General features: G+C 66.2%; 53 protein-coding genes, 1 tRNA gene and 2 pseudogenes (1 of these 56 running past the window's edge). 29 read left to right on the top strand and 27 right to left on the bottom strand.

What is annotated here, in order from left to right; translation table 11 throughout:
* Positions 1-65: 65 nt before the first annotated feature.
* Positions 66-896: a formate/nitrite transporter family protein gene (locus ABIC16_RS03715; RefSeq protein ID WP_354290077.1), complete on the bottom strand. Its 831-nt coding sequence runs from the start codon at positions 894-896 to the stop codon at positions 66-68.
* An 83-nt stretch (positions 897-979) separates the two neighbouring features.
* Here ABIC16_RS03715 and trmB point away from each other — a divergent pair, with 83 nt between their 5' ends.
* On the top strand, positions 980-1,660 hold the full coding sequence (trmB, locus tag ABIC16_RS03710; protein ID WP_277970674.1) for a tRNA (guanine(46)-N(7))-methyltransferase TrmB: 681 nt from the start codon (positions 980-982) through the stop codon (positions 1,658-1,660).
* Between the two features lie 9 nt (positions 1,661-1,669).
* Here the strand turns inward: trmB and ABIC16_RS03705 are convergent, their stop codons facing one another.
* Positions 1,670-1,942, bottom strand: coding sequence for a UvrB/UvrC motif-containing protein (locus ABIC16_RS03705; RefSeq protein WP_354290076.1), 273 nt, complete (start codon positions 1,940-1,942; stop codon positions 1,670-1,672).
* 110 nt (positions 1,943-2,052) lie between these two features.
* On the opposite strand from ABIC16_RS03705, the gene ABIC16_RS03700 reads away from it, so the two are divergent.
* Entirely contained in the window at positions 2,053-2,505 is a 453-nt protein-coding gene (locus tag ABIC16_RS03700; protein WP_277970676.1) for a DUF2721 domain-containing protein, read from the top strand.
* A 10-nt stretch (positions 2,506-2,515) separates the two neighbouring features.
* Here ABIC16_RS03700 and ABIC16_RS03695 read toward each other — a convergent pair whose 3' ends face one another.
* A complete protein-coding gene (locus ABIC16_RS03695; protein WP_354290075.1) occupies positions 2,516-4,093 on the bottom strand; it encodes an amidase in 1,578 nt (525 codons plus the stop codon).
* A gap of 469 nt (positions 4,094-4,562) precedes the next feature.
* A complete protein-coding gene (locus tag ABIC16_RS03690; protein WP_354290074.1) occupies positions 4,563-5,114 on the bottom strand; it encodes a hypothetical protein in 552 nt (183 codons plus the stop codon).
* Between the two features lie 143 nt (positions 5,115-5,257).
* Between ABIC16_RS03690 and ABIC16_RS03685 the strand changes: the two genes are divergently transcribed.
* A complete protein-coding gene (locus tag ABIC16_RS03685) occupies positions 5,258-5,626 on the top strand; it encodes a PRC-barrel domain-containing protein (protein WP_277970679.1) in 369 nt (122 codons plus the stop codon).
* 226 nt (positions 5,627-5,852) lie between these two features.
* On the opposite strand, the gene ABIC16_RS03680 is transcribed toward ABIC16_RS03685, so the two are convergent.
* Complete coding sequence (locus ABIC16_RS03680; RefSeq protein WP_354290073.1) at positions 5,853-6,107, bottom strand: type II toxin-antitoxin system HicA family toxin; 255 nt, start codon at positions 6,105-6,107, stop codon at positions 5,853-5,855.
* Positions 6,108-6,185: 78 nt separating this feature from the next.
* Positions 6,186-8,393: an excinuclease ABC subunit UvrB gene (gene uvrB / locus ABIC16_RS03675; RefSeq protein WP_354292254.1), complete on the bottom strand. Its 2,208-nt coding sequence runs from the start codon at positions 8,391-8,393 to the stop codon at positions 6,186-6,188.
* 82 nt (positions 8,394-8,475) lie between these two features.
* Here uvrB and ABIC16_RS03670 point away from each other — a divergent pair, with 82 nt between their 5' ends.
* A complete protein-coding gene (locus ABIC16_RS03670; protein ID WP_354290072.1) occupies positions 8,476-9,015 on the top strand; it encodes a DUF3617 domain-containing protein in 540 nt (179 codons plus the stop codon).
* Positions 9,016-9,069: 54 nt separating this feature from the next.
* On the opposite strand, the gene ABIC16_RS03665 is transcribed toward ABIC16_RS03670, so the two are convergent.
* The 3 genes from ABIC16_RS03665 to panC form a co-directional block, all read right to left on the bottom strand.
* A complete protein-coding gene (locus ABIC16_RS03665; protein ID WP_502958280.1) occupies positions 9,070-10,239 on the bottom strand; it encodes an MBL fold metallo-hydrolase in 1,170 nt (389 codons plus the stop codon).
* Between the two features lie 190 nt (positions 10,240-10,429).
* Positions 10,430-10,726 (bottom strand): hypothetical protein, encoded by a 297-nt coding sequence (locus ABIC16_RS03660; RefSeq protein WP_354290071.1) that lies wholly within the window; start codon positions 10,724-10,726, stop codon positions 10,430-10,432.
* Between the two features lie 103 nt (positions 10,727-10,829).
* Complete coding sequence (gene panC / locus ABIC16_RS03655) at positions 10,830-11,675, bottom strand: pantoate--beta-alanine ligase (RefSeq protein ID WP_354290070.1); 846 nt, start codon at positions 11,673-11,675, stop codon at positions 10,830-10,832.
* 80 nt (positions 11,676-11,755) lie between these two features.
* Here panC and ABIC16_RS03650 point away from each other — a divergent pair, with 80 nt between their 5' ends.
* The 9 genes and pseudogenes from ABIC16_RS03650 (at position 11,756) to ABIC16_RS03610 (ending at position 20,209) form a co-directional block, all read left to right on the top strand.
* Positions 11,756-12,550 carry a division plane positioning ATPase MipZ gene (locus ABIC16_RS03650; RefSeq protein WP_354290069.1) on the top strand — a complete coding sequence of 265 codons (795 nt, stop codon included), beginning with the start codon at positions 11,756-11,758 and terminating at the stop codon, positions 12,548-12,550.
* On the top strand, positions 12,550-12,807 hold the full coding sequence (locus tag ABIC16_RS03645) for a J domain-containing protein (protein ID WP_277970687.1): 258 nt from the start codon (positions 12,550-12,552) through the stop codon (positions 12,805-12,807). Before ABIC16_RS03650 ends, ABIC16_RS03645 begins: the two co-directional genes overlap by 1 nt.
* Before the next feature lie 61 nt (positions 12,808-12,868).
* A pseudogene (pgmG, locus tag ABIC16_RS03640) lies at positions 12,869-14,252 on the top strand (phosphoglucomutase/phosphomannomutase PgmG).
* Between the two features lie 83 nt (positions 14,253-14,335).
* On the top strand, positions 14,336-15,100 hold the full coding sequence (locus tag ABIC16_RS03635; RefSeq protein ID WP_277970689.1) for a 3'-5' exonuclease: 765 nt from the start codon (positions 14,336-14,338) through the stop codon (positions 15,098-15,100).
* A gap of 73 nt (positions 15,101-15,173) precedes the next feature.
* Positions 15,174-16,694: a sensor histidine kinase gene (locus ABIC16_RS03630; protein ID WP_354290068.1), complete on the top strand. Its 1,521-nt coding sequence runs from the start codon at positions 15,174-15,176 to the stop codon at positions 16,692-16,694.
* A gap of 1 nt (position 16,695) precedes the next feature.
* Entirely contained in the window at positions 16,696-17,145 is a 450-nt protein-coding gene (locus tag ABIC16_RS03625) for a response regulator (protein WP_277970691.1), read from the top strand.
* Positions 17,142-18,200 (top strand): sensor histidine kinase, encoded by a 1,059-nt coding sequence (locus ABIC16_RS03620; RefSeq protein ID WP_354290067.1) that lies wholly within the window; start codon positions 17,142-17,144, stop codon positions 18,198-18,200. Before ABIC16_RS03625 ends, ABIC16_RS03620 begins: the two co-directional genes overlap by 4 nt.
* A 114-nt stretch (positions 18,201-18,314) precedes the next feature.
* On the top strand, positions 18,315-18,614 hold the full coding sequence (locus ABIC16_RS03615) for a hypothetical protein (protein WP_354290066.1): 300 nt from the start codon (positions 18,315-18,317) through the stop codon (positions 18,612-18,614).
* The gene (locus tag ABIC16_RS03610) at positions 18,611-20,209 is read left to right on the top strand and encodes a methyl-accepting chemotaxis protein (protein WP_354290065.1); all 1,599 of its coding nucleotides are present in this window, start codon (positions 18,611-18,613) and stop codon (positions 20,207-20,209) included. Before ABIC16_RS03615 ends, ABIC16_RS03610 begins: the two co-directional genes overlap by 4 nt.
* Before the next feature lie 33 nt (positions 20,210-20,242).
* Here the strand turns inward: ABIC16_RS03610 and ABIC16_RS03605 are convergent, their stop codons facing one another.
* Complete coding sequence (locus ABIC16_RS03605) at positions 20,243-21,028, bottom strand: class I SAM-dependent methyltransferase (RefSeq protein WP_502958279.1); 786 nt, start codon at positions 21,026-21,028, stop codon at positions 20,243-20,245.
* A 184-nt stretch (positions 21,029-21,212) separates the two neighbouring features.
* Between ABIC16_RS03605 and ABIC16_RS03600 the strand changes: the two genes are divergently transcribed.
* The 3 genes from ABIC16_RS03600 to ABIC16_RS03590 all read left to right on the top strand — a co-directional run bounded on the left by ABIC16_RS03600 (position 21,213) and on the right by ABIC16_RS03590 (position 23,462).
* Positions 21,213-22,169 (top strand): DUF808 domain-containing protein, encoded by a 957-nt coding sequence (locus ABIC16_RS03600; protein ID WP_354290063.1) that lies wholly within the window; start codon positions 21,213-21,215, stop codon positions 22,167-22,169.
* Positions 22,170-22,287: 118 nt separating this feature from the next.
* On the top strand, positions 22,288-22,770 hold the full coding sequence (locus ABIC16_RS03595; protein ID WP_354290062.1) for a c-type cytochrome: 483 nt from the start codon (positions 22,288-22,290) through the stop codon (positions 22,768-22,770).
* Between the two features lie 5 nt (positions 22,771-22,775).
* Positions 22,776-23,462, top strand: coding sequence for a cytochrome b/b6 domain-containing protein (locus tag ABIC16_RS03590; RefSeq protein WP_354290061.1), 687 nt, complete (start codon positions 22,776-22,778; stop codon positions 23,460-23,462).
* An 11-nt stretch (positions 23,463-23,473) separates the two neighbouring features.
* Here ABIC16_RS03590 and ABIC16_RS03585 read toward each other — a convergent pair whose 3' ends face one another.
* The gene (locus tag ABIC16_RS03585) at positions 23,474-25,273 is read right to left on the bottom strand and encodes an ABC-F family ATP-binding cassette domain-containing protein (protein ID WP_277970699.1); all 1,800 of its coding nucleotides are present in this window, start codon (positions 25,271-25,273) and stop codon (positions 23,474-23,476) included.
* Between the two features lie 157 nt (positions 25,274-25,430).
* Between ABIC16_RS03585 and ABIC16_RS03580 the strand changes: the two genes are divergently transcribed.
* From ABIC16_RS03580 to ABIC16_RS03570, 3 genes are read left to right on the top strand one after another with little or no spacing between them, the layout of a single operon-like run.
* Positions 25,431-25,739 (top strand): hypothetical protein, encoded by a 309-nt coding sequence (locus tag ABIC16_RS03580; RefSeq protein ID WP_277970700.1) that lies wholly within the window; start codon positions 25,431-25,433, stop codon positions 25,737-25,739.
* A gap of 31 nt (positions 25,740-25,770) precedes the next feature.
* Positions 25,771-26,436: a response regulator transcription factor gene (locus tag ABIC16_RS03575; RefSeq protein ID WP_010162021.1), complete on the top strand. Its 666-nt coding sequence runs from the start codon at positions 25,771-25,773 to the stop codon at positions 26,434-26,436.
* Between the two features lie 20 nt (positions 26,437-26,456).
* Complete coding sequence (locus ABIC16_RS03570; RefSeq protein ID WP_277970701.1) at positions 26,457-27,878, top strand: sensor histidine kinase; 1,422 nt, start codon at positions 26,457-26,459, stop codon at positions 27,876-27,878.
* Between the two features lie 135 nt (positions 27,879-28,013).
* Here the strand turns inward: ABIC16_RS03570 and ABIC16_RS03565 are convergent, their stop codons facing one another.
* From ABIC16_RS03565 to ABIC16_RS03555, 3 genes are all read right to left on the bottom strand, one after another.
* The gene (locus ABIC16_RS03565; RefSeq protein ID WP_354290060.1) at positions 28,014-28,625 is read right to left on the bottom strand and encodes a PEPxxWA-CTERM sorting domain-containing protein; all 612 of its coding nucleotides are present in this window, start codon (positions 28,623-28,625) and stop codon (positions 28,014-28,016) included.
* Between the two features lie 349 nt (positions 28,626-28,974).
* Complete coding sequence (locus ABIC16_RS03560) at positions 28,975-29,973, bottom strand: LLM class flavin-dependent oxidoreductase (protein WP_354290059.1); 999 nt, start codon at positions 29,971-29,973, stop codon at positions 28,975-28,977.
* Between the two features lie 23 nt (positions 29,974-29,996).
* A complete protein-coding gene (locus ABIC16_RS03555) occupies positions 29,997-32,375 on the bottom strand; it encodes a S8 family peptidase (RefSeq protein WP_354290058.1) in 2,379 nt (792 codons plus the stop codon).
* Positions 32,376-32,496: 121 nt separating this feature from the next.
* On the opposite strand from ABIC16_RS03555, the gene ABIC16_RS03550 reads away from it, so the two are divergent.
* The 3 genes from ABIC16_RS03550 (at position 32,497) to glpX (ending at position 35,143) form a co-directional block, all read left to right on the top strand.
* Complete coding sequence (locus ABIC16_RS03550) at positions 32,497-33,165, top strand: pyrimidine 5'-nucleotidase (RefSeq protein WP_354290057.1); 669 nt, start codon at positions 32,497-32,499, stop codon at positions 33,163-33,165.
* Positions 33,162-33,986, top strand: a complete 825-nt coding sequence (dapD, locus tag ABIC16_RS03545; protein WP_354290056.1) for a 2,3,4,5-tetrahydropyridine-2,6-dicarboxylate N-succinyltransferase — start codon at positions 33,162-33,164, stop codon at positions 33,984-33,986. The genes ABIC16_RS03550 and dapD overlap by 4 nt, the downstream gene beginning before the upstream one ends.
* Positions 33,987-34,171: 185 nt before the next feature.
* Positions 34,172-35,143 carry a class II fructose-bisphosphatase gene (gene glpX, locus ABIC16_RS03540; RefSeq protein WP_277970707.1) on the top strand — a complete coding sequence of 324 codons (972 nt, stop codon included), beginning with the start codon at positions 34,172-34,174 and terminating at the stop codon, positions 35,141-35,143.
* Between the two features lie 124 nt (positions 35,144-35,267).
* Here the strand turns inward: glpX and ABIC16_RS03535 are convergent, their stop codons facing one another.
* The 7 genes and pseudogenes from ABIC16_RS03535 to gluQRS all read right to left on the bottom strand — a co-directional run bounded on the left by ABIC16_RS03535 (position 35,268) and on the right by gluQRS (position 41,009).
* Positions 35,268-36,137: a 3-hydroxyacyl-CoA dehydrogenase NAD-binding domain-containing protein gene (locus ABIC16_RS03535; protein ID WP_354290055.1), complete on the bottom strand. Its 870-nt coding sequence runs from the start codon at positions 36,135-36,137 to the stop codon at positions 35,268-35,270.
* A 37-nt stretch (positions 36,138-36,174) separates the two neighbouring features.
* Positions 36,175-36,942 (bottom strand): class I SAM-dependent methyltransferase, encoded by a 768-nt coding sequence (locus ABIC16_RS03530; RefSeq protein ID WP_354290054.1) that lies wholly within the window; start codon positions 36,940-36,942, stop codon positions 36,175-36,177.
* Positions 36,939-37,917 (bottom strand): annotated as a pseudogene (gene egtD, locus ABIC16_RS03525) (L-histidine N(alpha)-methyltransferase). The gene ABIC16_RS03530 and the pseudogene egtD overlap by 4 nt, the downstream one beginning before the upstream one ends.
* Positions 37,917-39,176, bottom strand: coding sequence for an ergothioneine biosynthesis protein EgtB (gene egtB, locus ABIC16_RS03520; RefSeq protein ID WP_354290053.1), 1,260 nt, complete (start codon positions 39,174-39,176; stop codon positions 37,917-37,919). Before egtB ends, egtD begins: the two are co-directional and overlap by 1 nt.
* A gap of 68 nt (positions 39,177-39,244) precedes the next feature.
* Positions 39,245-39,829, bottom strand: coding sequence for a cob(I)yrinic acid a,c-diamide adenosyltransferase (locus ABIC16_RS03515; RefSeq protein ID WP_354290052.1), 585 nt, complete (start codon positions 39,827-39,829; stop codon positions 39,245-39,247).
* 49 nt (positions 39,830-39,878) lie between these two features.
* Complete coding sequence (locus ABIC16_RS03510; RefSeq protein ID WP_277971249.1) at positions 39,879-40,121, bottom strand: twin transmembrane helix small protein; 243 nt, start codon at positions 40,119-40,121, stop codon at positions 39,879-39,881.
* Positions 40,122-40,130: 9 nt separating this feature from the next.
* Positions 40,131-41,009 carry a tRNA glutamyl-Q(34) synthetase GluQRS gene (gluQRS, locus tag ABIC16_RS03505; RefSeq protein ID WP_354290051.1) on the bottom strand — a complete coding sequence of 293 codons (879 nt, stop codon included), beginning with the start codon at positions 41,007-41,009 and terminating at the stop codon, positions 40,131-40,133.
* Between the two features lie 186 nt (positions 41,010-41,195).
* Here gluQRS and ABIC16_RS03500 point away from each other — a divergent pair, with 186 nt between their 5' ends.
* From ABIC16_RS03500 to ppc, 3 genes are read left to right on the top strand one after another with little or no spacing between them, the layout of a single operon-like run.
* A complete protein-coding gene (locus tag ABIC16_RS03500; protein ID WP_277971251.1) occupies positions 41,196-41,762 on the top strand; it encodes an HNH endonuclease in 567 nt (188 codons plus the stop codon).
* Positions 41,763-41,803: 41 nt separating this feature from the next.
* A complete protein-coding gene (locus ABIC16_RS03495; protein WP_354290050.1) occupies positions 41,804-42,223 on the top strand; it encodes an EF-hand domain-containing protein in 420 nt (139 codons plus the stop codon).
* A gap of 38 nt (positions 42,224-42,261) precedes the next feature.
* Complete coding sequence (gene ppc / locus ABIC16_RS03490) at positions 42,262-44,949, top strand: phosphoenolpyruvate carboxylase (protein WP_354290049.1); 2,688 nt, start codon at positions 42,262-42,264, stop codon at positions 44,947-44,949.
* A gap of 164 nt (positions 44,950-45,113) precedes the next feature.
* Here ppc and ABIC16_RS03485 read toward each other — a convergent pair whose 3' ends face one another.
* The 5 genes from ABIC16_RS03485 to ABIC16_RS03465 are packed head-to-tail and all read right to left on the bottom strand — an operon-like array spanning position 45,114 to position 50,785.
* Entirely contained in the window at positions 45,114-45,734 is a 621-nt protein-coding gene (locus ABIC16_RS03485) for a YbhB/YbcL family Raf kinase inhibitor-like protein (protein ID WP_277971254.1), read from the bottom strand.
* 60 nt (positions 45,735-45,794) lie between these two features.
* Entirely contained in the window at positions 45,795-46,190 is a 396-nt protein-coding gene (locus tag ABIC16_RS03480) for an acyl-CoA thioesterase (protein ID WP_354290048.1), read from the bottom strand.
* Positions 46,187-46,762, bottom strand: a complete 576-nt coding sequence (locus ABIC16_RS03475; protein WP_354290047.1) for a DedA family protein — start codon at positions 46,760-46,762, stop codon at positions 46,187-46,189. The genes ABIC16_RS03480 and ABIC16_RS03475 overlap by 4 nt, the downstream gene beginning before the upstream one ends.
* A 60-nt stretch (positions 46,763-46,822) precedes the next feature.
* The gene (locus ABIC16_RS03470; protein WP_354290046.1) at positions 46,823-48,895 is read right to left on the bottom strand and encodes a S9 family peptidase; all 2,073 of its coding nucleotides are present in this window, start codon (positions 48,893-48,895) and stop codon (positions 46,823-46,825) included.
* A 57-nt stretch (positions 48,896-48,952) separates the two neighbouring features.
* Complete coding sequence (locus ABIC16_RS03465; RefSeq protein ID WP_354290045.1) at positions 48,953-50,785, bottom strand: methyl-accepting chemotaxis protein; 1,833 nt, start codon at positions 50,783-50,785, stop codon at positions 48,953-48,955.
* Between the two features lie 175 nt (positions 50,786-50,960).
* On the opposite strand from ABIC16_RS03465, the gene ABIC16_RS03460 reads away from it, so the two are divergent.
* Complete coding sequence (locus ABIC16_RS03460) at positions 50,961-52,754, top strand: aminopeptidase P family protein (protein WP_354290044.1); 1,794 nt, start codon at positions 50,961-50,963, stop codon at positions 52,752-52,754.
* Here ABIC16_RS03460 and ABIC16_RS03455 read toward each other — a convergent pair.
* Positions 52,744-52,881: a hypothetical protein gene (locus ABIC16_RS03455; protein WP_354290043.1), complete on the bottom strand. Its 138-nt coding sequence runs from the start codon at positions 52,879-52,881 to the stop codon at positions 52,744-52,746. The genes ABIC16_RS03460 and ABIC16_RS03455 overlap by 11 nt on opposite strands.
* A 68-nt stretch (positions 52,882-52,949) precedes the next feature.
* On the opposite strand from ABIC16_RS03455, the gene ABIC16_RS03450 reads away from it, so the two are divergent.
* From ABIC16_RS03450 to ABIC16_RS03440, 3 genes are all read left to right on the top strand, one after another.
* Positions 52,950-53,024: transfer RNA gene (locus ABIC16_RS03450), tRNA-Thr, on the top strand.
* 144 nt (positions 53,025-53,168) lie between these two features.
* Positions 53,169-53,903, top strand: a complete 735-nt coding sequence (locus ABIC16_RS03445) for a glycosyltransferase family 25 protein (RefSeq protein ID WP_354290042.1) — start codon at positions 53,169-53,171, stop codon at positions 53,901-53,903.
* Positions 53,904-54,110: 207 nt separating this feature from the next.
* On the top strand, positions 54,111-55,778 hold the 5' portion of the coding sequence (locus tag ABIC16_RS03440; protein WP_354290041.1) for an FdhF/YdeP family oxidoreductase. It continues 711 nt past the right edge of the window; 1,668 of the gene's 2,379 nt are visible here — the first part of the coding sequence; its start codon is at positions 54,111-54,113; the stop codon falls past the right edge of the window.

The following is a 55,778-nucleotide window of genomic DNA, read 5'->3' as shown; positions in this document are numbered from 1 at the left end:
TCCACATCTCCGAAACTTAATCGCCGAACGGCCGAACTGCGCGAATCGGTCCCTCTCCGCCGCGATCAATCGTCCGTCACCTGCGCATGCGCCAGCACAGCGAACAAGCCCGCCCCGCCGAGCAGGTTCCCCATTACCGCGGGCACCAGGAAACTCACCACGCCGCCGATCCCGATCTTGCCCGTCCATAGCAGCAGGAACGCTTCGCTCGACCCGACGACCGAATGGCTGAACCCGCCGATCGCGACGACATAGACGATCCCGAAAATGACCAGCAACGCGTGTTCGCGCGCATTGGGGAGCGCCCAGGCGACGATCGCGATCAGGAACCCGGCGGGCACCGCGTTGAAGAAGGTCTCCATCGCGCCATGCTCGGTGATTTTCATCGACACCTCGACCATCCCGGCGTCGAGCGACGAATCCCCCAGCGCCATCCCCGCGAACGCCGCCGTCGCGATTGCCGTCCCGACGCAATTCGCGCCGAGCACCACCGCCCACAACCGCAACGTCCGCCGCAGCGCGTCCCACGACGGCGATGTCACCAGCGGGAGCATCGCGGTCACCGTGCTTTCGGTGAACAACTGCATCCGGCCCAGGATCACCATCACGAACCCGATCGGATAACCAAGCGCGATGATCAGCGCGCGCGACTCGCCGGTCGGGACATGCGCGGCGATCGCGCCCTCCGCGACGAGCGACGCGGTCACCGCCAGTCCCCCCGCGAGCCCCGACCAGAACAGCGCCGAAACCGGTCGCTCCAGTTCCTCCGCGCCCGACTCGCGGACGGCGCGGTGGAGCTCCTGCGCGTTGGCGGCCTTGATCGAGTCGACGTCCCCGCCGCTCTCCGCATCGGCCGGACGTTCGCTCGAGTATTCGTTCGCGCGGTGCTCCGCCATCGCCGTCATCCCTTCGTTGTCAGGGTGCAACGACCGCGGCGGCCCTTTGCTCCGGCGGCAAGCCGCGCTACACGCGCGCCCCTATGACCGATCCGATGACGACACGCCGCCTGTACGGCCGGCGGCAGGGCCACAAATTGCGGCTGGGCCAGGCCGATCTCGTGGAAACCCTGCTCCCGCAAGTCAGCGTGCCCGAAGACGGGCCGCTCGACGCGCTGCGGCTGTTCGGCGACGATCGCCCGATCGAAGTCGAAATCGGGTTCGGCGCGGGGGAGCATCTCGCCGGTCAGGCGGGTATGCGGCCGGATACCGGCTTCATCGGGTGCGAACCGTTCCTCAACGGCGTGGTCGGCGCGCTGACGCACATCCGCGAGGACGGCCTCGACAATGTGCGCGTGCACATGGGCGACGCGCTCGACGTGGTGGAGCGGCTGCCGGACGCATCGCTGTCGCGCGTGTACCTCCTGCACCCCGATCCGTGGCGCAAGGCGCGCCACGCCAAGCGGCGGATGGTCAACCATGGCCCGCTCGACCTGATCGCGGCGAAACTGAAGCCCGGCTGCGAATTTCGGCTCGGCACCGACGACCCGACCTATTGTCGTTGGGCGATGATGGTGCTGGGGCAACGCCGTGATTTCGTGTGGACCGCCGCCGGCCCGGCCGACTTCCTCACCCGCCCGGACGACTGGCCCGAGACGCGCTACGAACGCAAGGCCCGCCGCCAGGGCCGTGAAGTCTGGTACTTCCGCTACCTGCGCGTCTGACCCGCACAACTACCGCTTGCGCGACCGACCGCGCGTCATCGGATCCGGCTTGACCGGTGGCGTCCAGCCCGCGGGGGGCGTCATGCGCTGCTGGCTCGACCCGAGCCCCATCGCGCCGGGGCGTTGCCGCACCAGGCCCACGGTGTCGGCCGCGGCGGCATCCTGCGTATCGGCACCCCCGCGGAGCAAGCTGATCCGGTCGCGCAGCCGCCGGGCTTCCTCAAAATCAAGCGCCGCCGCAGCGGCTTCCATCTCGGCTTGCAGACGTTCGAGTTCGGTCATTGGGTATCAACGCGGCACCGGCGCGTCCGCTCCCTGCGCTGGGCGGCGGAACGAAACGGCGGCAGGAGAACGGGTTGCGTCCGCGCGCCGCATTGCGCACAACAGGAGCAATGAACCCTTACCCCGCCGTTACGACGATCGCCCAGACGATCCAGCTATCGCTGTCGCCCGTGTTCATGCTGGCGGGAATTGGCGCGTTGCTCAACGTGCTGGCGGGGCGGCTGTCGCGCGTGGTGGATCGCGCGCGTGCGCTCGAGGCGTTGCATCCCGCGTCGCAGGGACCCGAGCATGACCGCCACGTCTGGGAATTGCGGCTGCTCGACCGACGCATGATCGTCATCAACGCCTCGCTGGTGCTCGCAGTGTCGAGCGCGGTGATGACCTGCCTGGTCGTCGCGCTGCTGTTCGTCGCGGAACTGGTTAAGCTCCATATCGGCACGGTCGTCGCGCTGTCGTTCATCCTCGCGATGGGCCTGCTGATCGCATCGCTCGCCTCCTTCCTGATCGAGGTGCGCATGTCGTTGACCGCGATTCACATTCGCCCGGAATTGCTGCAGGATTGACGCCCGCCCCTCAGCGCGCGCCGGCCAACCCCGGACCGGCGTCGTTGGTCGCGGCATAGCTCGGCACGACCCGCGCCTTTGCCGCCTGTTCGAACACATAGCCGGCGTCGAGCACGGTCTGGTCGCCCCACCGCGTCGCGATGAACGACAGGCCGACCGGAACGCCGCGCACCAGCCCCATCGGCACGGTCAGATGCGGATACCCCGAGATCGCTGGCAATTCGCTCGCGCTCGGCCCGTTGAACGTGTCGCCATACACCGTGTCGGACAGCCACGGCATCCCGTAGGTCGGCGCGACGATCACCGTCGCCTGCGCCTTTGCCAGCAGCGCGTCGATCCCCTCGGCTCCCGCCAGCCGAAGCGACTTCGCCCGCGCACCGAGATATTCCGGATCGGTGAGCCCGCGCGTCTGCGCAGCGGCAACGAACGTCTCCTGCGCGAAGAACGGCATTTCGCTGGCGGCGTTTGCTTGGTTGAACGCGATCACCTGATCGAGCGACCGCGTCTTCACCGCCTTGGGCGTGGTGGAAAGATACGCGTCGAGATCCGCCTTCAGCTCGGTCTGCAGGACGAGCAGTTCGGCCTCGCCAATGCCCTCGAGCTTGGGCGCCTCGACATCGACCAGCACCGCGCCCTGCGCCTTCAACACGGCAAGCGATGCGTCATACCGCGCCTTCAGGCTGTCAAGCATCTCCGGATGGAGCACCGCGATGCGCACGCCGGACAGCGACGCAGTGGCAAGCGGTGCCGCGAAGTCGTGCATGTGCGTCCGCGCGTCCCGTGTCGCGGGGTCGGCCGGATCGACCCCGACCATCGCGTTGAACAGCAAGGCGGCATCGCGGACGCTCCGCGCCATCGGCCCCGGCGTGTCCTGGCTGTGGCTGATCGGCACGACGTGCGTCCGGCTGACCATGCCGAGCGTCGGCTTCAGACCGACGAGCCCGTTCATCGATGACGGGCAGACGACCGATCCGTCGGTTTCGGTCCCGATCGCGACCGCCGCGAAGCTTGCCGCCACCGCCGCGCCCGATCCGCTCGACGACCCGCACGACGTCCGGTCGAGCGCATAGGGGTTGCGCACCAGCCCGCCGACCGCGCTCCACCCGCTGATCGAATGCGTCGAGCGGATATTGGCCCATTCGCTGAGGTTGGTCTTGCCGAGGATCACTGCGCCCTGCTTGCGCAACAGCGCGACCACCGGGGCATCGCGCCGAGTGACGTTGTCCCTGAGCGCGAGACTCCCCGCAGTCGTCGCGAGCGGGTCGCTGGTCTCGATATTGTCCTTGATCAGCACGGGAATTCCGTCGAGCGGGCCAAGCGGCTTGCCCGCCGTACGCCGCGCGTCGCTCGCCCGCGCCTGTGCCATCGCATCAGGATTGGTCGCGATCACTGCGCGCAGCGTCGGCCCGGTGCGATCCATCGCTGCGATCCGCGCAAGATACGCCTGGGCGATCGCGACGCTGCTGGTACCCTGCGCCATTGCCGCACGCAGCGCGTCGATCGACTGCTCCTCGACCCGTGGGATACCCTGTGCAACCGCAGCACCGGGAAGCATCAACAAGGCCGCACAGGCAGCACGGATCATCATCGCTCAGTCTCCCCCCGGTCGGTCCCTCACCGCCGATCATGCGATGATCGCATGGGGAGGACAAGCGTTCCCAAAGCCTTGCCGTACAAATGAAAAGAGGCTGCCGGGGGTCTTCACGACACCCCGGCAACCTCCTGACATGGTCAGCGGCCGGAAGCTCCAGCTTGGGAGACCATGCGAACCGCTAGTGCCTCGATACGGGTACGGCGTTGAATGAGGGAGTATACCCTCCGCCAGCCGATCGAACGGGTTTCCCCGAAGGCCTAGCGGTGCGTCTCCCTAACGAACTGAACCGACCCCATTGCTGAACCATGAGACATCGGATCACCTCCTTTCGCCAGTTGAAACGGCGTGACCTGCGCTGGTCACGAGCCCTGTTTGAATCAGATATTCTTGCGAAACAAGTCTTGTAATGTTCGCCGGATTGTCCGATTCTCATCGGCCTGCGCAGCGCCATCCAACGCCGCTATCAGCGCCGGCAATCCTCGGTCACGCGCGCGATTTCGGCCCAGGCCGGGACCACCAAAGTTGCCGCGCCCCCCTGTTCCACGATGAACCGACCGCGACTGAACACCATCGCGTCGAGCAACGGGTCACGCGCGGCGAGCCGCGTCGCGACATAGGCGGGGGCCCCTGCGGGACCGGGGCTGGTCGGCTGGACCGGAAGGCTCCGCACCACCGTCGAGGTCCGGACCGTCAGCGGGGTCCGCGCGATCCCTTGGCGCGACAGGTACAGCATCGCGCTGGCGTTGTCGCAGCGCAGCGTCAGCAGCGCGTTGCTGCCCCGCGCGCCGAACAAAGCGGTCGAGCCGCCCTGATCCTGCCGATATGTCCAATCCCCGACGGTGACCGGCCAGTCCCGCCAGTCGTTGCTGCGCGGCGGAACGGGGCGCGGCACCACGGCCGGGCGAGCAACCGGCGGTGCAGGTGCTCGCGCCGGAGCGACGGGCTTTTCCACGCACGCCGCGAGCACGGTCCCCATCAGAACGGTCATCGCAAACAAGGGGATAGTGGTACGCATCCGGGGTCTATGGGCGAACCTGCCCGCCTGCTCAACCGCAGCGCCCACGCCGCCGCGCGTTTTTCCCACCGATCCAGCCCTAAACCGCGCGGAACCGAGAGCCCCCTGTCGCCGTTACGCACGCGAACTGAAGGAATGTATCCATGTCACAAACCGAACCCACCCAGCTGTTGCTCCAGTCCAACAAGAGCGACGCGATGCAGGTCCGAAGCCGCGACGGCGACAAGATCGGCTCGGTCCTCACGCTGATGGTCAACAAGCGCACTGGCCAGACGATCTATGCGGTGCTGACGATCGGTGGGTTCCTCGGCATGGGCAAGGCCTATTACCCGCTCCCCTTCTCGCTGCTTCAGTTCGATCCGGTCAACGACACCTACATCGTCACGATCGACCGCCGCGTGCTGGAAGGTGGCCCAAGCTGGGCGAGCAACGCACCGACGTTCGACCAGGCGTACGCCGATCGCGTGTCGAAATACTACGATGTCGCGAGCGAGGACCTGTCGGTCGACTAACTCTAAAGTTAAGCGGCCAGGCTTGTGTGACGGTATTGCGGTTCAGGGATCGCAATCCCGCACTCTCGCGCGGTCTCTAACCAACCTTCCATGGCGATTTGAAGCTCCCCGAGCGCCTCTTCCGGCGTATCGCCGTGGGCCGAGCAGCTTCGAAGATCCGGCACGTTCGCGATCCAGCACGAGTCGGGCTCATACCAAAACAGGTCGATATGGTATCGCGGTGCCATCATTCGTCCAATGTAAGATCGTACTCGATACACATAGCGACAAATTGCTCGATTTGATAGGTCTTGGCGTCCTTGCCGCGGGGCTGGATGGTCAAGACGTGAGGAACTTTAGGATGCGCGTACTGGCGATGGCTCCCTGTCGTTCGCCTGACCGAAAAGCCGAACGCAGCCAATAGTCGCTCAAAATCGCGGAATGGAATAGCCGATCTCGGGTTGGCTAATATCCAAGAGTAAAGTTTGGCGGTGCGGGTCATCGGCACGATCTCGCAGTTTCGGGCATAGTCCGGAATCTACCACGCCAGCCCGACACCGTTCAATTTTGCATTCCCCAATTACCGCGCCCGCCGAGAACTCCCCGCCATCCCAGCGCGCATCTTCTGGCTCTTCCCATACCGTGTCTTGCGCGTGCCCGGCTTGCCCTCGTTCGAGCGTCCCATGATCGGCAACTTCTGCTGTTCGACCGGAAGCCCCAGCTCTTCCTGCTCCAGCTGCCGGATCTCGTCGCGCAGTCGCCCGGCGGTCTCGAACTCGAGGTCCGCCGCCGCCGCGCGCATCTTCTTCTCGAGATCCTCGATATACGCGCGCAGATTGTGGCCGACCATGTGCGGCCGGTCCTCGTCGATCTCGACCGTGACCTGATCGCGGCTCGACACGTCCTGGATGATGTCGCCGATGTTGCGCTTGATCGTCGTCGGCGTGATGCCGTGTTCTTCGTTATACGCGCGCTGCTTTTCACGACGGCGCTCGGTCTCGTTCATCGCGCGCTCCATCGAGCCCGTGATGCGATCGGCATAGAGGATCACGCGTCCGTCGACGTTGCGCGCCGCGCGGCCGATCGTCTGGATCAGCGAGGTCTCCGAGCGCAGGAAGCCTTCCTTGTCCGCGTCGAGGATCGCGACCAGCCCGCACTCGGGGATATCGAGCCCCTCGCGCAACAGGTTGATCCCGATCAGCACGTCGTACACGCCGAGCCGCAAGTCGCGGATCAGCTCGATACGCTCCAGCGTCTCGACGTCGCTGTGCATGTAGCGGACGCGCAAGCCCGCCTCGTGCATGAACTCGGTCAGATCCTCCGCCATCCGCTTGGTCAGCGTCGTCACCAGCGTGCGATAGCCGAGCTCGGCGGTCTTGCGCGCTTCGACGATCAGGTCCTGCACCTGTTCCTCGACCGGCTTGATCTCGATGGGGGGATCGATCAGCCCGGTCGGGCGAATGACCTGCTCGGCGAACACGCCGCCGGTCTGCTCCATTTCCCATGCACCCGGCGTCGCCGAGACATAGGTCGTCTGCGGGCGCATCGCCTCCCATTCGTTGAAGCGCAAAGGCCGATTGTCGATCGCCGAGGGCAAGCGGAAGCCATATTCGGCAAGCGTCAGCTTGCGGCGGTGATCGCCGCGCGACATGCCGTTGATCTGGCCGATCGTCTGGTGGCTCTCGTCGACGAACAGCAATGAATTCTCGGGCAAATATTCGAACAGCGTGGGCGGCGGCTCGCCCGGCATGCGGCCCGTGAGGAAGCGCGAGTAATTCTCGATCCCCGCGCAAGACCCGGTCGCTGCAATCATCTCAAGATCGAAATTGGTGCGCTGCTCCAGCCGCTGCGCCTCGAGCAACTTGCCCTCGGGCACCAGCTCCTTGAGCCGCTCCTGCAGCTCGAACTTGATCGCTTCCATCGCCTGCTTGAGCGTCGGCCCCGGCGTCACATAATGCGAATTGGCGTAGATCCGGATGGTGCCAAGGCTCGCGATCTTCTTTCCGGTCAGCGGATCGAACTCGACGATATCCTCGATCTCGTCGCCGAAGAACGACACGCGCCACGCGGTGTCGTCATAATGCGACGGGAAGATCTCAAGCGCATCGCCGCGCACGCGGAAATTGCCGCGCTGGAACGCCGCGTCGTTGCGCTTGTACTGGAGCGCCACCAGCTTGCGGACGATCTCGCGCTGGTCGACGGTCTGGCCCTTCTTGAGGTCGAAGATCATCGCCGAATAGGTCTCGACCGACCCGATGCCGTACAGGCACGACACCGACGCCACGATGATCACGTCGTCGCGTTCGAGCAGCGAGCGGGTCGCGGCGTGACGCATCCGGTCGATCGCCTCGTTGGTCGAGCTTTCCTTTTCGATGTACGTGTCCGACCGCGCGACATAGGCCTCGGGCTGGTAATAATCGTAGTAACTAACGAAGTATTCCACCGCATTTTCGGGGAAAAACGACTTCATTTCGCCGTAAAGCTGCGCTGCGAGGATCTTATTCGGCGCCAAAATGAGGGCAGGACGCTGCACTGCCTCGATCACTTTCGCCATGGTGAAGGTCTTGCCCGAGCCGGTCACGCCGAGCAGCACCTGGTCCCGCTCGCCCGCCTCGGTCTGGGCGACAAGTTCAGCGATTGCAGTCGGTTGGTCGCCCGCCGCGGTATAATCCGAGACGAGCTTGAACCTTTTGCCCCCTTCCGCCTTCGGCGGACGCGCCGGACGGTGGGGGACGAAGCTGACCCCGGTTTCGGGTTCATCGAGCGTGGTGCGAATCTGGATTGCCATCACGCAGCAATATGGGAAGGGATGCGGCCACAGACAATCGCGCGCGTCATTCGCCCGGCGTGCGTCGCCCGGGGGAAAGATCATGCGCCTTTATCGTATCGCTACAGCAGCTTGCGCGTTGCCGATCCTCGCGGTCGCGGCCTGTTCTCCCGAACCGGTGATCAAGCGCGAGCCCGGCAGCTGGACGCAGAAGGTCCAGATCCTGCGGCTCGAAGGCAAGGGCGCGACTCCGCAGGTCAAGGCGCAGATGCAGGCGATGTTCGATTCGATGGCGGGGATCGCGATGTGCCTGACCCCCGAGGCCGCCGCGAAGGAGAATCTGGCGCAGACGATGGAGCAAGTCGGCACGCGCGGAAAGAACTGTAAAATCGGCAAGAATGACGAGACCGGCGCGTCGATCGGTCTCAGCGCGGTCTGCCCGCAGGATGGCGGGGGCACGGTCAAGCTGACCGTCACCGGCACCAACGCGACCGGCGATCGCGACCTGACGATGAAGTCGGAAGGCTTTGACGCAAAGGGCGCGGCCGAAGGCGTCATGGAAATGCGCGTCCATTCGACCCGGAGCGGCCCGTGCAAGCCCGGGGACGTAACCCCGCCACCGACGCCCGCCGTGAAAAGCTGAGTTTAGGAAGCACCATCGACACGGTGAGATCCGTCTAGCCCGCAAAACAAAGCGTTACGGCAACGCCCGTGCCGCCGCGGGCAGGCGCCCGACGATCTCGATCCGGTCGATCGGCGCCGGACGGTCCCGCGCCACATAGCGTGAAATGACGCTCGGCTGACCGAGCGCAACCGTGCCGAACCCCTGCAACCCCGCGGCCCGCGTGACCGCAGCCAGCAAACGCGGCGGTGTGTCATACGCTTCCGCGGACAGATGGAAGGTCCCCCAATGGATACCGATCCCCGTCGACGCCCCCAGCCGGCGGTAGACTTCGGCGGCATCGATCGGGCCGATATGGCTTCCCGACACCATTTGCCCGGGCGCGAAGCGGAACGCGCCGATCGGAATCAGCGCCAGCCTGACCGGACCATAGCTCGCCGCGGCATCGGCCCAGGTCAGGTCCCCCGGCCCCGTATCCCCCGCAAAGAAGACGTTGCCGCCCGGCAGCCGAACGACGAAGCTCGACCATAACGCACGGTTACGGTCGGTCATCCAGCGGCTACCCCAATGATGGTTGCGCGTGACGATCACCTCGACATTCGGCTTTACGGCGATCCGCCCGCCCCAATCGAGCGCGTGGGCGGGGACCCCGGCTTGTCCAATCACGCTGTCATTGCCGAGACTTGTCACGACCAGCGGGTGGTCGCGTTTCCACAGGCGTCGCAGCGTCGCCAGATCGAGATGATCATAATGATCGTGGCTGATGAGAACGACGTCGATCTTGGGCAGCCGGTCGAACGCGATCCCCGTTTCGGCGACGCGGGCGGGACCGATCCCCAGCGGCCCGGCGGTCTTGCTCCACACCGGATCGGTCAGGATATTGAGACCCTGCGTCTGTACCAGCACGGTCGCATGCCCGACCCAGGTCGCCACCATGCGCTGTCCGGCGACGCGATCTGGCGGGGCAATCGGGCGGATCGCGACGTGTTCGGGCCAGCGCGGGCGTCCCTCGCTGCGCAGGAGGTATCGCACCAGGAAGTTGGCCTTAGTGGCGCCGGGCGGCGCCACGTCATCCTGCTCGCCATCGGGATTGAAGAAGCGTTGCCCGTCGAAATGTCCGCTCACCGCGCCGTTGTAGTAACGCGCATCGAGAAAGCGCGGGACGAGCGTGATCACCAGACAAAGGACGATCGTCGCCCAGAGCAGCACCTTGCCGACCAATGTCGCGATACTTCGGACGCTCAACGGCCTGACTTTCTCTGCGAACCCGCCATGGGGCGTTACGGCATCTTCGGAGTGCCTGCACCCATAAGGGCGCAGCTGGATCCGTTGCTGCTATCGTAAGGCCCAACTCCCGCCACGGCGGGTCGATCCCCGCTGTAGGACAGTCGCTACGCAAAGAGGGGGATATGCCACCGCCCGTCCGGCGAAACCGTCAGGCCGCGCGGCGTTGCGTCGCGTGCAGCCAAGCGCGCGCCGAGGCCTGCGCGGCGGCGATTTCGCGCGCGGTCATGTCCTCGGCGATTTCGCTACGGCTTGCCATGCCGGCTTCGCTCCCGGCAACCGCCGCGAGGTTGAACCATTTGTGCGCCTCGATCAGGTCGACCGCGACGCCCGCCCCGCCGCTCGAAAAGACCATACCCAGTTCGTAACAAGCATCAGCATCCCCCCCGGCAGCTTCTGCCATGCGGCTTGCGATGAGGTAGTTCGCGTTCTTCAGGCTGGTGCCCATGTCGATCCGTCCCGATTAACCAATTTCTGTTGCCGACAGTGCGTCGGATGCAGTCAAATAAAGGTTAACGGCTACATGGAACTTTGGTCGTACGACCAATGGCTTACGCTATCGCCGGAACATCCAGATTGTCGATCAGACGCGTTCCCCCGAGCCGCGCTGCCGCCAGCAGTCGCCGCGGGCGGAAGACGGGCGCATCGCTCGCCAGCGTTTCGGCATCGACCAGTTCGACATAGTCGACCGCAAATCCCGCGCCAGTCAGCGAATCTCGTGCTGCCGCCAAGACATCGGCGGGGGAGTCACCCCGCAGGATCGCGCGCGCCGCATCGCCCAGCGCGCGTGGCAGGGCCACCGCCGCCGCACGTTGTCCGTCATCGAGATAGACGTTGCGCGACGATAGCGCGAGGCCATCATCATCGCGCTGGGTCGGTACGCCTTCGATCTCGATTCCGAAATCGAGGTCGGACACCATCCGGCGAATCACCGCAAGTTGCTGGAAATCCTTTTCGCCGAACAACGCGATATCCGGGCGAACCTGGTTGAACAGCTTCGCGACCACCGTTGCGACTCCATCGAAATGGCCAGGCCGCGCTGCGCCGTCGAGCCCCTCGCTGACGCCCGAGACCGAGATGTTCGTCGCGAAGCCGGTCGGATACATGTCTTCCACCGGGGGGAGCCACAGGATGTCGCATCCCGCCTCGGTCAGCATCCGCGCGTCCGCCGCCTCGCGGCGCGGGTAGCGCGCGAGGTCCTCGTTGGGGCCGAATTGCTTGGGATTGACGAAGATCGACGCGACGACCTTGCGCCCCTGCCGCCGTGCGGTCTCGATCAACGCAATATGACCGCGATGCAGCGCGCCCATCGTCGGGACCAGCGCGATATCCGACCCGCCACTGCGGAAATCGGCGATCGCGGCGCGAAGCGCGCTTAGTGTACGGATGGTTTGCACGCGGGTTGGGCCTTCGGTAAGGACGGAACGGCCTTCTATGGGGGCGGGCCCGACCGAACAAGACGTAGGATACCATCCCGTTGGCAAGTGCTGCGCGAAAACCACACATAATCGTTTTCGCCAACGAGAAGGGCGGCACCGGGAAATCGACGACGGCCGTGCACGTCGCGATCGCGCTGGCGGCGCGCGGGGCCAAGGTTTCGGCGTTCGACCTCGATCATCGCCAGCGCACGATGGGGCGATATTTCGACAATCGCGCAGCAACCGTCCAACGCACCGGACGTCCGCTCCCGATCCCGCGCCATGCCACGCATGACGGCGAAACGGACGCACGGTTCGAGGAGCTTTTCGAGGATCTTGCGCACGATACCGATTTCCTCGTGATCGATACGCCGGGTCGCGACGATCGCTTCGGGCGACTGTCGGCGGCCCGCGCGGACACGCTGGTCACGCCGATGAACGACAGTTTCGTCGATTTCGACCTGATCGGTCAGGTCCACCCAGAGACGTACAAAGTCACGCGCCCAAGCTTCTACGCCGAAATGATCTGGGACGCGCGCAAGGCGCGCGCCAAGGCGGACGGGTCGACGATCGACTGGGTCGTGCTGCGCAACCGTGTCCAGCATATCGAAGCCCGCAACATGCGCCGCGTGTCCGAAGCGCTCGATCAGCTTGCCAAACGCGTCGGGTTTCGCATCGTCCCTGGGTTGGGCGAGCGCGTGATCTATCGCGAACTGTTCCCCGCCGGGCTGACGATGCTCGACGCGGGCGAATTCGGTGCGATGGGGCTGGCGCATGTCGCCGCACGCCAGGAACTGCGCGAAATGATGGGCGCGCTCGCCCTGCCCGAGGCGGTTCTGCCGCAAGTCGCCTGATGACCAAGGTCCTGCTCCTGGTCGCGCTGTTGGTGGGTGCCTGGCTGCTGCTGCGGCCAAAGCCCAAGCCGCAACGCATCCAGCGCCCCGAGGAGAGCGAAGCGCGCGCGGTGCTGGGTGTTGGCCCGCGGGCAAATGCAGACGATATTCGCGCCGCGCATCGCCGGCTCGTCTCCGCGCTGCACCCCGATAAGGGGGGATCCGCCGAACTCACCCGCCGTATCAATGCGGCACGCGACGTACTGCTCAAACCATAGTCTTTGAACTTTCACACGTCTGGTCGATTGGGCCAGAGCAAGATTCCCCAGGAGGACCAACATGACTCATCGTTTCGACCCGACTTCGCTTCGCGAATACGACATTCGCGGGATCGTCGGCAAAACCCTCGGCACCGCCGATGCGGACGCGATCGGCCGCGGTTTCGGCACGCGCGTGCGTCGGGCGGGCGGCACCCGTGTCGCGGTCGGCTATGACGGTCGCCTGTCGTCGCCCGAGCTCGAAGCCGCGCTCATCGGTGGCCTCACGGCGGTCGGCGTGGACGTCGTGCGGATCGGCATGGGCCCGACGCCGATGCTGTATTACGCCGAAGCCACGCTAGAAGTGGATGGCGGCATCGAGATAACCGGCAGCCATAATCCCTCCGACTACAACGGCTTCAAGATGGTGTTGCAGCACAAGCCGTTCTTTGGCGCGGACATTCAGGACCTTGGCCGCATGGCGGCGGAGGGCGATTGGGAGACTGGCGAGGGCACGGTCTCGACCGCCGACATCGAGGACGACTATGTCGGTCGTCTGGTCGCGGGTTTCGCGGGCGGCACCTACAAGATCGGCTGGGACGCGGGCAACGGCGTGTCGGGCCCGATCATCGAGAAGCTCGTCAAGTTCCTCCCGGGTGAGCATCATCTGCTGTTCACCGATGTCGACGGCAATTTTCCCAATCATCATCCCGATCCTACCGATGAAGCCAATCTGGTCGACCTCAAGCGCCTCGTCGCGGAGAAGAACCTCGATTTCGGACTGGCCTTCGATGGTGACGGCGACCGGATCGGCGCGATCGACGGCGAGGGCCGCGTGATCTGGGGCGATCAGATTCTCTCCATTCTGGCCGAACCCGTCCTCAAGGAGCTTCCGGGGCGCGACGATCATCGCAGACGTCAAGGCGTCGCAGATGCTCTATGACCGCGTCGAGGAACTCGGTGGCAAGCCGCTGATGTGGAAGACCGGGCACAGCCTGATCAAGATGAAGATGAAGGAAACCGACAGCCCGCTCGCCGGCGAGATGAGCGGTCACATCTTCTTCGCGCATGAATATTACGGGTTCGACGACGCGCATTACGCCGCAGTTCGCTTTATTCGTGCAGCGCACATGATCGGCAAGTCGGTGACGGAACTGCGCGGCAACATGCCCGCTTTGGTCAACACCCCCGAGATGCGTTTCCAGGTCGACGAGAGCCGCAAGTTCGCAGTCGTCGAGGAAGTGCTCGCCCGGCTCGAGGCCGATGGCGCGCAGGTCGATCGCACCGACGGCGCGCGCGTCAACACGCCCGACGGCTGGTGGCTGCTTCGCGCTTCGAACACCCAGGACGTGCTCGTCGCGCGCGCCGAGGCGAAGGACCAGGCCGCACTCGACCGCCTGCTCGGAATGATCGACGATCAGCTCGCCAAGAGCGGGCTGGAGCGTGGCCCGCAGGCCGCGCACTAAGCGTTGGACCGTCACCCCGGGCTCGTCCCGGGGTGACGGATACGCCTCTCGCAATCCTCGGCCAAACACGCCACTTAAGCGCAATGCCTCCCCCCGCCCCCCAGATCATCCGCGTCATTGACCTCGAGACCACCGGCGAGGGCCCGCCGATCCACGGCGTGTGCGAAATCGGCTGGCAGGACGTCGCGCTCCAGAAGGACGGCCGCTGGGAGATCGAAGGCGAAGGCGGTGCACGCCTCGTGAATCCTGGTCGTCCGATCCCGCCGCTGACTCAGGCGATCCACCACATCCTCGACGAACAGGTTGCCGACGCGCCGTTCTGGCACGACGTGGCGCGCGGGGTGCTCGATCCCTATCCGCGCCGGATCGCGCTCGCTGCGCATCGCGCGGATTACGAACAGAAATTCTGCACTGCACCGCTGACCCGCGGCGCGCCGTGGATCTGCACATGGAAGTGTGCGCTGCGGCTGTGGCCGGACACGCCGAGCTTTTCCAACCAGATGCTCCGCTACTGGCGCAAACCCGAGGGAATGATCCACGAACGCGGGCTTCCCGCACATCGCGCCTTCCCCGACGCCTATGTCACCGCCTTCCACTTGCGCGACATGTTGAACGAAGTCGGCCCCGAGCAACTGCTCGCCTGGTCGGCGGTCCCCGGCCTGTTGCCGCGCGTGATCCGCCCCGGACCGGATCGCGGCAAGAGCTGGCAGGAGATCAGCGACGATTCCCTCGCGATCATGCTTGGCGACCGCGACATGGACGTTCGCTTCACCGCCGAGACCGAACTTGCCCGCCGACGCGGCGGGGGCGCCGTGGGCCGACCGTCGCCTCAGGGAAAGTTGCTGTAAAGTAACGACAGATTGATAGGCATCTATCAAGTGTCACTGGTCTTTGTCGTTGCTGCTGCGTAAGGACGCGCTCATGTATACGCGTCTGGTTCCGAGTTTTGGCGTGAGCGAGGGGCGCATGGGCCGCTTTCTCGTGACGTGCATGGCCATCGGCTTCTTCGCCCTGATCGCCGCTGGCGTCGCCGCAGCCTGGTCGACCGCACAGAACGAGCATCACACCCGCGAAGTCAACCACACCTACGAGGTGGAATTGGCGATCGATCGCGCCCGGATCGCGATCGAGCAAAGTGAAACCGCGCGGCGTGGGTATCTGTTGACGAGCGAACCGGTCTATCTCGCAACCTATCGTACCGCCATGGCGGCGGTCCCGAAGGCCGTCGGGACGGTTGCGACGCTGACAGAGGACAATCCGCGCCAGCAAGGCAATATCACGACGATGCGGCGTTTGGTCGGCGACCTCTCCGCGCAGCGCGAGCGCACCATTGCGGCGGCAGAGGCGGGGGATCGGGCCGGCGCACTGACCCAGTTTGAGCAGGAGACGAGCATCCGCCGCATGCGTGCGGTGCGTTCGCTGGCCGACACGATGGTCCGCGAAGAGCGGCGTCTGCTCGCCGTCCGCGACGCCGCGCAACAGGCAAGCGTGCAGGTCTTCTACGTCACACTGGCGGTGGCGGGGCTTCTGCTGGTCCTCGTCGCGTTCATCACGCTGGTTACAGTGCTGCGCTACACCCGCGAACTGGCGACCTCGCGCGACGCGCTCCGCGATTTCGCGGACACGCTCGAGGATCTGGTCGACGAGCGCACTGCCGACCTGAGCCGCGCGAACGAGGAAATCCAGCGCTTCGCCTACATCGTCAGCCACGACCTGCGCAGCCCGCTGGTCAACGTCATGGGGTTCACCGCCGAACTCGAGGCAGCGACCGGCGCGATCACCGAATTGATCGACCGAGCCGAGGAAAAGGCGCCCGAGATCGTCAGCGAGGATGCGCGGCTTGCGGCGCGCGAGGACTTGCCCGAGGCAATCCGCTTCATCCGCACTTCGACGCAGAAGATGGATCGGCTGATCAACGCGATCCTCAAGCTGTCGCGCCAGGGTCGCCGGGTGATCTTGGCCGAGCCGCTCGACATTGCGGTCCTGATCGACGGGATCGGTGCCAGCCTGACCCAGCAGATCGAGCATCGTGGCGCCACGCTGACCGTGGAGCAGCCCTTGCCGAACCTCTTCAGCGATCGTGTCGCCGTCGAGCAGATCTTCTCCAACCTGATCGAAAACGCCGTCAAATATCTCGACCCGGCACGCCCCGGACGGATCGTCGTCCGCGGCAAGCGCGAGGGCAAGCGGATCCATTACGAGATCGAGGACAATGGCCGCGGCATCGCCCCATCCGACCATGCGCGCGTGTTCGACCTGTTCCGCCGCTCGGGTACGCAGGACCAGCCGGGCGAAGGGATCGGACTCGCACATGTCCGCGCCTTGGCGTATCGGCTGGGTGGCGTGATCGATGTCTCGTCCGAACTTGGGCGCGGCGCGACGTTCCGCCTGACCCTTCCGGCGACCTACACGGAAGCCAAGACCGACACCCGAGGACGCTGAGATGACCGACCACCAGACCGTCAGCATCATCATGATCGAGGATGACGAGGGCCACGCCCGCCTGATCGAGAAGAATATTCGTCGCGCCGGAATTCTCAATGAAATCCAGCATTTCACCGACGGGACGAGCGCACTCGAATATCTCTTCAACGCCGACAAGGGCCCCGCGCAAGGCGGCCCCGCACTCGTCCTGCTCGATCTCAACCTCCCCGACATGGGCGGCACCGACATTCTCGCGAAGATCAAGGGGTCGGACGGTCCCCTCAAGCGGACGCCGGTCGTCGTCCTGACCACCACCGACGACAAGGTCGAGATCCAGCGCTGCTATGACCTCGGCTGCAACGTCTACATCACCAAGCCAGTCAATTACGAGAGCTTCGCGCAGGCGATCCGCCAGCTCGGATTGTTCCTATCGGTGATCCAGGTTCCCGATTCCGAAGGTCACGGGTGATCACAGCGGCCGATCCTGGCACCGGGCCGGCGGTCCTCTATATCGATGACGACGCGGGCCTCCGCAGGCTCGCGGCGCGCGCTTTGTCGCGGCATGGATTCGTCGTGACGGTTGCCGAGGGGGGCGCGGAAGGGCTCGCGCTGGCGCAGCGGCATGTGTTCGATCTCATCGCGGTCGATCATTACATGCCCGGCATGGACGGCATCGAGACGCTGGAAGCAATCCGCCGGCTCCCAGCCCCGCCCCCGGTCGTTTACGTCACTGGGTCCGAGGAAGGCCGCATCGCGGTCGCAGCGCTCAAGGCGGGTGCATCCGATTATGTCGTCAAGACGGTCGGCAGCGACTTCTTCGACTTGTTGACGAGCGCGTTCGAACAGGTGCTGGAGCGCGCCGCGCTCGAACGCGGCAAGGCGGTGGCCGAGGATCAGTTGCGCGCCAGCAACGCCCGGCTCGAGGCCTTGCTGCGTGAGGTCAATCACCGCGTCGCCAACAGCCTGCAGATCGTGTCCGCGATGGTTCGGATGCAGTCCGCCGCGTTGCAGGACGATGGCGCACGCCTTGCGCTCGAGGATACGCAGCGCCGGATCGCCGCGATCGCGCAGGTCCACCGCCGCCTCTACACCAGCAACGACGTAGAGCAGGTCGACATGCGCGAATATCTCAAGGCGCTGGTCGACGAACTTGGCGAAACCTGGTCGACGCCGACCGCACCGCGCGTGCTGTCGCTTTTCGCGGAACCGATCCGGCTCGCGACCGATCGCGCGGTCTCGCTTGGCGTGATCGTCACCGAACTCGTCAGCAATGCCTGCAAATACGCCTACCCGATTGGCGGCGGCGAAGTCCGTGTCTCGTTCCGCGGCGATGGCGAGACACATTTCTGGCTTGCGGTGGAGGACGACGGGGTCGGAATGGGCCCGGACGCCACGCCGCAAGGGACAGGCGTCGGGACCAAGTTGATCCGGGCCATGGCACAGAGCCTCCAGACGATCGTCGAATATGACAGCATTGGCATCGGTAACGGCGTCCGCGCGACGCTGCGCGCGACCCGCGACTAACGACCGAACGACGGCAGCCTATGCGTATGATGTTTCAGCAAAATCGGCTGTAGACTTACCCGGCGTTAACCGACGGTCCCGTACGTCGGGACGATGCGATACCCCCCGATCGGAATGGCCCTCCCCTGTCAGCTTGCAGCGATCGTCGCATCGCTGATCGGAATGGCGCTTTGGCCGCCGCAGTCCGGCGCTTTGCTGCTCGTACCATTGCTGCATCAGGACGGTAGCTCGGTTGCGGTTCTCGCACGGGCTGGCGGGGCGATGCTGCTCGGCAATGGCCCGGTGCCCAACTCGCTCGTGGTGGTTGGCGATCGCACCCGGATCGCGCGGCGGATACCGGCGGGCGACGTGCTGATCCTGGCCGCGCCAGCGGCGGGGTGCGGTACTATCAAAGTCTTGGGGTCGCTGACGTGACGGCGCGTTTGAGATCATTCTCCTCGCTCCGGATCTTCGCGCCGGACGCGATGCCGAGCAACGCGCTGGATCGGATGCGGCTTCGCGGAGTCCGGATCTGGGGCGTGATCGGTTGGGCGGCGCTTGCGCTGCTGCTCGTCGGGAATGCCGTACTGGACGCGGGCGTCGGCATGCCGCTGCTCGTGATCGGCGTCGCCGTCAACATCGCGCCGACGTTGGTTGCGCTGCGCGGGCGGTACGATGCGCCGGCACGCACGCTGATGGGCTCGACTGCGGCGATACTGCCCGCGATGCTGGTCTTCCTGCTGAAGGGCCATGCGTGGCAGATGGACGCGCACATGTATTTCTTCGTCGGAATGGCCGGGCTCGTCATTCTGGCGGACTGGCGTCCGATCATGGTCGCCACGGTGCTGACGGCGCTGCACCATGTGTCGCTCGAATGGCTTGCGCCGCAATATGTGTTTTCCGGAACAGGGAATATCGGGCGAATTCTGTTCCACGTCGTTGCGGTCGGACTGCAATTCGGCGTGTTGACGGTGCTGACGATCCAGCTCGAGCGGTTGATCCTGGGGCAGCAAGCGGCGCTCCAGCGCGCGGAGGAGCTGGCGAGAACCGCCGAGGACGGGCGGCGCCAGACCGAACATGCGATGCAGCAGGCGCGATTCGCCGCCGCTGATGCCGCGCGTGAGCGTCAGCAGCGCGAGGAGCAGGCCCGCCGTACCGCCAACGAACGCCGCGCCGAGCTCGTCACCATCGCGAACGAGTTCGAACGATCGGTCACGTCGGTGATCAAGATGATCGGAGATTCGACACAGCGGCTCGAACAAGCCGCGGTCCAGTTGGAAAGCATTACCGACAGCACGAAGCACGACGCGGATGAAGCTGCAGCCGGCGCCGGGCACGCGGCTTCGGACATCACGCAGGTTGCCGCGACGATCCGGACACTGTCGCAATCGGTACAGACGATCGCCATCGCCGCGGATCGTCAGTCGGTTTTGACCGATACGGCGCGTTCCGAAGCGAAACGGAGCGTCGAGACGGTCGGGATGCTGGAGGAACACGCCGTCCAGATCGAAGGGTTTCTCGACGACATCCGCAAGATCGCGGCGAAGACCAACCTGCTCGCGCTCAACGCCACGATCGAGGCGGCACGGGCGGGCGACGCAGGACGTGGCTTTGCCGTTGTCGCAGGAGAAGTGAAGGGATTGTCGGCCGAGACGACTCGCGCCAGCGACCGCATCGGAAATCTCATCTCAGGGATCCGTGCTGGCGTGGCCGCTACGGGCACGAAGCTGAACAGCGTCAGCGATGCCATCCAGCAGGTGTCGCTTGCGGCGTCCGGTATCGCGACCGCGGCTGCCGAGCAGCGCACGACCGCAGAGGACGTCGATGCCGGAGCCGACCGCGCCGCAGCGACCGCGGACGAAGTGGAACGGCGGATCACCGATGTTGCGCGAGCCGGGGGCAGCGCTTCATCCCTGTCCGCCGACGTCAGCCGGAGCGCGGGCGAACTCGCGGTCAGTGCGCGCGATCTGCTCCGCTCGACCGATCGTTTCGTTTCATTCCTGCAGGACGACCACGCGGCCGCCGCCTGATCGCAATCCAGGATTGCGGGCAGGCGGTCCGGGTCAGCGCGGCTTGCGGAACCGAAAGACGAACTGGTCGGTCTTCCCTTTGATCGTTGGGTCGAACACCCCGGCGCTATGATCGTCGGCGGGATTGCGCAGAACGTCGCTCTCGCCGTCGAACACGAAGCCCGCCTTGACGACTTCCGCCTTGACCGCGGCAGGATCGATCCGGTGCTTGGTCGATGTTCCCGCAAGACCGCTACCAGGCGCGTCCGCATGGTCGATCACGACATAGGTCCCGCCGGGCTTGAGCGCGGCGTACACCTGCCGGTTGAACGCGTCGAGTGTCGCTTCGCCGGCCGGTGTGTTCGCGACGTCGTGATAATTCTGGACCGTCCAGACCAGATCGACCGGCTCCGAAGCGCGCATTTCCGGCCCCGACATGACCATCAGCGACGTGTTCGACAGATGCCGTGCCTCCAACGCAGGGATCGTCTTCTCGGCGTATTTCGCGCCTTCAGCGGGCCAGATTGCGTAGACGTGTCCGGCCTTGCCGACGATGCCTGACAGGATCCGTGTCCAATATCCGCCGCCCGGCAGGAAATCGACCACTTCATCGCCTGGCCCGACACCCGCGAACGCCAAAACCTCGGCGGTCTTGCGGCGGGCGTCGTCGCCGCGTGCGTCGGCGCGCGCGGGATCGGCCAGCGCCTTGGCGATTGCGCGCTGCGTCTCCTTTGCGGAATGCACAGAGGCCACCGCCCGCGGTGCCGCTGGGGCTTCCGCTGCCAACACCGTCCCCGCGACCAGCGCGGTCGCAACCAGACTCGTCCACATCGTCCGCATCGATTTCTCCCCCCTAAGGACCCTCGCGGCCCGCGCGTCCCATAGCGCACTTTGTCCACGCCCGCATCGGCCAACGTACGCGCGACACTGTTGCGCGGGGCGCACGGATCGATAAGCACCGAACGGGGTTCCCCCATAACCGGGCGTCATCCCGTCTGCGTTGGTTCCATCGGAAAGCTTACACATGCCCTCAGGTCTGGTCGCGCTGCTCGACGACGTTGCCGCGATTGCGCGGCTTGCCGCCGCCTCGGTCGACGACGTCGCGGCGGCCTCGTTGAAGGCGTCTTCCAAGGCGGTGGGCGTGGTGGTGGACGACGCGGCGGTCACGCCGAAATACGTTTCCGGGCTTACCCCGGCGCGCGAATTGCCGATCATCTGGCGGATCGCAAAGGGATCGCTGCGCAACAAGCTGTTGTTCCTGCTGCCCGCTGCGCTGTTGTTCAGCGCGTTCCTGCCGTGGATCATCACGCCGATCCTGATGCTCGGCGGGCTGTATCTTGCCTTCGAAGGCGCGGAGAAGATCCTCGGCGTCCTCCTGGGGCATGACGCGCATGCCGAAGAGGCTGCCGTGGAAGGGCAGACCGCCGAGATGGTGGAGAATACGAAGGTCGCGGGCGCGGTGCGCACCGATCTGATCCTGTCCGCCGAGATCATGGCGATCGCCTTGTCCGAAGTGTCGGACCAGCCGATCCTCACGCAGGCCGCGGCACTGGTGGCGGTCTCCCTCCTGATCACGGCGGGTGTCTACGGCATCGTCGGGCTGATCGTGAAGATGGACGACATCGGGCTTCACCTGGCGCAGCGACCCGGCGCCACGCCCCGCGCCGTCGGACGCGGGTTGGTCGCCGCGATGCCGGTGGTACTCGGCGCGCTTGCGAAAATTGGCACGGTGGCGATGCTGTGGGTCGGTGGCGGCATTCTGGTACATGGGCTGGAGGAATTCCATCTCACCGCGATCCCGCACGCGGCCGAGGCACTTGCTGCGGTGTTCGCCCGGTTGGTCTCGTTTGCGCCAGGTGTGGGCCACTGGTTCGGTTTTGCGTTTGCCTCCGCATTGGTCGGACTGGTCGCAGGAGGGATCCTCGCGCTGATCGTCCCTCGGCTCCTCGCGCTATTCGGTCGGAAGCCCGTCGCGCACTAGCGGATCAAGGCCGGGCTTCCGGCCAACCGCGCACCAGGAACCGGACGGCAATTCTCACTGGCGCATTGCACGCAGATGCGAGACAAGTGTGGCAGCGCTGCCATCGGAGGAATGAGGGATGTCTCGTCTGGTTACCTTCAAAACGGGATCGCTCGTCGCGATCGCCATCTCGGCCACCATGTTCACCAGCACGCTTGCGGCGAGTGCGGCACCATCGGCGAGTGCCGTCGTGGCGACCCGCCAGGCCGGCTTCAAGAAACTGGGCGGCGCGATGAAGGCGCTCGGCGCGCAACTCAAGAGCGGCGCGCCCGCCAAGGCCAAGATGGTCGCGGCGGCGCAAACGATCGCAACGACCGCGCGCGGACAAGGCAAGCTGTTCCCCGCAGGCAGCGGTCCCGCACCCGGCCTCAAGACCGAAGCCCTGCGCAATATCTGGACCGACCGCGCTACCTTCGATGCGCAGATGGCCAAGCTCGTGACCGAAGCCGACAAGCTCGTCGCGGTCAGCAACACCGGGAACGCGGCGGCGATCGGCGCGCAGATGAAGGCGACCGGCGCGGTCTGCGGCGGATGCCATCGCAAGTTCCGCAAGGAAACCTGACCGACATGGCGTCCCCCCGCCCCTCACCCGGCACGACCCGCGGTGCGCGCGTGTGGGACGTGCCGATCCGCTTGTTCCACTGGCTACTCGTCGCCCTGCTCGGCTTTTCGTGGTGGAGCGGCGAGCAGCACCTGATGGACTGGCATCGCCTGTCGGGCCTGACGATCCTCGCCCTGCTGCTGTTTCGCCTGTACTGGGGTCTGGTCGGCAGCCCGACGGCGCGCTTCGCCCGGTTCGTGCGCGGTCCGCACGCGGTCCTGGCGTATGTGCGCGGACAGGACGCCACGCCCGCGCCGGGGCATAACCCGCTTGGCGGATGGAGCGTCGTCGCGATGCTCGTCACGCTATGCGCAATGGTTGGCGCCGGCCTGTTCGCGGTCGATGTCGACGGACTCGAATCCGGGCCGCTCGCTGATTACGTCAGCTTCGACCAGGGACGGCTCGCCGCGGAGATCCACGGCTGGGTCTTCAACGCCCTGCTCGCACTGGTCGCGGTGCACGTGGTGGCGATCGTCTTTTACCTGGTGCGCGGCAAGAACCTGACCGCGCAGATGATCACTGGCCGCAGCCAGCTACCAGACCCTCGACCGGGCGCCACCGACGACCATCATGCGTGGTTGTGGAAGGCCGTTCTCGGTGCGGCCGGTGCGGCGGCGATCGCAATCGCCGTCGCCCGCGGGTTCCGCTTCTAGGCCGCTGCCGCTTACCCCTGCCCCTCGACCATTTCCGCGAGTTCCAGCCAGCGCAATTCCGCCGCGTCCTTGTCCGCCTGCGCCTGGCCGATCGCCGCCATCAACCGCTCGAACAGGTCGGGATCGCGCGTGTAGAGTTCCGGGTCGGACAGCAATTCCTGATCGCGCATGATCGCCGCGTCGAGCGTCTCGATCCGCTTGGGCAGCAACTCGTAATCGCGCTGGTCCTTGTAGGTCAGCTTGACCTTGCCCGGCGCCGCGCCGCCCGCGACGGGTGCCGGCGCGGACGTCGCATTCTTGGCGATCGCGCCCCGCTTGGTCGGCGCAGCAGCCTTGCGGCGGCGCTCCCAATCCTCATAGCCGCCCGCGACGACGTCGACCGTGCCAGACCCGTCGAGCCCGAGCGTGATCGTCACGGTGCGGTCGAGAAAGTCACGGTCGTGGCTGACGATCAGCACGGTCCCGTCATAGTCGCCGATCACGTCCTGCAGCAGGTCGAGCGTCTCGAGATCGAGATCGTTGGTCGGCTCGTCCAGCACCAGCAGGTTGGACGGCTTGGCGAATTCGCGCGCCAGCAACAGCCGCGAGCGTTCGCCACCCGACAGCGTGCCGATCTTGGCGTCGAGCACGCCGGGCTCGAACAGGAATTCCTTCAAATAGCCGACGACATGCTTGCGGATTCCCTGCACCTCGATCCAGTCGCCGCCGTCCGCGAGCACGTCGCGGATCGTCTTGTCGGGCTCCATCTTGCTGCGCTGCTGGTCGATCACGATCCGCTCGATCGTCTTGGCGAAGCGGATGGTGCCCGTGTCGGGCTCCAATTCGCCGGTCAACAGCTTGAGCAGCGTCGACTTGCCCGCGCCGTTCGCGCCGACGATGCCGATCCGGTCCTTGCGCGTCACCCGCAGCGACAGGTCGCCAATGATCGTGCGGTCGCCGAACGCCTTGGAAATGTGCTTCGCGTCGATCACCACCTTCGAGCGTGCGTCGTCGGTGCCGATCGTCAGGTTGGCGGAGCCCTGCGGCCCGACCATCGACGCACGTTCGGCACGCATCTCGACCAGCTTGGTCAGACGGCCCTGGTTGCGCTTGCGCCGCCCGGTGACGCCGCGCAGCAGCCAATGCTCCTCCAGCTTCAATTTCGCGTCGAGCTTCTCGGCATTGCGCTGCTCGTCGGCATAGACCTGCTCGGTCCACGCATCGAACCCACCGAAACCGATCTCGGCACGCCGCAAATTTCCGCGATCCATCCAAAGCGTCTGTTTGGTCAGCTTGGTCAAAAAGGTGCGGTCATGGCTGATCACGACGAACGCACCGCGGAACCGCTGGAGCCATTCCTCGATCCATTCGATCGCGCCGATGTCGAGATGGTTGGTCGGTTCGTCGAGCAGCAATACGTCGGGGTTCTGCGCGAACGCCCGCACGATCGCAGCACGGCGGCGCTCGCCACCCGAGGCCTTGGCGGCTTCTCGCGTGAGGTCGATCCCGAGCTTGTCGGCGATCGCCTCGGCTTCATATTGCTGCGGCGCATCGTCGCCGCCAAGGACATAGTCCGCGAGCGTATGGCAGCCGGTCATCGCGGGTTCCTGCTCGAGCTGGATCACGCGCGTGCCGGGGACGATCGTACGACGCCCCTCGTCCGAATCGATTTTGCCGCCAAGCAATTTCAACAGCGTGGTCTTGCCAGCACCATTGCGCCCGATCAGCGCGAGCCGGTCACGCGGACCGACGTGGATGTCGAGCCCGCGAAAGAGCCAGCCCGAGCCCTGAATGATGCCGAGATTTTCGTATGCGAGAATAGGTGCAGCCATGACGGGCGCGTTAGGCTGCGGGGGCGTTGCAAGCAAGCGGTGTGGCGGATGCGACGGCATGAGCGGGTCCGGCATGGCCATAGGAAGCGCCCTTCATTTCATCCTGGAAGTTGCACCATTCACAGGCTGTTCAACGCGCGGTAGCTATGCCAAGCCAATGACGATGCTAGCCGCCATTCTCGTGGGACTTGCCGTAACCCCTGCGCCCGCGCTGCGGCCAGTTGCGGCGTTGATGCAGCATAGCGACCAGCGCGAAGCGCTGCGGGGCCGGCGCGAAGGACGATGGCTTCCGTCCAAGGATATCGAGGCGCGGGTCGTGCCGACAATGCCCGGCGCGCTGTATCTTGGGTTCGACTTCGATCCGGAGGGTGGGATTTACACACTGAAATTCCTGCGCAATGGATCGGTCATCTGGGTCGAGGTCGATGGTCGCTCTGGCCAGATCCTCGGCCGCACCGGCAATTGAGCGCCATCGGCGCCGTCCAAGGGGATACTGCATGCGCGTTCTGATCGTCGAGGACGAACCCAATCTCGGCCAGCAGCTCAAGAGCACGCTGGAAGGGGCCGGCTATGCGATCGACCTCGCGACCGATGGCGAGGAAGGCCACTTCCTCGGCTCGACCGAGAATTACGACGCGATCATTCTCGATCTCGGCCTGCCGGAGATCGACGGGCTGACGGTGCTCGATCGCTGGCGCAAGGAAGGCCGCACCGCGCCGGTGCTGGTGCTGACCGCGCGCGACAGCTGGTCGGACAAGGTCGCCGGGCTCGATGCGGGTGCGGACGATTATGTCGCCAAGCCGTTCCAGTCCGAAGAGCTGATCGCCCGCCTGCGCGCGCTGATCCGCCGCGCTTCGGGCAACGCCTCGTCCGAACTGACCGCGGGCGGTGTCCGTCTCGATACGCGGAGCGGCAAGGTCACGCTCAACGGCGAATCGGTCAAGATGACCGCGCAGGAATACAAGCTGCTCAGCTACCTGCTCCATCACAAGGGCAAGGTGGTCAGCCGCACCGAGTTGATCGAACATATCTACGACCAGGATTTCGATCGCGATTCGAACACGATCGAAGTGTTCGTCACGCGCATCCGCAAGAAGCTCGGGCAGGATGTCATCACCACGATCCGCGGGCTCGGCTATAGCCTCGAGGATCCCGATGCCTGATCCGGATCGGGTATTCATCTATGGCTGAGGCGGACTCGCCCGTATCGCTCCCGCCGATCGAGGCGGAGCCGCGGGGCCTGCCGCGCGTCAAGACGACGGGATCGCTCAGCCGCCGGATGATCCTGATCGCGGCCGGGTGGATCCTGCTGTTGTTGACCGGCGGCGGCTATGCGCTCGACAGCATCCTCGTCACCGCGGTCACGCGCAATTTTGACGATCAGCTGGAATATGTGCTGACCGCCCTGATCGTCTCGGCCGAAATCGGCCCCGAGGGCGAAGTGCTGAACACGCGCGAACCCGCCGACCAGCGGTTCCTCGAACCCAATTCGGGGCTCTATTATCAGGTCAGCGCGCCGGGGCAGGAAAGCTATGCTTCGCGCTCGTTGTGGGATCGCAAGCTAGCGTACGGCGCACATCATACCGATCTTGCCGTCCACGCCTATGACAGCAACCAGTTCGTCGATCCCAAGGCGGACCCGCCCGAGAAGCTGCGGATCGTCGAGCGCGACGTGACGCTCCCCGGATCGAAGGTGCGGTGGCGGTTTCAGGTCGCGCAGGTCCGCGACGGGCTCGACGCGCAGATCCGCGTGTTGCGCAAGACGCTGCTGCGCAGCTTCCTGCTGCTCGCGTTCGGGCTGATCGTGATGGCGGCGCTCCAGACCTTTTACGGGCTGTGGCCGCTCCGGCGAGTCCGCGACGAAATCGCGCGGATGCGCGCGGGCAAGGCGCGGCAGGTCGAGCGCCCGATGCCGAACGAAGTCGCGCCGCTGGTCGAGGAACTCAACGCGTTGATCGAGCATAACGAACGCCAGGCGGAGGAAGCGCGGCGCCATGCCGGCAACCTTGCGCATGCGCTCAAGACCCCGCTGACCGTCATCATGAACGCCGCCACCGCCAAGGCCGACGATCTCGGCGAGACGGTCGTGCGCGAGGCGCGAACGATGCGGCGGCAAGTCGATCATCATCTTGCCCGCGCGCGCGCGGTCGGGCGGCGGGGGTCCGCGCACAGTCGCGCCGACGTATGGCCGAGCCTGGAATCGGTCGAGCGCGCGGTCGGGGTGCTGTATCGCCACGTCCGCATCGATACGTCGGGCCCACGCGATCTTCAGGTCCATGTCGAACGGCAGGACCTCGACGAGATGCTGGGCAATCTGATCGAGAATGCCGCGAAGTATGGCGGAGGCAGCGTGTTCGTCACGGTCGCCAAGCACTCGGGCTTCGTCGAATTCCTGATCGAGGACGATGGCGTCGGCATTCCCGAGGAGGAGCGGATCCGCATCTTCGATCGTGGCGTGCGGCTTGATTCTGGCAAGCCCGGGACCGGACTCGGCATGGCGATCGTCCGCGACGTCGCGGAGATCTACGAGGGAACCGTCTCGCTCGAGGAGAGCGAGGACCTTGGCGGATTGCTCGTCCGGCTGCGACTACCCGCCGCCAACTGACCGGATGCGGCAGTACGCGAGGGGCCAGCGTTCAAACGAAACTGCGCCCACCGCCCCACGATCCGCTCAAACAGAAAAAACCGCCGGCCCGGGTGGACCGACGGCTTTTCCCGTCAACGGTGAACGCGGATGCGTTCAGGCGTAAGTAACGCTCGTGCGGACCTTGCCGCGCGAACGGAGGCCAGCGCCGACCATGCCGAAGCCGGCCAGCATCATGAGCCAAGTGGTGGGCTCGGGAACTGCGCTCTCGACCACGTCGAACTGCGCGAGACCCGCGAAATCGGTAACGCCGCTCTTGCCGATCGTGTTGGCGCCAACGAGGTCGCCACCGCCACGGTTCCAGGCGAAATCGGTCACGGTGTAGGTGGTGTTGCCAACGGTTGCGCTCGAGCCCGCCGAGAAGCCGAACAGCGTGTTGTACGCGCCCGAGATCGTCGCGCCGTCACCGAAGGTGAAGACGATTGCGTAGGCGTTGAACCCGGGGTTTACCGTGGTGCCTTCACCCGTCAGCAGGAAGTCGTTGGTGCCGTTCAGCGTCGCGAAATTGATGCTGCCGTCCGCGGCGTTCAGACCGGTGAGGTAGGGGTGCTGCATGAACAACGTGAACGTGTCGTTCGAAGTCGCCCAGTTTCCCTGCGAGCCGACGCCGGTGATTGCGACGCTGGTCAGGTTGGCGGCCGCATAGGCGTTCGTCGAAACCATGGCGATCGCGGTTGCAGCTGCTGCAACGAGAAACTTGGTACGCATTCCATACTCCTAAACACTACTCCGCCACGAGGTAGCAATTCTCGTGCCAAATGCGCTGCGGAGGGCGGTCGGGGGTATTGGACGGAGATGTGTAAGCTTGAGCGACAGTTGTGGTAAATCAGCATCTTATCAGAGATGCCTCATGCCCCTCCAGGGGCTCCATACGTCCTGCCGGGGCTAAGGCGCGACCGACCGTTTGGCACATTATCCCCGGGATCGGCAGTATTCATCATCGATTCACAAAAATCACGAGTGTAAGATCTAGCGACACCCTACCGGTCCACGCCGTCCGGCGCCGCTAAACCTTGCGAAAAGGAAGCCGTTTACCCACCGAGGCGGAACGTTCGGTTCAGGCCGCCATCGCGTGGTTGCGCAGGACGTCGGCAGTGATCGAAAGGCTGCGCTTGCGCGCCGCATAATCGTAGATCGAACTGGCGATCATCAGTTCGTCCACGCCCGTCCGTGCTACGAACGCCGCGATTTCGCGTGCCACCTTCGCCGGGCCGCCGACTGCCGAACACGACAGCACGTGATCGAGGATCGCGCCGCCCTGTGGCCCAAGGCTCTCGCGATACCCCTCCACCGGCGGCGGCAACTGGCGCGGATTGCCGGTGCGCAAGGCGACGAACGCCTGCTCCTGCGAACTTGCGATCAGCGCGCCTTCCGCGTCGGTATCCGCCGCAAACACGTTGAAGCCCGCCATCACGTGCGGCTTCGCCAGCACCGCCGAGGGGCGGAACGTGCGGCGATAAATGTCGATCGCGGACATCAGCGCATCCGGCGCGAAATGCGACGCGAATGCGTACGGCAGCCCGAGCATCGCCGCCAGTTGCGCGCCGTACGTGCTCGACCCGAGGATCCACAGCGACACGTCGGCCCCCGCCCCCGGGGTCGCGCGGACACCCGTCTGGCCGTCACCGGCGAAATAACTCTGCAACTCGACCACATCGTTGGGAAAGGCGTTGGGATCGGTGTTGAGGCTGCGCCGCATCGCGCGCGCAACGATCTGGTCCGACCCCGGCGCACGCCCAAGTCCGAGATCGATCCGCCCCGGGAACAGCGCGTCGAGCGTGCCGAACTGTTCGGCGATCGCCAGCGGGGCATGGTTGGGCAGCATGATCCCACCCGCGCCGATCCGGATCGTCGACGTCGCCTGCCCGATATGCGCAAGCACGACCGAGGTCGCGGCGCTCGCGATCCCGGTCATGCCGTGATGTTCGGCGGTCCAGTAGCGCGAGAAGCCGAGGCTTTCGGCGTGCGCGGCAAGGTCGCCGGCGTTGCGGAGCGCCTGGGCGACGCTACCGCCTTCGACGACGGGGACGAGATCGAGCAGGGAATAAGCAGTCATGGACCCGATATGGGAAGCCCGTTTCAGAATGCTACCGACCACCGCGCCGCTGCGCCGACATCTTCTCCCAGCGCGACGAAATTGCCGGGCTGGCGCCGCAGGAACAGGTTGGTCTGGAGCATCCCCGTCCACAGCGGCAGCGCATAGCGCGCCTCCAGGTCGATCTCGCGCCCGGTCGGGGCGAGGTTCATCCGCTGCGTGGTCCACGTCGTGACCGCGAGCGTGTCGTAATCATAGGCGGTCGGCAGCGTCAGATCGATCCCGCCGCGCGCGACGCGCAACGGTTGCGCGATGCGCAACCCGAAACTGTCGCGCATCCCAAACAGTCGCGCCTTGCCGACGTCGGCGGCGAACGCATTGGTGCGGAGCATTCCCCGTCCCTGCAAGCCACCGCGCACGTCCGCCATCGTCCAGCCCTGCCGAACCGATCCGCCGATCGTCCAGCCCGCGCCCGCATCGAACCGCGCCGAACCATCGAGAAACCAGCTCGTCGCACGCGTCCCGCCCAGCGCGTCGCCGAAGCGCGCGCCCAGCACCGTCGCCTGCTCGGCCAGCCGCGTACCGGTCAGCGCCAGTGCGAGATTCCCCACCGTACGATCCAGCGTGATCGCGCTGCGATCATATCCGTAGCGGCGATAGCGGTTGCGGATCGCGGCAAGCGCATCGGGATCGCGTGACAGCGCATCGCCGCTTTCAACCGCGGCGGTCAGGCCGAACGCGCCGATCTGGCGGCGGACCGCGCTCGACCCGCGGGCACGGCTGTCGAAACCCGCGCCCTGCACTGGATCCCGCGCGACGAGGAACGCCGGGTCGCCGCGCCCGACGAGGCGGGCGGTCAACAGCGCGCCGCCCTCCGCGAACCCGACCGCGAAACTGGCCTTCGAGCCAAGCCGGCTCGTCACCGTTCCCGCGATCGTGCGGGCCTGATCGGCATTGGCGCGCGACAGCATCAGGCGCGACACGCTCGCGCCGCCGCTCGTGACGGGGGCGACCGTCAACGCGACGCTCATTCCGCTCCCCACGTCGGTCGTTATCGTGCGCGTCGTCGCCTGCAACTGGGCGAGCAGCGTCGGCGCGGGTCCATCGCGGTGGATCGTCCGCGCGAGATCGATCGCGAAAGCACGGCTGAACCCGTCGAGGACGACCGCACCCAGCGCGCCTTGCGCCGCATCCCCCATCGGCGCGGACAGGACCGCGTTCGACCCAAGCGACGCCGCCGACTGCGTGCCCGCCACCGAGGTGCCACCAAGTGGCTGAAACGCGCGCGTCAGGTCGAGCACGCCTTTGCCGTACACCGCATCCTCGCCCGCCGTCCCCGCATCGCGCGCGGAGGCGTAGAGGATCTGGACGATCTGCGCCCCGGTCAGATTGGGGAAGGCCTGTGCGAGCAACGCCGCCGCGCCTGCGATCTGCGGAGCTGCAAAGGACGTGCCCGACCACAGGAACGGCGCACCGGTCTGGTCGGGCGCGCGAACTCCCTCCCCGACCGCCGCGAGATAATGCGCAGACGAATTGCCGGCGCGGTTGCTGAAGCTGGAGATGGCGTCGCCCCCCGGGGTGCGGGTTGTGTTCGCGCCGACCGAGCCCGCGATGATGACGAGCCCGCGTGCGGCCGCGGTGTTGGCGACCTGCGCGAACCCGTCGGGATTGACCGCGGTGGTCGGGTCGGTCGCGAAATCGTTCCCCGCAGCGATCACGATGACGATCCCGGCGGCGGTCGCGCGGTTGACCGCGTTGACCACCGAACTCCCCACCCCGCTCCCGCCAAGCGAGATGTTGATGACGCGCGCACCGTTGTTCACTGCAAGGTCGATCCCGCGCGCGATCGCGGTGTCCGCGAAGGTGCATTTGTCGGTCCCGGCGCCGCCGGTGCCGCACGATCCCGGCGCATCCGCCCGCGCCGCGAGGATCGTCGCGTCGAACGCCATCCCGTGCGTCCCCGAATCGTTGCGCCGCCCCGCGAGCGTGAAGGCGACCGCGGTGCCATGCCCGTCCTCGTCTCCCGCGCTCGTCCCGCCCGCGACATTGGCGGACGCCGCGGAAATGCGACCGGTGAATTCCTCGCTCGTAAGGTTCACGCCGCTATCGACGATCCCGACGGTGATGTTCCGCCCCGTCGCCCCCGCCTGATACAATGCCAACGCGTTTGCCGACACCGCGCCGACGGTCGCGCGATATTCGGCCGTGTCGTAATTGGTCGGCGCAGGCGTCGGTGTGGGTGTGGGCGTGGGCGCGGGAGTAGGTGTCGGCGCCGGGGTCGGGGTCGGCGCAGGGGCAGACGGCGGGGTAGGCAAGGTACCGACGCCGCCCCCACCACCGCCACTGCACGCCCCCAAGGCACCCAGAATCCCCAAGGCCGTGGTCCGCGCGAGCCGCATGCTCAACCGTCGTTGCAGTGTCATTCCGATTCGCCCCTGGTCCCGGCCCTTGCCCGGCGATCCGCGCATCGTGTCGCGCGCGGTCTCCCGGTCATGCCATCGCTACCTTGCCCACCGCGCGACCTGCGCGTAGGACCCGCACGCAATGCTCGCGCGCCTCGCCCTTATCCGCAATTGGGTTTTCGATTTGGATAACACGCTGTATCCGGCGTCGGCGCGGCTGTTCGACCAGATGGACGTCAAGATGACCGCCTATGTCGCGCGGGCGCTGGGCGTTGACCTGGTCGAGGCGCGCCGGATCCAGAAGGCGTATTTCTTCGATCACGGCACGACGCTCGCCGGGCTGATGGCGGAGCACGGCGTCGATCCGCATCACTTCCTCGATGATGTCCACGATATCGAGATGGACGTGCTCGAGCATAACGCCCCGCTCGCCGCCGCGATCGCGCGCCTGCCTGGGCGCAAGATCGTCTTCACCAACGCCGATACTCCATATGCAGGCCGCGTGCTCGACCGGCTCGGGCTCGGCGAGAGCTTCGAGGCGATCCACGACATCCACGCGATGGACCTCAAACCCAAGCCCAACGCCTCGGCCTATGCCGGGCTGTGCGCGGCGTTCGACATCGATCCGACCGAGTCGCTGTTCGTCGAGGACATGGCGCGCAACCTTGCGCCCGCCAAGGCGATCGGCATGACGACGGTGTGGATCGACAATGGCTCCGAACAGGCCGCCGCCGAGCAGGACCGCAGCTTTATCGACTTCACCACGCCCGATCTGACGGCGTGGCTTCACGCAATTATGGAGGACGCATGAGCGACTTGCAGACGACGATCGACGCGGCATGGGATGCGCGCGACACGGTAAGCTTTGAGACCAAGGGTGAGGTCCGCGACGCCGTCGAAACCGCGCTCAACCAGCTCGATTCGGGCGCGGTGCGCGTTGCCGAGCCCGATGGCGACGGTGGCTGGCGCGTCAACCAGTGGCTCAAGAAGGCCGTTCTGCTGTCGTTCCGGCTAAACGACATGGCCGAGATCGCCGGCGGTCCCGATGGTGCCAACTGGTGGGACAAGGTGCCTTCCAAGTTCCACGGCTGGGGTTCGGCTGAATTCCGCCAGGCGGGCTTCCGCAGCGTTCCCGGCGCGATCGTCCGGCGTGGCGCATTCATCGGCAAGGGCGCTGTCCTGATGCCGAGCTTCGTCAACCTCGGTGCCTATGTCGGCGAGAATTCGATGGTCGACACCTGGGCGACGGTCGGCAGCTGCGCGCAGATCGGCAAGGGCGTGCATATCTCGGGCGGTGCCGGGATCGGCGGCGTACTCGAGCCGCTCCAGGCGGATCCGGTCATCATCGGTGACGGCGCCTTCATCGGCGCGCGCAGCGAAGTCGCCGAGGGCGTTCGCGTCGGCGAAGGCGCGGTGCTCTCGATGGGCGTATACCTCGGCGCCTCGACCAAGATCGTCGACCGTGCGACCGGCGAAGTGTTCCGCGGCGAAGTCCCGCCCTATGCAGTTGTCGTCCCCGGCAGCATGGGCGGCGGCGACGGCAAGCCCTCGCTGTATTGCGCGGTGATCGTGAAACGCGTGGATGCACAGACACGTTCGAAGACCAGCATCAACGAATTGCTGCGAGACTAATCTCATAGCCCCTCCCCCTCGGGGGAGGGGTTGGGGTGGGGCAGTCCAGCAGAGCGCGCGCTCTGCGAGACACAGCCCCACCCCCAACCCCTCCCCTGAAGGGGAGGGGCTTAAGAAATGCCCCAACCTCGACATCCTTTGCCTCCCCGCTTAGTCCACTCGACAAACGACAAAGAGGATACCCGATGACCGCAGCTACCCGCTCCAAGACGCTCGACCGCGTGCTCGTGCTCGAAATGGTCCGCGTGACCGAGGCGGCGGCGGTTGCCGCATCCACCCTCACCGGTCGCGGTGACGAGAAAGCGGCCGATGCCGCCGCGGTCGAAGCAATGCGCGCCGCGCTCAACGAGCTGTACATGGATGGCACCGTCGTCATCGGCGAAGGCGAGCGCGACGAAGCGCCGATGCTGTTCATCGGCGAAAAGGTCGGTTCGGCGATCGGCAAGGGTCCGAAGATCGACATCGCGCTCGATCCATTGGAAGGCACGACGATCTGCGCGACCGCCGGCCCCAACAGCCTCGCGGTCCTCGCGATCGCAGAAGAAGGCGGGCTGCTCAATGCGCCCGACGTCTATATGGACAAGATCGCGTGCGGCCCTGGCTATCCCGAGGGGATCATCGACCTCGACAAGTCGCCGACCGAGAACGTCCGCGCGCTCGCGGCGGCGAAGGGTGTCGAGCCCAAGGACATCATCGCCTGCGTGCTGGATCGCCCACGCCACCAGAAGCTGATCGCCGAGCTGCGGGCGCTCGGTTGCGGGATCATGCTGATCGGCGACGGCGACGTCGCGGGTGTGATCGCGACGACCAACCCCGACACGACGATCGACATCTACATGGGTGCCGGTGGTGCTCCGGAAGGCGTGCTCGCCGCGGCGGCGCTGCGCTGCGTCGGCGGGCAGTTCAAGGGGCGGCTGCTGTTCCGCAACGACGACGAGCGCGCGCGGGCGGCCAAGTGGGGCGTGACCGATCTCGACAAGCAATATGACCTGACCGAACTCGCGCGCGGCGACTGCATCTTCGCGGCGACGGGCGTGACGGACGGCTCGCTGCTCGCGGGGGTGAAGCGCAAGGGCAAGATCATGACGACCGAGAGCGTCGTGATGCGCGCGAGCTCGGGCACGGTGCGCTGGGTCAAGGGCGAACACCGGATTTGAGGCGGCCCTAAAGCCCCTCCCCCTCGGGGGAGGGGTTGGGGTGGGGCAGTCCAGCAGAACCAACGCCGGTAATCTGTACAGCCCCACCCCCAGCCCCTCCCCTGAAGGGGAGGGGAGCCTTGGATCACCGCGTCGGCACAGGCTCCGCGCCCGAATAATCATAGAACCCGCGCTTGGTCTTGCGCCCGAACCACCCCGCCTCGACGTACTTCACCAAGAGCGGCGCAGGTCGGAACTTCGGATCCCCCGTCCCCTCGAACAACACGCGGGTAATCTCCAGACACGTATCGAGCCCGATGAAATCGGCGAGCGTCAGCGGCCCCATCGGATGGTTGAGCCCGAGCTGGCACGCGACGTCGATATCGCGCACCGTCGCGACGCCCTCGCCCAACGCGAAACACGCTTCGTTGAGCATCGGCATCAACACGCGGTTGACGATGAACCCCGGCGCATCGTTAGCGTGGACGATCTCCTTGCCCAGCTTGCGCCCGAACGCCTCGACCGCGGCGACCGTCGCGTCCGACGTCGCCAGCCCGCGGATCAGTTCGATCAGCCCCATCACGGGCACCGGATTGAAGAAATGCACCCCCATGAACCGCGCCGCATCGGGCGAGGCCTGCGCCAACCGCGTGATCGGGATCGACGAGGTGTTCGACGCCAGGATCGCGTCCGCCGCGAGCACCTTACCGACCTCGGCGAAGATCGCGCGCTTGATCTCCTCGCGCTCGGTCGCCGCCTCGATCACGAGGAACGCCGGCGCCATCGCAGACAGCCCCTCAACCGGCTCGATCAGCGCGAGCGCCGCATCACGAGCTTCGGCGGTGATCTTCTCCTTGGTAACGAGCCGGTCGAGCGCCTTGGCAATCCCCGCCTTGCCTGCGTCCGCACGGTCCTTCGACACGTCGCTGAGCAGCACGTGAAACCCCGCCTGCGCCGCAACCTGCGCGATCCCCGCCCCCATCTGGCCCGCGCCGATGACACCTACCGTCTGCATATCCTGTCCTTTGCTGCGTTTGACGCCGCTTTAGGGATCAGGCGATGCGGCGGCAATCATAGCCCTTGGTGAGATAGGGGAAAGCGACCGGGTCGTGCTGCAGCTCTGGCGTCGCGGCAATCAAGTCGCGGACTTGCGCGACGACGTCTCCGCGCGCCGCCGGGGACAAGGTGGCGATGAAACTGGTCGACAGCGTGCGCCCGACCACGACGTCCTCCACCGGCCCCTGATGCGCGTACGGCCATTCGCTTTCCTCAAGTGGCGAAAATCCCTCGGCAGGAAAGACGTCCCGCCACGCATCGGCCCGTTCGCGCAGCGCGGCACCCTGATGCGCGTTGGTCAGCACCGACAGCCGCTCGACCCAGCCAACCGATTCATCGCGCAGGTTCCACACCAGCCCGAGCGTCCCGCCGATCTTCAGCACGCGCCGGATCTCCGCCATCACCGCGGGAGTCGCGAACCAGTGGAAAGCGGTCGCGCAGACCACCGCATCGACGCTCGCGTCGGGGAGCGGGATTGCCTCCGCTTGCCCGACCAGCGGCCGCACCTCAGGAAAGTCGGCAAGGAGATGATCGAGCATCGCCGCGATCGGTTCGAGCGCGCGGATATCTGCCCCGGTCCTGACCAGCGACGCTGTAAACTTCCCCGTCCCTGCGCCGATCTCGAGCACCGTTCGACCCGGAACAATCCCCAGCCGGTCCCGCATCCAGTCCACGATCGCATCGGGATAACCCGGGCGGCTCGTTGCATAGACGTCCGCCGCCCGGTCGAACCCGGTTCCCGCGACCGGATGTAGCGGTGTCACGGCGCGAGGCGGGCGGGCTGTGCCTCGGCAAGGATCACCGCGAACCGGCCGTCAGGATCGGTCCATTCGCCAACCGGTGTCCACCCGCCCGCGCGGAGCAGGATCCGCGCATCGCGCGCGCCAAACTTGTGGCTGTTCTCGGTGTGGATCGTCTCGCCCGCCGCCATGTCGAACGGACGCCCCTCGATCGTGAAGGTCACGTCGCGCGTCGCCTCGAGATGCATCTCGATCCGCGCGCGATCGTCGTTCCATATCGCGCGATGACGGAAGGCATCGACCGGGATCGTCGCGCCGAGTTCGCGATTGATCCGCTCGAACAGATTGAGGTTGAACGCCGCCGTCACCCCCTGCGCATCGTCATAGGCGGCTTCGAGCGTCGTCTGATCCTTGATCCGGTCCATCCCGATCAACAGCATCGCGCCTTCGCCAAGCGACATCTTCATTGCACGGAGCAGATCGACGCTGGCGTGCGGGATCATGTTGCCGATCGTCGATCCGGGGAAGAACCCGAGCTTGGGCGTGTCGACCACTTGCCCGGGCAGATCGATCGGCTTGAGGAAGTCGGCCTCGACCGGCAGCACCGGCAGTCCGGGAAACGCGGCGGAGAGATCCGCCGAGGATTCGCGCAGGAAATCGCCCGAGATGTCGATCGGTACATACGCCGCGGGATTGACCGCGTGGAGCAGGATCGGCGTCTTGGTCGACGATCCCGAACCGAACTCGACCACCGCGCGTCCGGTTCCCCGCGATTCGCGCAACGTCTGCGCAGCACTCGCGCAGGATCGCGGTCTCGGTACGGGTCGGGTAATATTCGGGCAGGTCGGTGATCGCCTCGAACAATTCCGACCCACGGCGGTCGTAGAACCACCGGGCCGGAATCGCGCGCGGACGCAGGGCAAAGCCCTGCAACACGTCATGGCGGAACGCCGGATCGGCGAGGCTCGCCTGACCGTCCTCGATTTCTGGCTTAAGCATCAAACATCCTTGGCGAGCCGCACGCCGGTAAACTGCCAGCGCTGGTGCGGATAAAAGAAATTGCGGTAGGACGCGCGCGCATGGCCGCGCGGGGTCGCGCAAGATCCGCCGCGCAAGACGCACTGCCCGCTCATGAACTTGCCGTTATACTCGCCGACCGCACCCTCGACCGCGCGGAACCCCGGGTAGGGGCGATACGCGCTCCCGGTCCATTCCCAGACGTCGCCGAAGAAAGCCGGACCGCCCGTCGACGGGCGCGGTTCGACCGGGCCGGCAGCGTCGAGAAAATTGCCCTCTCGCGCATCATACGCCGCGGCCGCGGCTTCCCACTCCGCCTCGGTCGGCAAACGCGCGCCGGCCCAGCTGGCATATGCGTCCGCTTCGTAGAAACTGACATGCGTCACCGGCGCCGCCGGATCGATCGCGCGACGCCCATCGAGGCCGAACCGAGTCCATTGGCCATCGCGCTGTTCCCAATACAGCGGTGCCGTGATTCCTTCGCGCTGCACCCAGGCCCAACCGTCGGAAAGCCAGTGCCGGGGTTCCGTATAACCGCCGTCCGCGATGAACGCCGCCCACTCGCCGTTGGCGACGGTCCGATCTGCGATCGCGTGCGCGCTGAGCAACGCTGGATGCCGCGGCCCCTCGCAGTCGAACGCAAAGTCATCACCGTCATGACCGATATCGACGATCCCGGCGGTCCGTTCGATCCACCCGATTCGCCCGGGCATTTCCACCGGCACCTTGCGCGCTGCGGGCCAGATCGCGGGCTCGACCGGGTTCTGCGCCATCAGATGGAGAATGTCGGTCAGGAGCAATTCCTGATGCTGCTCCTCATGGTGACAACCGAGCGCGATCAGTTCGTGCGCCGCTGCGGGCAAGTCGGGCAGTGCCGCAAGCACCTGCGCATCGACATGCGCGCGATACGCCAGCACTTCGTCGAGCGCCGGACGCGTGATCATCCCGCGCCGATTGCGCGCATGCCGCTGCCCCTCGGCTTCGTAATAGCTGTTGAACAGGAACGGGAAGCGCTCGTCGTACAACCGGTATCCAGAGACGAAATCGCGCAGGATGAAGGTTTCGAGAAACCAGCTGGTATGCGCCAGATGCCATTTGGCGGGCGAAGCATCGTCCATCGATTGTGCGGTCGCGTCGGCATCCGACAACCGCGACACCAGCGCGACACTCAAGTCGCGGACCGCACCGAACCGCTCGGCCAGCGGCGCAGCGTCAATCCTTGGGGCAGTCCGTATCGCCATCGCCTCGTCCGTTCCGGAAATCCTGGCCCGTCAGGCCGATCAGCGAGGCAAACTCCCGCCGACGTCGATCAGCGTGTTGCACCCGGTCGCCACAAAACGTCCCCACCCGCGTTTTGGTTCACGACGCGGGTGGCTACGAACAGATAATCCGACAAACGGTTGAGATAAGCGAGCGCCAGCGGGTTGAGCGCGACCACGCGAGCTGCGCCGACGGCGGTCCGCTCCGCGCGCCGCACGGTAGCGCGCGCGACGTGGAGCGCCGCCGCCCCGCGCGTGCCGCCGGGCAGGATGAAGCTGGTGAGCGACGCAAGCTCGCTGTTCATCCGGTCGATTTCGGTCTCGAGCCGTTCCACCTGCGCGGCGACGATCCGCAGCACCATCTCCGACGGCGCGAAATCCTCGCCCGGGGTCGCGAGATCCGCCCCCAGATCGAACAGGTCGTTCTGCACCCGCTCCAGCAGCGCAACCAGCCAGATGTTTTCAATGCCGGTTTCACGCAGCGCGACCGCGGCGACGCCAATCAGGCTGTTGGCTTCGTCGACATCGCCGATCGCGGCCATCCGCGCATCGTCCTTGGCGACGCGTGACCCGTCGACGAGCCCGGTCGAGCCGTCATCCCCGGTGCGCGTGTAAATGCGATTGAGCTTTACCAAAACCTGTCCCCTGATCCGGTCCCGCCGCGGACCGGCGCCTGTCGTCGGCTCAGCTTTTGCCGGCGAGCCACATCAGCAGCACGACCAGGAAGATCGCCACCGCCTGAAACATGATGCGATATTGCATCATCTTGTTCGACTTGATCGCCGAAGGGCTGATCCCGTCCGCACTTCCCGTCCCGTCGCGCGCCTGCTGGCTTGCACCGAGCAGGAAGACCATCAGGCCTCGGACCAGAACGACGACCGTGGCGATCATCGCCGCAATCAGCAGGATTGTCAGGAAAGTGCTCATGCCATCAACTTAGGCGTTCGGCGCGAGAAAGCCAGTGGTCACAAAGCCCGAGGGTACCTGCCCTGCCCGCAGGCTCTGCGCGAGAGCGACGCCGTCCTCCCCCGCTAGCCGCAACCGCTCCAGCGTGGGCGCATGGGTGCGCTTCGCCAGCCGCACGCCGTCCGCATCGTTGAGCAGCGCATGGTGGCGATAGACCGGCGTCGGCAGGCCAAGCAGCGCCTGAAGCAGCCGATGGACGTCGGTCGCGCCAAACAGATCGAGCCCCCGTACGATATGCGTGACGCCCTGCGCGGCATCGTCGACCGTCACCGCGAGGTGATAGCTCGCGGGCGCATCCTTGCGCGCAAGGACCACGTCGCCGTGCGTTTCCGGCCGGGCGACGACGGGTCCGGCGCGCTCGTCATTCCAGGCGAGCGGTCCGGTCCGCGCGACCGCATCCGCCATGTTGATCCGCCACGCATGCTGCGCGCCCGCTGCGATCCGCGCCGCGCGTGCCGCCTCGTCCAGATGGCGACACGTGCCGGGATAGACCGCGCCCGGCCCATGCGGCGCGGACAGGCTCGCGGCGATTTCGGCGCGCGTGCAGAAACAGGGGTAGAGCAGTCCTTCGCCCCGCAACCGATCGAGCGCGACAGCATAAGCGGCGAGCCGGGTCGACTGGAACAGCACCGCGCCATCGCACGTCAGCCCGAGCCAGCGCAAATCCGCTTCAATCGTCGCGACATGTTCGGGCCGGCTGCGCGTCCCGTCGATATCCTCGATCCGCAGCAGGAACCGCCCCCCCTCCGACCGGGCACGATCATGCGCCTGGATCGCCGAAAAAGCGTGGCCGAGGTGGAGCTTCCCGGTCGGGCTGGGCGCGAACCGGCTGACGATCTGCGCGGTCATCGCGCCGTCGCGATCCGGGCGCGATCCGCCGATCCGGGCGCGTACCCTCCGATCGTTCCCCTTGACCCTGAGTCGCGCCCTGTGCTGTGTTCGTTTAAGATTGGCGTCGCTGTCATGACAGCGTCATCCTAACCGGCAAGAAGCCGCGCAGGAAGCGTCACGCGACCGAGGAACAGGGGGGCTTGAATGTACCATCCCGATCTCATCCGCCACCCCGATGGCTGTCCTGCGCTTGTGCTCAACGCAGACTACACCCCGCTGAGCTATTATCCGCTGTCAGTCTGGCCATGGCAGACGGCGATCAAGGCCGTGTTCCTCGACCGGGTCGACATCGTCGCGGAATATGAGCGCGAGGTCCGCAGCCCGACCCAGCGGATCAAATTGCCGTCGGTGATCGCGCTCAAGCAATATGTCCGGCCAAGCGCCTTTCCGGCGTTCACCCGGTTCAACCTGTTCCTGCGTGACAAGTTCACCTGCCAATATTGCGGGTCCGGAAACGACCTGACGTTCGACCACATCGTCCCGCGCGCGCAGGGTGGGCGGACGACATGGGAAAACGTCGCCACCGCCTGTTCGCCGTGCAACCTCAAGAAGGGCGGGCGGACGCCGAAACAGGCGGGAATGCCGCTCCATATCGACGCGATCCGCCCAACGAGCTGGCACCTTCAGGAGCACGGGCGACGCTATCCGCCGAATTTCCTGCACGATACGTGGCACGACTGGCTGTATTGGGACGTTGAGCTCGAAGCTTGACGCCAATACACGTGCGCGTCGGCGTTTCGGTTCGGGAGACAATGATGCAGCGTATGGGGATGATCGGGCTTGCGGCCCTGGTATTGGTAACGTCGGGCTGCGGCCAGTCCGCACCGAGCGACGACGCGCTTGCCGATTTCGTACCACCGACGCTCGCCAAGCGCGATGAGGTCCGCCAGCTGCTCGAAAAGCGCTTCGACGAACGCGATGCGGATGGCGACGGGCGGTTGAGCAAGCTCGAACTCGGCAACACCCGCGCGGACCGGATCGCGCGTGCCGACACCGATCAGGACGGCGCGATCAGCCGGACCGAATTCGTCGCGCGCGGGCTCGAACGGTTCGACGAAGCCGATGCCAACAAGGACGGCATGGTGACCAACAAGGAACAAGCCGCAGCCCGCGCGGCACGGGGGGCAAAGGCAACGCCCGCGACCGCCCCCGCCACGCCCGCCGCACAGTGACAGTTGACCCGGCGGGTGTTGCAATGCAGCATCCGCACATGGCTGACCTCCCCTCGATCACGAACAACCCCGACATCCGTTTTCTGGGCAAATTGCTTGGCGACGTGATCCGCGCCTATGGCGGCGACGCCCTGTACGAACGCACCGAGTCGATCCGCGCCGCCTCAGTCGAGCGGCATCGCGGGGCGGCAGGCGACGAAAGCGTCGATCTCGGGCTCGACCGGATGGATCTCGACGAAACGCTCGATTTCGTCCGCGGATTCATGCTGTTCTCGATGCTCGCCAATCTGGCGGAGGATCGGCAAGGCGTCGCTGCCGAACAGGGCGCGGATCTCGCCTCGGCGCTCGATCGTCTCGCGCGCGAAGGGATCGACAAGCCCAAGGCGATCGCGCTGCTCCAGCACTCGCTGCTGGCCCCCGTGCTGACCGCGCACCCGACCGAGGTGCGGCGCAAATCGATGATCGATCACCGCAACCGCATCGCCGCGCTGATGCTGCTGCGCGATGGCGGCGCGACGGACACGCCCGAAGGCGACGATATCGAGCAGGCGATCCTCCGGCAGATCGCGTTGCTATGGCAGACCCGCGTGCTCCGGCGCGAACGCCTGTACGTCACCGACGAGGTCGAGACCGCGCTCAGCTATCTGCGCGACGTGTTCCTGCCCGCGCTTCCGGCGCTGTACCAGCGCTGGGATCGTGCGCTGGGCGAACGCACGCCGGGGTTTCTCAAACCCGGGAGCTGGATCGGCGGAGACCGCGACGGCAACCCGTTCGTCACCGCGGACAGCCTGCGCGCCGCGCTGGCCAAGGCGAGCGAGGCGGTGCTCGTCCATTATCTCGATGCAGTTCATGCGCTCGGCGCCGAACTGTCGATCTCGACCGATCTCGCCCCCGCCGACGCCGCGGTCACCGCGCTCGCGGACGCCAGCGGCGACAATGCCGAGAGCCGCAGCGACGAACCCTACCGCCGTGCATTGTCGGGCATTTACGCACGGCTCGCCGCGACGCATCTCGCGCTGACCGGCAAGGCGGCACCGCGCCCGGGGCCGCTCAAGGGCGAACGCTATGCCGACCCGCAGGCGTTCCGCGCCGATCTCGTCGTCATCGCGCGCACGCTCGCGGCGGGCGGCGGGGGGACCTTGTCGTCGGGCGGTGCGCTCGGACGGCTGATCCGCGCGGTCGAGACGTTCGGCTTCCATCTCGCGACGCTCGATCTGCGGCAGAACAGCGCGGTGCTCGAACGCGTCGTCGCCGAATTGCTCAAGGTCGCAGGGGTCGAGGGCGACTATCTGGCGCTGAACGAATCGCAGCGCGTGTCGCTGCTCCGCCACGAACTGTCCAATGCGCGGCCGCTGGGCAGCGCGTTTGCGGACTATTCGGACGAAACCACGTCCGAACTCGCAATCCTGCGCGCCGCCGCGACCGCGCATGCCACCTATGGCACCGCGTGCATCGTCCAGCATATCGTGTCGATGGCGCAGTCGGTGTCGGACCTGCTCGAACTCAACGTGTTGTTGAAGGAAGTCGGTCTGTACCGCCCGCAAGGAAACGACGGGCAAACCCCGCTCGCCGCGATCATGGCGGTGCCGTTGTTCGAGACGATCAGCGATCTGGAAGCCGCACCCGAGATCATGACCGAATGGTTCGCGCTTCCCGAGGTGCGCGCGGTCACCGCCGCGCGCGGCTATCAGGAAGTGATGATCGGCTATTCCGATTCGAACAAGGACGGGGGGTATCTCACCTCGACCTGGAGCCTGTCGAAGGGGTCGACCGCCTTGCGCGGGGTGTTCGCCGACGCAGGCGTCGGCATGCAGCTGTTCCACGGCCGCGGTGGCGCGGTCGGGCGTGGCGGCGGCTCGGCCTTCGCCGCGATCCGCGCGCAGCCGTTCGGCACGGTGCAGGGCCGGATCCGCATCACCGAGCAGGGCGAAGTGATCGCGGGCAAATATGGCACGCGCGACAGTGCGATGACCAACCTCGAGGCAATGGCCTCGGCGACAGTGCTTGCCAGCCTCGAGCCGGATCACTTGTCCGCCGCCGACACACAGCGGTTCGCCGATGCGATGGACCGGCTTTCGGCGAGCGCGTTCACGGCGTATCGCAATCTCGTCTATGGCACCGAGGGTTTCCGCACCTTCTTCCGCGAGATGACGCCGATTGCCGAAATTTCGGGACTCAAGATCGGCTCGCGCCCCGCGAGCCGTACCAAGAGCGACCGGATCGAGGATCTGCGCGCGATCCCCTGGGTGTTCAGCTGGGCGCAGGCGCGTGTGATGCTGCCGGGCTGGTATGGCGTGGGGCAAGCGATCGATGCGTTCGAGGACAAGGCCTTGCTGCGCGACATGGCGCAGGGCTGGCCGTTCTTCGCGGCGACACTGGCCAACATGGAACAGGTGATCGCCAAGTCCGACATGGGGATCGCGGCGCGCTATGCCGCGCTGGTCGAGGATCGCAGCCTTGCCGACGCAATCTTCCCGCGGATCGAAGCGGGTTGGCGGCAGGCGCATGACGGGCTGCTCGCGGTAACGGGGCAGTCACGGTTGCTCGAGGCGCATCCTGCGCTGGAGACGTCGATCCGGTTGCGCCTCCCCTATATCGAGCCGCTTAACTTGCTTCAGATCGAACTCATCAAACGCCGCCGCGCGGGCGATGAGGACGAGCGGATCGGCGAAGGCATCCTGCTCTCGATCAACGCGATCGCGACGGCCTTGCGGAACAGCGGATAAGCGTAGCCCGCTGCGAGTAGGGGACCGAACCAGGCGAAAACTCCCGGTTCTCCTGCGAAAGCAGGAGCCCCGGAGTCACGCACACGTTCGGTCGTTGTCCCGCGTGGCTCTGGATTCTCGTTTTCGCAGGAAAACAGCCGACGGAACCATTAAATCACACGGTCTCAGGCGAGAACCGGCCCGCCTTCCTCCGGAACCACCGCAGCCGTCTCGCCGCGCGAATACAGCCCGACCAGCAACCCCGCGCCGATTACATGTCCCGCCATTGCATTGAGGACCGCGCCCCGCCCCGGCCCCTCGCCTAGATCCTCCGCGACACAATCGAGTGCGAACAGCTGAAACGCATAGCGATGGTCGCCATGCCCGGTCGGCGGATCTGGCGGCAGCCACCCCTCCGACAGATAGGAGTTGCGCCCAACCCCGCCGCCGTCCGGATGCGCGTCGGCGACGATCGCCCCTTCCTCGATCCGCCCCGCATCGGCGGGCAGACCCCACAGGATCGCATGCACCAGCGGCGACGGTGTCGGTGAGTCCGCATCCTCTACGACGAGCGCGACGCTCAACGTTCCCGGCGGCACCGCGCCCCAGGTCAGCGGCGGCGATACGCCGTCGCCGTCGGCGGTGAAACGCGGCGGAATCCGCCCTTCCTGCGCGAAGGCGGGGCTAGTGACCTCGATGGTCGCATAATCATGCCCGAGGACCGGCTGCGTGATAATCAACTTGTCGGCACCGGCGCGCACGCTGCGCAACGCGGCACCCAACCAATGGGGAAGATGTTCCAGCATCGCGGGCCTTTCCTTGTACGGGATCATCCTCTCAAGCCCCCGAGGCGACAAGCGGTTCCGTCAGCTGGACAAAAACGGCGCCGCGATCTCGTCCCTGACGCGCAGCAAGCGGCCACTCGCGCGGTCGATCAGCGCCCAGGTCGTGACCGCCTGAACCTTCACCTTCCCGTCCGCGCCAAGGAACCGGACATGCCGGTCGAACCGCGCGCCCTTGGGCGGTTCGGGGACCCAGGTTTCGCCCGTCACCGTCTCCCCCGCCGCGACGTTGCCGCGATAGTCGATCTCGTGCCGGGTCACGACCCAGACGTACGCCGCTTGCTGGTCTGGCGGCGCGAGCGCTTCCCAGTGCGCGACCGCGATCTGCTGGATCCAGCGGACCCACACCGCATTGTTGACATGGCCGAGCTCGTCGATGTCGTCGGGGGTCGCGGTGATCGAAAGCGTGAAGCGCGTCATGCCGCCTGTGTGCGCCGCCCGCGCCACCAACGCCAGAGCCCGAGCAGCAGCGCGATCCCGACGATCGCCCCGCCGACGATCAGGATCGCATGTTTGTCGGGGAGGAAACGCTCGATCAGTTTCTCGAAACTGTGCCCGAACAGATAGCCGATTCCGGTGAACACGATTCCCCAGACGATCGCCGCGGCCAGATTGATCACGACGAACAGTTTGGTCGAGACCTTGGTCGTCCCGATCGCGATCGGGCTGATCGTGCGGAAACCGTAGATGAAGCGGAACGCGAAGATGAACCCGATCGGGTAGCGTTCGAGCAACCCCAGCGCGCGCGCGAAGATCGGCTTCGCGCGCGCGCGGCGGACCCACGGCTTGTCGCGGAAATAGCGCCCGAGCGAGAAGAAGATCTGGTCCGCGACGAACGACCCCGCCGCCGCCGCCGCCATCGCGCCGGGGAGCGAAAACAACCCCTTGTGCGCGAGTAACCCGCCCGCGACGACAACGGTCTCGCCCTCGATCCCGGCGCCTGCGAACAGCGCGAACAGGCCGTATTTCGCGATGATGGTTTCGATCGTCATGCGCGGGTTAAATCCGGCGAGGTCCCCTTGTTCCGCGTCCGCACGACGGAAGGCGCAGCCTTACCCCTCCACGCCGAGCTGCCACAGCACGAACGCATGTTCCTCCGCGCCCTCGCGCAGCGATTCGAACCGCCCTGATTTCCCGCCATGCCCCGCGCCCATGTTGGTCTTGAGCAGCAGCACGTTATCGTCGGTCTTGGTCGCCCGCAGCTTGGCGCCCCATTTCGCGGGCTCCCAATAGGTCACGCGCGGGTCGTTGAGCCCGCCCGAGATGAACATCGGCGGATAGGCTTGTGCCTTGACCTGATCGTACGGCGAATAGCCGCGGATCAGCTCGAACGCCGCCTTGTCCTCGATCGGATTGCCCCATTCGGGCCACTCGCCCGGCGTCAGCGGCAGGTCAGCATCCATCATCGTGTTGAGCACGTCGACGAACGGCACGTCGGCGATCACCGCGCCCCACAGCTCGGGATCGGAATTGACCACCGCGCCCATCAGCTCGCCGCCGGCCGAACGCCCCGCGATCGCGATCTTGCCCGCCGCGGTCCAGCCGTCCGCGACCAGCCCCTTCGCGACATCGACGAAGTCGTTGAACGTGTTCGCGCGCTTCTCGAGCTTGCCGTCGAGATACCATTGCTGCCCGAGATCGTCGCCGCCGCGGATATGCGCGATCGCATAGGCAAAGCCGCGATCGAGCAGCGACAGCCGCCCGGTCGAGAAACCCGGCGGAATCGCATAGCCGTATGCGCCATAGGCATAGAGGAACAACGGGCGCGACCCGTCCTTGGGGAAGTCAGCGGGATAGACGATCGAGACCGGCACCTCGGTCCCGTCGCGCGCGGTGATCTTGAGGCGTTCGGTGCGATATTTGGCGGCCTGATAGCCCGAGGGAATTTCCTGGACCTTGAGCGTCGTCAGCTCGCCGGTCGCGACGTCATAGTCGTACTCGGTCCCCGGCGTGACCATCGATTCGTAGCCGACGCGCAGCACGTCCATTGCATATTCGGGATTGTTGCCGAGCCCCGCGTCATAGCTCGCTTCGGGGAAACGGATGCGCTGCGGCGCGATGGCGTCGTCGTAGCGGTGGATTTCGATCTGATCGAGCCCGTCCTCGCGCCCATCGACGATGAAGAAATCGCGGAAACAGTCGATCCCGGTCATGTAGAAATGCCGCGACGGCGCGATCTTCTCGACCCATTCGCCCGGCGCCGAGATGTGCGCGGTGCAGAGCCGGAAATTGGGGTCGGTGTCGTTGGTGTGGATGAACAGCGTGTCGCCATGCATGTCGACATCATATTCACGCCCCACCTTGCGCGCCGACACCAGCAGCGGCGTGGCGAGCGGATCGGTCGCGGGGATCAGGTAGATCTCGCTCGTGACATGGTCGCCGCTTGACAGCACGATCCACTTGCGGTCGCTCGTCTCGCTGACGCCGACGCGGAAGCCCTCGTCGGCTTCCTTGAACAGTTCGATATCGTCCGCGATCGGCGTGCCGAGCCAATGGAGCCGCGCGTTGTCGGTGCGCCACTGGTCGTTCGCCAGGCCGTAGAGGAAGCCCTTGTCGTCGGCGGTCCAGACGATCTCGGACAGCATCCCCGGGATGACGTCGGCCAGATGCTCGCCCGTGGTGAGGTCCTTGACGCGGATCTCGAAGCGTTCGGAGCCATTGTCGTCGATCGCATAGGCGAGCAGCAGGCCGTTGTTGCTGATCGAGAAGGCGCCGAGCCGGAAATACTCCTTGCCCTCCGCCAGCACCGGCTCGTCGAGGATCAGCTCGTCCTTCGTCGTGTCGTCGCCGGCGGCAACCGGACGACGCCACCACTTGCGATACTGCCCCCCGGTCTCGAACGCTGTCCAGTAGATCCAGTCGCCGTCCTTCTGCGGGACCGACGAATCGTCTTCCTTGATGCGGCCCTTCATCTCTTCGTACAGCCGGTCGATCAGCGACCTGTGCGGCGCCATCACGCTCTCGAAATAGGCGTTCTCCGCCTCCAGATACGCCAGCACGTCCGGGTCGGTGACCTCGGGGTAGTTCGGATCCTTCAGCCAGGCGTAGGGATCCTCGATCGTGATCCCGTGCGCGGTGAAGCTGTGCGGGCGAGTGGCGGCGACGGGGGGCGTGAGATCGGTCATCCGCGATCCCTACCCTGCCACCACCGTGCAAGTCGAGCCGTGCAAGCGGCCGGGACTTCAGGCGGGGAGCAACACCCTGGCGCGCGCGTCCTGCGCCGGACCGCGCCGGTCGGCGGCACTACCCGGCGCCGATCCGATGCGGGCCTTGCGCCGCTCCCGCGCGACGGGAACGTCGTTTGCGCGCAAGTCATACCGGAAGGCGGCAGCGTGACCGGCCAGCGTCCGCACGTCCTGCGCAAGCCCCGCCGCGGCTGCCGACGTCTCCTCGACCATCGCCGCATTCTGCTGGACGATCTGGTCGAGCTGCGACACCGCGCTGTTGATTTCGCCGATCGCGCTCGCCTGCGCGACATTGTCGTCGGCAATGCCCTGCGTCAGTTCGGCGGCTTCGGTGCAGCGCGTCAGGATCGTCGCGAGCGCGCCATCGACCAGCCCCACCGCCTCGACCGCGACGGAGACGTCCTGCTGCGTCGCGCTCAATTGCGTGCGGGCACGCTTGGCTTCCTCCTCCGCGCACATCGCCAGCGTCGACACCAGATCCGCAACCACCGCGAACCCACGCCCCGCGTCGCCCGCGCGTCCGGCCTCGACTGCCGCGTTCATCGCGAGGACGCGAGTCTGGAACGCGATCTTGTCGAGCCCTTCGATCACATCGTCGATTCCGCTCGCGCTGCGCGACACGCGGTGCATCGCCTCCATCGCACCATCGGTCCGGCTCCGGACTTCGGTCGCCGCGTCGAGCGTCTGGCGCGATCCTTCGGAGGTCTTGCGTGCGGCATCCGCGGTGCTGCGCAGGCGCTCGTCCATCCGGTTGACCGCCGCCGACGTCTCCTCGATCGCGGCGGCGCTGCTTTCGGTCCGCCGCGCGAGATCCTCGGTCGCCCCCGCGATCGACCCCGACGCGCCGGCGATCTGGTTGGTCGTCTCGACCACCGCGCAGACCATCTTGCGCAACGTCTCGACCGCGCCGTTGAGGTCGCTGTTGACGCCGGTGTAGCTCGGCGGAAAGTCGATCGCAGTGCCGTGCCGCAGATCGCCCGCGGCCATCCGGCGCAGGACCTGCCCGACGCCGTCCGCGACCATCGCGGTTTCGGCGGAGCTGCGCGCGTCATGCTCGGCGCGGTCCCTCGCGGATTGCCGGAACACATCGACCGCGCGTGCCATCGCGCCGAGTTCGTCAACGCGGTCGACATGCGGAACCGCCCGGTCCTGCCCCGCGGCGAACGCGGTTGTCGACTGGATCAGTTCCCCGAGCGGCGCCATCACCTTGCGGGTCAGATAGACGCCCGCACCGATCGCCAGCGCGAGGATCGTCAGCGCCAGCGCGAGCAATGCGCCCGATGCAGCGGTCAGGCTGCGATGCGCATCGCGCTTGAGCGCGGCCTGATAGTCGGTCGCCATCGTCACCGCGCGGTCGATCCGGGTGCGGTGCGCGGCATAGGCCTCGGAAAGCGCCGCATAGCTGTCGCGCATCGCGACCGCGTCGCCGGAACGCGCCGCGGCTTCGAGCCGCGCGACCTGCTGCCAGAAGCGTTGCGCGGGGGCATCTGCATCCCGGGTCAGCGCGGCGGCGAGCTCGGGGCTGATCGTCCCGGTTTTCCAATATGCGTGCCGCTCGGCATAGGCCTTGTGCAGCGCCGCCAGCCGTGCCGCGCGCTGTTCGACCTGCTCGGGATGGTCGACCAGCAAGGTCGCCTCCAGATACGGTTCGAGCACATAGGCGGGGGGTGGCAGGATATCGGCAACGTAATCCGACGCCGCCTGGATCCGCTCCGCGACCGGGCCACCGATCCGCACGAGATTGATGCTGTAGGCGGCAATGCCGATCGCCAGCAGGACGATCGCAGCGATGAGCGCCGAACCGAACTGGAGACGCTTTGCAATGGACATGACGAGGGAGCCTAGCGGTTGCGGTAACGCCCAACATTATAGACGGACGCCGCACCGCCGGACGTCGGGGGGACGGCATCCTGCCATTCGCGTCGCTTGATGCTCGCAACCCGACAGCAGTTGGCCTAATCTGGCGTCAGATATCTTGCCGAAACCCTCTCGAAAGACCTTCCCGATGTCGACCCATGCCGCCCGCCTCGCCGCTCTGCGGGCCCAGCTCCAGCGCGATCGGCTCGACGGTTTCGTCGTTCCGCTGACCGACGAACACATGTCCGAATATGTCGGCGGCTATGCGCAACGCCTCGCCTGGCTGACCGGCTTCCAGGGGTCGGCCGGCAACGCAGTGGTGCTCCCCGAGGCGGCGGCAATCTTCACCGACGGCCGCTACACGCTGCAGGTGCGCGAACAGGTCTCCGCTGACGACTGGCAGTTCGTCGCGGTGCCGCAGACGAGCGTCGCGGCGTGGCTGGGCGACAATGCCGCCAACGGCGCGCGGATCGGCTATGACCCGTGGCTCCACACCCGCGCCTGGGTCGAGGAAGCGCGCGCGAAACTGGCGGCGCGCGGAGCCGAGCTGGTCGCGGTCGACACCAATCCGGTCGATGCGGTCTGGCCCGATCGCCCCGCCCCCTCCGCCGCCCCGCTGGACGTGCAGAACGACGATCGCGCCGGAGCGACCTCCGCCGCCAAGCGCGCGCAGATCGCCGACTGGCTCGCGACCGAACACGCCGACGCGGTCGTGCTGACCGCGCTCGATTCGATCGCCTGGTTGCTCAACGTGCGCGGTCGCGACGTCGCACACACGCCGGTCGCGCTGGCCTATGCGATCGTCGCGGCGGACGGCACCGCCGACCTGTTCATCGCGCCCGACAAACTGACCGATGCGGTGCGCCAGCATCTCGGCAACGCGATCCGCCTCCACCCGCGCGATGCGTTCGCGGAAGGCCTTGCGCACTATGCCGGCAAGACGATCGCCGCCGACCCGAGCGGCGCGGTCGCGGCGATCTTCGATGCGCTCGAAGGCGGCGGCGCGACCGTGCTAGCGCGCCGTGATCCGGTTCTGCTCGCCAAGGCGACCAAGAACCCGGTTGAAATCGCCGGGCACCGCGCGGCATCGGTCCGCGACGGCGCCGCGCTCGCGCGCTTCTTGCGCTGGGTCGAGACGGAGGCGCCCAACGGCACGCTGACCGAGCTCGATTGCGTCGCGCGGCTGCAAGCGTTCCGCGAGGCAACCGGGGTGTTGCTCGACACGTCGTTCGACACGATCTCCGCAACCGGCGCCCACGGCGCGAGCCCGCATTATCACGCGACTCCCGAATCGAACGCCCGGCTGGAGCTTGGGCAACTGTATCTCGTCGATTCGGGCGGGCAATATGCCGACGGGACGACCGACGTGACGCGCGTGCTGCCGATCGGCACGCCGACCGCCGAAATGCGCGACCGGTTCACCCGCGTGTTGCAGGGCCATATCGCGCTCGCGACCGCGGTGTTCCCGGCGGGGACGACCGGGGGGCAGCTCGACGGCTTCGCACGCCGGCCGCTCTGGCAGGTCGGGCTCGATTATGCGCACGGCACCGGCCACGGCGTCGGCGCGTATCTTTCGGTCCACGAAGGCCCGCAGCGAATCGCCCAGCCCTTCTACCCTGGCGGCGGCCCGGGCGAGCCGCTCCGCGCGGGGATGATCCTCTCGAACGAGCCCGGTTATTACAAGGCGGGCGAATACGGCATTCGAATCGAGAACCTGCTGCTGGTCGAGGACCGCAATTTCTCCGAAGGCGCCCCGTTCCTCGGGTTCGAGACGCTCACCTTCTGCCCGATCGAGCGCAGCATGATTCTCCCCGAACTGCTCAGCACCGCCGAGCGCGCGTGGCTCGACGCTTATCATAGCGAAGTGTTCGCGGTGCTCAGCCCAGAGCTCGAGGGAGACGAGCGGACGTGGCTCGCGGAGAAATGCGCGCCTATTGCGTAACGTCGTCCGGGAGCGGCGCAGGCGGTGATCCGGCATCGGCGGCGCGGGCCTGCGCCTTGCGCCGCTTGAGGTTTTCCCGAAGCGCCGCTGCCAAACGGTCGGCTTTTTCGTCTTTTGTGTCGGCCATTGTGCATGTGCTCCTTGACATTCGCTGCTCAGCCGTCTCTTACGCCGCTTCCGCTGCAAAGTGGAGTTGCTGCCGTAGCTCAGTGGTAGAGCGCATCCTTGGTAAGGCTGAGGTCGTGAGTTCAATCCTCACCGGCAGCACCATTTTTCCCGATCATCGTCGAGATCATTTCCCCGCCGGGGGAGCCCTCCGTTGATGTGATCCGGCTGGCGTCGGATGATCCGAGCCGGTATCAGCCCATTTCTGGCGGGATCACCGCATGTTCGAAAGGTAGCCAACCCGTGTCCATGGTTCAGCCACGATCTTCGGACCCGCTTTCCGCGACCTTCGACATGGTACGGATCATCAACCTTCCGAATCGCGTCGATCGCCGCAAGGGCGCGGTCGCAACCTTGCGGGGTCTGGGCGCGGAGATCGACGGGCGCAGGATCGCGTTCCACGAAGCGACCCGTCCGGACAGCGCTGGCGGTTTCCCGACGATCGGCACGCGGGGCTGTTTTCTCAGCCATCTCGGCGCGTTGCAGGCGGCGCGGGCGGCGGGTGCAACGTCGCTGCTGATCCTGGAGGACGACGTCGCCATTTCGCGCAGCGAGATGGCACGGCTGCCGGGGACGCTCGCGGCGCTGGCGCGCGAGCCGTGGGACGTCTTCTACGGCGGCTCCCCGGCGACCGAGACCACAAGCCCGCTCTCCCCCGTCGCGCCGGACGAGGCGGTGATGCTGGCGCACTTCATCGCGTTTTCGAAGCCCGCGATCGCGGCGCTGGTCCCGTATCTCGAGGCAATCCTGGCGCGCGAGCCCGGGAGCCCGGAAGGCGGACCGATGCATGTCGACGGCGCCTATTCCTGGTTTCGGGCGGCCCGCCCCGATCTGCGCGCCTTTGCCGCGACCCCGCACATCGCGCATCAGCAATCCTCGCGCACCGACATCCATGCGCTCGGCTCGAGCGACACGAACGCGCTGCTCCAGCCGTTGCTGCAGGTCGCGCGCTCGATCAAGAATGCGATCCGCAACCGGAGCTGACTTCCCTGGCGTGATTCGACCGGACGCTACGATTCGCGGTTCCACGAATAAACCCGATCACCGACTGCGGGATTCTCACCTTTCCCGGGGGGCTCCGGGGGCATAACGCCCCCCGGGTCTGGCCTTGCGCATTCGTCCCACACTTGGATTCGAACGCGAGCCCGCCCGCATCGCCGCGACCACCGGGTCGCGCTGGAGAATTCAACCGTGGCAACCAAACGTCCCGATGGCATCAAGGATTACACCGGCCCCGCCGGCGGCTGGGGCGCGCTCAAGGCGGTCGCCATCTCGCTCAAGGCGCAGCAGATCGTCACCAGCGGCGCGCAGACGCTGCTCAAGTCGAACCAGCCCGACGGCTTCGATTGCCCGAGCTGCGCCTGGCCCGACCCCAAGCACACCAGCTCGTTCGAATTCTGCGAAAACGGCGCCAAGGCCGTCGCATGGGAATCGACCGCCAAGAAGATCGGCGCGAAGTTCTTCGCCGAGCACAGCGTTTCCGACATCTGGAAGCAAAGCGATCACTGGATCGAGGATCAGGGCCGCGTGACCGAACCGCTGCGCTACAATGCCGCCACCGATCATTATGAGGTCGTCGGCTGGGACGAAGCAATCGCCGAGATCGGTGCCGGGTTCGCCGCGGTGCCGCACCCCGACCAGGCCGAATTCTATACCTCCGGTCGCTGTTCGAACGAAGCGGCGTTCCTGCTCCAGCTGTTCGTGCGGCTGTACGGCACCAACAATTTCCCGGACTGTTCGAACATGTGCCACGAGGCGACCTCGGTCGGCCTTCCCAAATCGATCGGGATCGGCAAGGGCACCGTCAGCCTCGAGGATTTCGACCATGCCGACCTGATCCTGTCGTTCGGTCACAACCCCGGCACCAACCACCCGCGGATGATGGCGACGCTCCGCGAAGTGTCGAAGCGCGGGGGCAAGATCATCGTCTTCAACCCGCTTAAGGAACGCTCGCTCGAACGCTTCGAATCGCCGCAGTCGGTGGTCGAGATGGCAACGGGCACCGCGACGCCGATCGCGTCGACCTATCTGCAAGTGAAGGTCGGCGGGGATGCCGCGGCAATCAAGGGCATCGCCAAGGCGCTGGTCGCGCTCGACGATGCCGCGCGTTCCGCGAACGACGCCGGCGCGGCTCCCGCAGAGCCGACGCTCGACCACGCCTTCATCGCCGAGCATACCGCGGGGATCGAGGCGTATATCGCCGACCTGCGCGAAACCACGTGGGAGGCGATCGAGCGTGGCAGCGGGCTGACGCGCGCGGATCTCGAAGGCGTCGCGCAGATCTACGCGGTCTCGAAGGCGACGATCTGCTGCTACGGCATGGGGATCACGCAGCAGCGCACGGGGACGAGCAACGTCCAGCAGATCGCCAACCTGCTGCTGCTCCGCGGCAACATGGGGCGGCCGGGCGCGGGGATCTGTCCGCTCCGCGGGCACAGCAACGTCCAGGGCGACCGCACCGTCGGGATCACCGAACGGCCCAAGCCCGCCTTCCTCGACCGGATGCGCGACGTCTTCGGGTTCGAACCGCCCCGCAAGGACGGCCATTCGGTGGTCGAGAGCATCGCCGCGATGCGCGACGGCAAGGCGCGCGCGATCCTGTGTCTCGGCGGCAATCTCGCGATCGCCTCGTCCGACCCGCAGGCGTGTGCCGAAGGGTTCCCCAACATGGATCTCGCGGTCCACATCACCACCAAGCTCAACCGCACGCATCTGCTGATGGCGAAGGCGACCTATGTCCTGCCATGCCTCGGACGGACCGAACTCGACGAGCAAGCGGGCGTTCCGCAATCGGTGACGGTCGAGGATTCGATGTCGATGGTCCACGCCTCGCGCGGGTTCCTCAAGCCGCCGGGCGCA

The organism is Sphingomonas sp. PvP055, from assembly GCF_040546365.1.
GTDB classification, from domain to species: Bacteria; Pseudomonadota; Alphaproteobacteria; order Sphingomonadales; family Sphingomonadaceae; genus Sphingomonas; species Sphingomonas echinoides_A.
Note: the sequence above shows the minus strand (reverse complement) of the source record. Positions and strands in the feature narration are given on the sequence as shown.

Excerpts from the sequence above, each read along its gene's own strand:
- ABIC16_RS03715 (WP_354290077.1), bottom strand. The coding sequence starts at position 896 with ATGGCGGAGCACCGCGCGAACGAATACTCGAGCGAACGTCCGGCCGAT.
- trmB (WP_277970674.1), top strand. The coding sequence starts at position 980 with ATGACCGATCCGATGACGACACGCCGCCTGTACGGCCGGCGGCAGGGC.
- ABIC16_RS03705 (WP_354290076.1), bottom strand. The coding sequence starts at position 1,942 with ATGACCGAACTCGAACGTCTGCAAGCCGAGATGGAAGCCGCTGCGGCG.
- ABIC16_RS03700 (WP_277970676.1), top strand. The coding sequence starts at position 2,053 with ATGAACCCTTACCCCGCCGTTACGACGATCGCCCAGACGATCCAGCTA.
- ABIC16_RS03695 (WP_354290075.1), bottom strand. The coding sequence starts at position 4,093 with ATGATGATCCGTGCTGCCTGTGCGGCCTTGTTGATGCTTCCCGGTGCT.
- ABIC16_RS03690 (WP_354290074.1), bottom strand. The coding sequence starts at position 5,114 with ATGCGTACCACTATCCCCTTGTTTGCGATGACCGTTCTGATGGGGACC.
- ABIC16_RS03685 (WP_277970679.1), top strand. The coding sequence starts at position 5,258 with ATGTCACAAACCGAACCCACCCAGCTGTTGCTCCAGTCCAACAAGAGC.
- ABIC16_RS03680 (WP_354290073.1), bottom strand. The coding sequence starts at position 6,107 with ATGACCCGCACCGCCAAACTTTACTCTTGGATATTAGCCAACCCGAGA.
- uvrB (WP_354292254.1), bottom strand. The coding sequence starts at position 8,393 with ATGGCAATCCAGATTCGCACCACGCTCGATGAACCCGAAACCGGGGTC.
- ABIC16_RS03670 (WP_354290072.1), top strand. The coding sequence starts at position 8,476 with ATGCGCCTTTATCGTATCGCTACAGCAGCTTGCGCGTTGCCGATCCTC.
- ABIC16_RS03660 (WP_354290071.1), bottom strand. The coding sequence starts at position 10,726 with ATGGGCACCAGCCTGAAGAACGCGAACTACCTCATCGCAAGCCGCATG.
- ABIC16_RS03645 (WP_277970687.1), top strand. The coding sequence starts at position 12,550 with ATGACCAAGGTCCTGCTCCTGGTCGCGCTGTTGGTGGGTGCCTGGCTG.
- ABIC16_RS03635 (WP_277970689.1), top strand. The coding sequence starts at position 14,336 with ATGCCTCCCCCCGCCCCCCAGATCATCCGCGTCATTGACCTCGAGACC.
- ABIC16_RS03630 (WP_354290068.1), top strand. The coding sequence starts at position 15,174 with ATGTATACGCGTCTGGTTCCGAGTTTTGGCGTGAGCGAGGGGCGCATG.
- ABIC16_RS03625 (WP_277970691.1), top strand. The coding sequence starts at position 16,696 with ATGACCGACCACCAGACCGTCAGCATCATCATGATCGAGGATGACGAG.
- ABIC16_RS03615 (WP_354290066.1), top strand. The coding sequence starts at position 18,315 with ATGGCCCTCCCCTGTCAGCTTGCAGCGATCGTCGCATCGCTGATCGGA.
- ABIC16_RS03605 (WP_502958279.1), bottom strand. The coding sequence starts at position 21,028 with ATGCGGACGATGTGGACGAGTCTGGTTGCGACCGCGCTGGTCGCGGGG.
- ABIC16_RS03600 (WP_354290063.1), top strand. The coding sequence starts at position 21,213 with ATGCCCTCAGGTCTGGTCGCGCTGCTCGACGACGTTGCCGCGATTGCG.
- ABIC16_RS03595 (WP_354290062.1), top strand. The coding sequence starts at position 22,288 with ATGTCTCGTCTGGTTACCTTCAAAACGGGATCGCTCGTCGCGATCGCC.
- ABIC16_RS03590 (WP_354290061.1), top strand. The coding sequence starts at position 22,776 with ATGGCGTCCCCCCGCCCCTCACCCGGCACGACCCGCGGTGCGCGCGTG.
- ABIC16_RS03585 (WP_277970699.1), bottom strand. The coding sequence starts at position 25,273 with ATGGCTGCACCTATTCTCGCATACGAAAATCTCGGCATCATTCAGGGC.
- ABIC16_RS03580 (WP_277970700.1), top strand. The coding sequence starts at position 25,431 with ATGACGATGCTAGCCGCCATTCTCGTGGGACTTGCCGTAACCCCTGCG.
- ABIC16_RS03575 (WP_010162021.1), top strand. The coding sequence starts at position 25,771 with ATGCGCGTTCTGATCGTCGAGGACGAACCCAATCTCGGCCAGCAGCTC.
- ABIC16_RS03570 (WP_277970701.1), top strand. The coding sequence starts at position 26,457 with ATGGCTGAGGCGGACTCGCCCGTATCGCTCCCGCCGATCGAGGCGGAG.
- ABIC16_RS03565 (WP_354290060.1), bottom strand. The coding sequence starts at position 28,625 with ATGCGTACCAAGTTTCTCGTTGCAGCAGCTGCAACCGCGATCGCCATG.
- ABIC16_RS03560 (WP_354290059.1), bottom strand. The coding sequence starts at position 29,973 with ATGACTGCTTATTCCCTGCTCGATCTCGTCCCCGTCGTCGAAGGCGGT.
- ABIC16_RS03555 (WP_354290058.1), bottom strand. The coding sequence starts at position 32,375 with ATGACACTGCAACGACGGTTGAGCATGCGGCTCGCGCGGACCACGGCC.
- ABIC16_RS03550 (WP_354290057.1), top strand. The coding sequence starts at position 32,497 with ATGCTCGCGCGCCTCGCCCTTATCCGCAATTGGGTTTTCGATTTGGAT.
- dapD (WP_354290056.1), top strand. The coding sequence starts at position 33,162 with ATGAGCGACTTGCAGACGACGATCGACGCGGCATGGGATGCGCGCGAC.
- glpX (WP_277970707.1), top strand. The coding sequence starts at position 34,172 with ATGACCGCAGCTACCCGCTCCAAGACGCTCGACCGCGTGCTCGTGCTC.
- ABIC16_RS03535 (WP_354290055.1), bottom strand. The coding sequence starts at position 36,137 with ATGCAGACGGTAGGTGTCATCGGCGCGGGCCAGATGGGGGCGGGGATC.
- egtB (WP_354290053.1), bottom strand. The coding sequence starts at position 39,176 with ATGGCGATACGGACTGCCCCAAGGATTGACGCTGCGCCGCTGGCCGAG.
- ABIC16_RS03510 (WP_277971249.1), bottom strand. The coding sequence starts at position 40,121 with ATGAGCACTTTCCTGACAATCCTGCTGATTGCGGCGATGATCGCCACG.
- gluQRS (WP_354290051.1), bottom strand. The coding sequence starts at position 41,009 with ATGACCGCGCAGATCGTCAGCCGGTTCGCGCCCAGCCCGACCGGGAAG.
- ABIC16_RS03500 (WP_277971251.1), top strand. The coding sequence starts at position 41,196 with ATGTACCATCCCGATCTCATCCGCCACCCCGATGGCTGTCCTGCGCTT.
- ABIC16_RS03495 (WP_354290050.1), top strand. The coding sequence starts at position 41,804 with ATGATGCAGCGTATGGGGATGATCGGGCTTGCGGCCCTGGTATTGGTA.
- ppc (WP_354290049.1), top strand. The coding sequence starts at position 42,262 with ATGGCTGACCTCCCCTCGATCACGAACAACCCCGACATCCGTTTTCTG.
- ABIC16_RS03485 (WP_277971254.1), bottom strand. The coding sequence starts at position 45,734 with ATGCTGGAACATCTTCCCCATTGGTTGGGTGCCGCGTTGCGCAGCGTG.
- ABIC16_RS03480 (WP_354290048.1), bottom strand. The coding sequence starts at position 46,190 with ATGACGCGCTTCACGCTTTCGATCACCGCGACCCCCGACGACATCGAC.
- ABIC16_RS03475 (WP_354290047.1), bottom strand. The coding sequence starts at position 46,762 with ATGACGATCGAAACCATCATCGCGAAATACGGCCTGTTCGCGCTGTTC.
- ABIC16_RS03470 (WP_354290046.1), bottom strand. The coding sequence starts at position 48,895 with ATGACCGATCTCACGCCCCCCGTCGCCGCCACTCGCCCGCACAGCTTC.
- ABIC16_RS03465 (WP_354290045.1), bottom strand. The coding sequence starts at position 50,785 with ATGTCCATTGCAAAGCGTCTCCAGTTCGGTTCGGCGCTCATCGCTGCG.
- ABIC16_RS03460 (WP_354290044.1), top strand. The coding sequence starts at position 50,961 with ATGTCGACCCATGCCGCCCGCCTCGCCGCTCTGCGGGCCCAGCTCCAG.
- ABIC16_RS03455 (WP_354290043.1), bottom strand. The coding sequence starts at position 52,881 with ATGGCCGACACAAAAGACGAAAAAGCCGACCGTTTGGCAGCGGCGCTT.
- ABIC16_RS03445 (WP_354290042.1), top strand. The coding sequence starts at position 53,169 with ATGGTTCAGCCACGATCTTCGGACCCGCTTTCCGCGACCTTCGACATG.